The following is a 57,671-nucleotide window of genomic DNA, read 5'->3' as shown; positions in this document are numbered from 1 at the left end:
GCATGGTCGACACCGCCTCGGCTGCCATTTGTCCGCCCTGCGTGACGATCTGCTCGGCGCTTGCCGTCAACTGACTTGCCGTCTGCGCGCTCTCCGATGTTTGCCGGACCATCGCGGTCATCTGCTCCATGCTGGCCGCCGTCTCTTCGAGCGACGCGGCCTGGCTCTCGGTACGCGCGGACAGATCCGTGTTGCCTTCCGCGATCTCCCTCGCGCCGGTCGCCACCTTCTCGGCCGCGCCGCCGATCTGCACGATGGTCTTTGCGAGGCCGTCGCGCATCTGCCGCATGGTATGCAGCAGACTCGATTCATCGCCTCCACGAATCTCAACAGGAATAACGAGGTTGCCCTTGGTGATCTCACCGGCGACCTGCGCGACGTACGCCGGGTCGCCGCCAATCGTGCGTTGAATGCTGCGATTGGTGAACGCAACGAGCGCGGACAGTAGCAGCGCGACCGCACCTACCACGCTGCCGAGCACATAGAGCGACTCTTTGAACGCGGCGTCGATATCGTCGACGTAAGCGCCCGTCGCGATGATCCAGTCCCACGGTGCATAACGCACGACGTAGCCGATCTTGCCGACTGCGTCGGACGGTGGACTGCCCGGATGCGGGAACACATAGTCGACGAAGCCGCCCTTCGGCGCCTGCGCCGTCGCGGCAAACGTCACGTAATGGTGACGGCCGTCGGCGTCCGCGGTGCCCGCGAGATCCTTGCCGTCCAATGCGGGTTTCATCGCATGCATGACCATGCGCGGCGTGGAGTCGAGCACGAGGAAGTAGCCGTCTTCGCCGTACCGCACGCCGCGCAGCCGCTCGAGTGCCTGCTTGCGCGCATCGGCCTCGCTCAGCGCGCCGCTCTGCGCAAGCGCCGCATATTCCTTCACGATGCTAAGTCCAACGTGCGCGACATTCACAAGGTCGTGCTTGCGCTCTTCAACGCGCGTCTCACGCGACAACCACGCCGCCGACACCGACACGGCGAGGAGCGCCAGCAGGCTGACGACAAGCGGCACCCAGAGCTTCTGCCTGAAATTCAATCGATCCATGCTCGCTCCTGTCTCGTCCGGTCGAAGGAGGCCGAGGGACCGCTGCGCGCGCATTTAATCGTTCAGGCGGCGCGGCAGCATCGCACGACCACTCGGCTTATTTATCGGCAGCGACAGGGGCTGCATGTGTAGAGACAAACCCTCTCCGGGCTGGATTGCGTCTGGAATGCGCGGATTGCTCGCGGTCTTGAATCAGCGCGATTGGCGTTTGCACAGAGGAATAGTTTTGGCTAGGGGCAAACCCGTATAATGACCTAGTGGTCAGACAACTTTAGTACATCGGTTGTCCAGACCTCGCCCAATTAGCGCTTCACCTTAATCGCCCTTTCAGCCCAGATCCGTGACTTCCACTGCCGCTGCTCCCGCGCTGCCCTTCCGGAACGCCCTCTTCGCGATGCTCGGCATCGGTCTCGTCAACATGCTCGTGGCACTCGACCAGACGGTTGTCAGTACCGCGCTGCCGTCGATCGTCGCGGAACTGCACGGCTTCGAGTACTACGCATGGATCGCGAGTGCGTATCTGCTGGCGTCGGTCGTCACCGTGCCCGTGTTCGGACGCCTTGGCGACTACTTCGGTCGCAAGCGCTTCGTGATTGCCGCGGTGATCACGTTCACGGTCGCTTCGGTCCTATGCGGCGTCGCAAACAACATGCTGTTTCTCGTCATCGCGCGCGGGCTGCAAGGCGTGGGGGGCGGCATGATGGTCGGCACTGCGTTCGCGTCGATACCGGACCTGTTCCCCGACCCGCGTGCACGCGTGCGCTGGCAAGTGGTGATGGCCGCGGCGTACGGTATTGGCACGGCGGCGGGGCCCTCGCTCGGAGGATGGATGAGCGAGCACCTCGGCTGGCGCTCCACGTTCCTGATCAATCTGCCGGTCGGTGCGGCGGCGCTCTACTTCATCTGGGTGCATCTGCCGAGTTTTCAGCGGCCGCATGACGGCGAGGTCAAAATCGACTGGCTCGGTGCCGGGCTCGTGGCCGCCGTGCTCGGCGGTCTGCAGGCTTTCATCGAAGCAGTGCCGAAAGACGGCTTGACGGCCGGCAACATCACGCTTGCCGTGTGTGTGATCGTCGGCGCCGTTGCGTTGTACGTGTGCGAGAAGCGCGCCACGCATCCGATCATTCCGCTCGACCTGTTCAAAGACTCGCAGCTCGTCACGCTGTTCACGCTCGGCATGCTGTCGGGCTTCGTGATGTTCTCGCTGATTTTCTTCGCGCCGCTGCTGCTGCAAGGCGGCTTCGGCCTTTCTCCGCAACAGGCCGGCCTGCTCGCCACGCCCATTGCCGCATGCATCGCACTCGGCAGCCTGCTGAATACGCGCATCGTGATTCACATGAAGAAGCCGACGCGCATCCTCTCGATCGGCTTTGCGTTGCTGCTGTTCGCGTCGATCGGTCTTGCATTTGCGAATCCGGACACACCGCACCTGTGGATCGAATTACCGATGGCCGCGGTCGGTATCGGTCTCGGCTTCATTCTCAACAATCTGAATGTGTTCGGACAGGAAATTGCGGGGCGCGAGCGCTTCGGCATCACGACCGCGCTGCTGCAATCGACACGAATGGTGGGCGGCATGCTGGGCACGAGCATCGTAGCGACGGTCGTGCAGCATCATTATCGCGACGTCGTTACGAGAACGATGAGCGTGCTCGGCGAGCCCACGGCAACGCAATGGCGGCCGCGCTTCGTCGATCTGCGCATTCTGATCGACGAAGCATCGCGCCTGAAGTTGATCGCGGACATGAAGCCATCGGGACTCAACACACTCGCATTGATCGACACCGCGCGCGATGCGCTGGTGCAGTCCATTCATATCGGTGTGTGGCTGACCGCGGTGGCGGCGCTCGCCGCTGCTTTGCTCGTGCAGCGGATATCGCACGTGGTGTTCCGCCGCGGCTAGGCACCAGGCCCGCGGCGAACGCGTGCAGCACGCTTATTGCGGGCCGAGTTTCGCAATCAGAGCGGCGAGTTGTCCGCACTCTTCTTCGGTCAGATCGGTCAGCGGCGCACGTACCGGACCGGCGTCGCGACCAACCAGTTTCGCGCCCGCCTTCACGATGCTCACGGCGTAACCCGCGCGACGATTGCGAATCGCCAGATACGGCAGGAAGAACTCGTCGATGAGCCGTGACGTGGTCGCATGATCGTCTGCTGCAATCGCGCGATAGAACTCCATCGCGGTCTTCGGAATGAAGTTGAATACCGCCGACGAATACACAGGCACGCCGAGCGCCTTATACGCCGCTGCATAAACCTCTGCAGTCGGCAGGCCGCCGAGATACGAAAAACGGTCGCCGAGGCGCCGGCGAATGGTCACCATTGCCTCGATTTCGCCGACGCCGTCTTTGAAGCCGATCAGATTCGGGCAGCGATCCGCGAGCCGTTCCAGCATATCGGCATTAAGCTTTGAATTCGCGCGGTTATACACAATGACGCCGATGTTCTTCACCGCGTGGCACACCTGTTCGACGTGCGCGGCAATACCTTCCTGCGAAGCCTCGGTCAGATAGTGCGGCATCAGCAGGACGCCGTTTGCACCAAGGCGCTCTGCTTCCCGCGCATATTCGATTGCGACGCGCGTCGGACCGCCCGCGCCCGCGAGAATCGGTACTTTGCCCTTGCATGTTTCAGTCGCTGTGCGAATTACATTGGTGTAGTCGCTTTTGGTCAGCGAAAAAAATTCGCCTGTGCCGCCTGCGGCAAACAGTGCGGTCGCACCATACGGTGCGAGCCATTCGAGCCGTTGCGCGTAAGTGTCGGCGCGAAAGTCGCCTTGCGCGTCGAAGTCGGTCACGGGAAACGACAACAGACCTTCGGATACGATCGCTTTGAGTTCTTGCGGTGAAGTCATTTGTATATGCGTGAATATCGTCAAATGTGAATGAGCGGGCGAGCTGCGTCGCAAGCAATCAACGCACGAGGCACGGGCGCTTGTTGTCGAACTTCCAGTTGGGAATCAGGTACTGCATCGCGACGCCGTCGTCGCGCGCGCCGAGGCCGTGCTGCTGGTAGAGCGCGTGCGCCTTCTCGATCTCATCCATATCCAGTTCGACGCCGAGTCCCGGCTTTTGCGGCACTTTCACCTTGCCGCCGACGATCTGCAACGGTTCGCGCGTCAAACGCTGGCCGTCCTGCCAGATCCAATGCGTGTCGATTGCCGTGATCTTGCCGGGCGCGGCCGCTGCCACGTGCGTGAACATCGCGAGCGAGATGTCGAAGTGATTGTTCGAATGCGAGCCCCACGTGAGGCCCCAGTCATTGCACATCTGAGCGACGCGCACCGAACCTTGCATGGTCCAGAAGTGCGGATCGGCCAGCGGAATATCCACGGACTGCAACTGGATCGCATGGCCCATCTGGCGCCAGTCGGTCGCGATCATGTTGGTCGCCGTTGGCAAACCGGTCGCGCGGCGGAATTCCGCCATCACTTCGCGGCCTGAGTAGCCGTTCTCGGCGCCGCACGGGTCTTCCGCATAAGCGAGCACGTCGTGCTTGTCGCGACAGAGGCGGATCGCTTCCGCAAGCGACCATGCGCCGTTCGGATCGAGCGTCACGCGCGCATTCGGGAAGCGTTCGGCGAGCGCGGTCACCGCTTCGATTTCAGCGTCGCCGGGCAGCACGCCGCCCTTCAGCTTGAAGTCGTTGAATCCATAGCGGGCTTGCGCGGCTTCGGCGAGACGAACCACGGCTTCGGGCGTCAACGCTTCTTCGGTGCGCACGCGGTCCCAGTCGTCGCGTGCGTCGGCGCCGCTTGCATACGGCAGGTCGGTCTTGTTGCGATCGCCGATATAAAAGAGGTAGCCCAGCATTTCCACTGCGTCGCGTTGCTGACCTTCGCCAAGCAGCGCAGCAACGGGCACGCCGAGATGCTGTCCGAGCAAATCCAGCAACGCAGCTTCGAGCGCGGTCACGGCGTGAATCGTGGTGCGCAAATCGAATGTCTGCAGGCCGCGGCCGCCGGCATCGCGGTCTGCGAACTGCGTGCGTACCTTGTTCAGGATAGCTTGCAAATTGCCGATCGACTGACCGACCACAAAAGAACGCGCGTCGTCGATCGTCTTGCGAATATTCTCACCGCCCGGCACTTCGCCCACACCGACATGACCGGCGCTGTCGCGCAGAATCACGATGTTGCGCGTGAAGTACGGACCATGCGCGCCGCTCAGGTTCAGCAACATGCTGTCGCGGCCGGCAACCGGCACGACGCGCAGTTCAGTAACGGTAGGCGTATCGTTCGAAATGGATGGGTTCGTGGACATAGGAACTAGACCGATTGAGATAGTGAGCCGGACGGTGGCGAGCAACGCAATTTGCAAGTACGCTCACCACCTGTGCCGGACGGAAACTGTTTGGGCGCGTGGCCCACGAGAGGCAGCCAGAGAAACAACGGTCAGTGTGCGCTGCCTTGCAGCGGATCGCGCAACAGGTTGCCGTCGCCGCGCCGATTACGCGTGAGGAAAGCCGCTGCGGCCGCGATCAGCGAAGCCACGCCAAGGCCGTAAAGTCCGCCGGTGATCGAACCGGTATGTTGCTGCAAATACCCGAACGTGGCGGGCGCGAAGAAACCGCCCAGATTACCGATGGAATTGATCAGCGCGATCACCGCTGCAGCGACGCGCGCATCGAGATAACCCTGCGGAATCGGCCAGAACAGCGAGGCCGCCGCCTTGAAACCGATCGCCGAAAAGCAGATCGCGACGAACGACAGAAGCGGGTTACCCGAGGTCGACGCAAAGAGGCCACACGCCGCAATCACGAGCGCGACAGCGAGCCACGCCTGCTGAAAACGCCACTTCGCCGAAAGCAATGCGAAGCAGTACATTGCGACCATTGCAATGAGCCACGGAATCGCGTTGAGCATGCCGACTTCGAAATCCGACAGGCCGCCGATCTTGCGGATGATGGTCGGCAGCCAGAATGTGGCCGCGTAAATCGTCAGCTGGATCGCGAAGTAGAGCAGGCAGAACAGCACGATCTGCGGATCCTTCAACAGCTTCACGGCCGGCAGATGCGCGCCGCCGTGTGCCACGCGCTCCGCCTGTTCAGCGGCGATCGTGCTTTCGAGAACGCCTTGTTCTTCGGCTGTGAGCCAGGAAGCATCGCGAATGCGCGATTTGAGGAACATCCAGCTGACCGCGCACAGCACGATAGAAAAGCCGCCTTCTATCAGGAACATCCATTGCCAGCCGTGCAGACCGAGTCCGCGAATGGACAACAGGCTACCTGTGATCGGTCCCGACACCACCGAAGCGATGGCCGAGCCCGAGAGAAAAATCGCCACAGCCTTGCCGCGTTCTTTTTGCGGCAGCCACTGCGTGAAATAGAACACCACGCCCGGAAAGAAGCCCGCCTCCGCGACGCCGAGCAGGAATCGCAACATGTAAAACGACGTTTCGTTCGACACGAACGCCATGGCCGCGGCAACGACACCCCACGTGCCCATGATCCGCGTCAGCCACGCACGCGCGCCGTACTTCTGCATCAATACGTTCGACGGTACTTCGAACAGCGCATAGCCGATGAAGAAAAGCCCGCTCCCGAGCCCATACGCCGCCGCACCGATGCCCAGGTCGGTTTTCATGTGGGTGTTGACGAAGCCGATGTTCACGCGGTCGATGTAGTTCGCGATGAACATGATCAGGAAGAGCGGCAACACGTGCCGCTTGACCTTCGAGACGGCGGACCCCAGTGGATCAAGTGCGGCGGTGAGAGCAGAGGTCAAGAGAGTCTCCAGTGGCGACCGACGAGCGGTCTTGATCTGGCGTCATGTGCGGCTGGCAAAGTCAGCAGTCGAATGGCGACGCACAGATATGTTGTCTGATGACAGTCTACTGCCGATCCGCAGCGCTTTCCAATGTGGTGTTTACCCTTCCTTGGCGGCTATAAATCGCGTACATGGACGAAAATCGAGGCGCACTCGCAACGTTTTAAGCCCGCAAAGCCGTTAAAATAAGACGTCTGATGACATGAAAGTCACTGCGGCGAGAATCTGCTGCGCTGACCGATGCCTCTTCATCATCGTTAAGCCATGAATTTTTACGACAGACGCTATGATGGCTAATGTCCAGACGTCACCAGACGTCCCGCGCGCCCTCAACCCGCGCCTTTCCAGCCGATTAGTCAACAAGCCACAGCAATGAGCAGCCTAACTGAGAAAGTGGTGGCCACCCTTTCCGATGAAATCCGCCGCGGCGTCCTGAGACCGGGAGACCGCATACCCACTGAAGTCGCGATGATGAAGCAGCTTTCTGTCAGCCGCTCCGTCGTGCGCGAGGCCATTTCGCGGCTGCAGGCGGCCAGGGTGGTAGAAACGCGTCATGGCATCGGCACGTTCGTGCTCGCGCCCGCCGCTGAGCAAAGCATGCAACTGCCCGCCGCCGATCTGTCGAGCATGCTCGACGTGATGGCGATCATCGAATTCCGTATCGATGTGGAAGCGGCGTCGGCAGCGCTCGCCGCTGCGCGGCGCACGGAGCAGAGCCTGAGACAGATGCGTGCGGCGCTCGCGCGCTTCGAGTCCGAACTCGAACGCGGCAGCACCGACACGCTCGCGCACGACGTCGAATTTCATTTGCAGATCGCGCGCGCAAGCGGCAACCGCTATTTTTTCGACGTGCTGAGCCAGTTGGGAAGCGCGGTCAGTCCGCGCACGCGCCTCGGCTCAGCGGAGATTGCAGAACTCGATCAGATCGAGACCTTGCGCAACGTGCTCAACGAGCACCAACTCATCTACCTTGCGATCGAGCGCCAGGACCCCGACGACGCCCGCGCCGCGATGCGCATGCATCTGAGCAACAGCCGCGAGAGGCTGCGACGCGCGCATGAGTCGAGTGCGCGAGGCGAGTAGCACCGCACGAACGGCGGGGCATTGCCGCCGGCGAATTCATAGCGGCGGCGGCGCTTCGAGTTCGAGGCTCATCAACGCAGAACTGAGCGACTTGCCGTGCGCGTCGAGCGCGAGCGAGCGCGTCACGCCTCCGCCCAGCGCCTCGCCGAGCACGAAGTTGAACGCGGCAATGGCCGGCAGTTCGTAGCGCGCGACATTGCCGCGCACGACATCCGCGAGATGCGCCTTCACGCGCTGCGGCGTCAATACGGCCCGCAAATGCTCGTAGTGCCGTACGTCGTAACAGATCACCGAGATGTTCAGCGTATTGCCCTTGTCGCCGGTTCGCGAATGGGCCAGCTCACGTAGTTTCATCTCACGCCTCCACCATCGTGAACGTCGGCTTCACCAGCTCGCGCGGCAACAGCACCGATTGCACCGCGACGACTTCGCGCGCTGACTTCGTGACTCCGCCGCCGCCCGCCGGGCCGTTCGTGTATAAGGTCTCGACTTCGTTGCCAACGCGCACGGCTTGCTCCAGCGACGCAGTGCGCCCCGCCACGCGTGCGCGCACTTCGTAGGGCTCCGCGGCACTGGCGGCGAGAGTCTCGCCATGCAAGGCGTTCACGCCGATCAGGTCGAAGCGCAGTTCTTCGGTCTGAACTCCGGTCAGCGCAAGCCGCTCACGCACGATGTCGAGTGCGAGACGGGCACGCGTCAGCGCACCGGGGCCCGCATATGAAATCTGCCCTTCGCCAATAAAACCGTCGAAATACGCCACCGAGACCTTGAGCGTGCCCGTGCGCGGCGCGCCGCGGCCACCGCGCACGCGAACGCGGTCTGGCGCTTCTTCCTCGACGTGCACACGCGAGAAATCAGCGACCACGTCTGGTTGCAAATAACGTTGCGGATCGTGGATCTCGTACAGCAACTGCTCCTTGCACGTCGCCTCCGTCACACGTCCGCCAGCTTGCGCAAGCTTGGTGAGGACCACGGCGCCATCTTCGCCGACTTCCGCGATGGGAAAGCCGAGCCTCGCCAGCGCGGGAACGTCTTTGAACCCGGGGTCCGAGAAATAGCCACCGGTGATTTGCCCCGCGCATTCGAGCAGATGGCCGATCACCGTCGCCTGACCCAGCGTCTGCCAGTCGTCCATGCGCCAGCCGAACTCATGGATCAGTGGCGCCACGAACAGCGACGGATCGGCCACACGTCCCGTGAGAATGATTTGTGCGCCCGCCGCGAGCGCGTCGACGATTGCGCTCGCGCCCAGATAAGCATTCGCGGAGACGAGACGCGACTGGTAGTCCGCTACCAGCTCGCCGGATTCCTCGAAGCGAAAGGCACTGTCACGCACGGCATCGAGCACGTCGTCGCCGGTAACCGCCGCAATCTTGACGTCGCCAAGACCAAGCGAGCGCGCGATCTCCGCCGTCTTGCGCGCCGCCGCAAGCGGATTGGCTGCGCCCATGTTCGAGACGATGCGCACGCCGTTGCGTAGCGCGGCCGGCAGCACCGCCTTCATGCGCGTCTCGAGAAGCGGGTCGTAGCCGAGTTCGGGGTCTTTGCTGCGCGCCTGCTGCGCAATCGCAATCGTGCGTTCGGCGAGACATTCGAACACGAGGTAATCGAGCGCGCCGTCTTCCGCGAGTTCGACTGCGGGCTCGATACGATCGCCCGAATAGCCCGCGCCCGCGCCGATTCGCACGAGGCGTCCCTGCTGAGTGGCTGTCATGCTGCTCACACCTGTTTCCGTAAAGCTCACAGTGAAAATATCCCCAACGCGACACATGCAATCGTCATCACGATGGATGCGCCGAACAACAAGGGGAACGTGAATCGCTGATGATCGGCGAGTTCGATCCCGCACAAGCCGACCACGAGGAAGGTAGCGGGCGTCAGTGGGCTGACCGGAAAGCCCGTCGTCATCTGACCCAGCAACGCGGCCTGGCCGACCTGCACCGCGGGCACGCCGAGCTGGCCCGCCACTTCGGCGATAACCGGCAGTACCCCGAAGTAAAACGAGTCGGGATCGAACAGCATGCTAAGCGGCATCGACATGATGCCGAGCGCGACCGGAATGTGGCTCGCCATTGCGGGCGGCACAAAGCCAACTGCGGCTTGCGCCATCGCCTTGAGCATGCCGCTGCCCTGCATGACGCCCGTGAACACGCCGGCTGCGAGAAGAATGCCGGCCATCATCAATGCAGCGCGAGCATGCGCGTCGATCCGTTTGCGCTGCATGTCCACGTTCGGATAGTTGACCATCAATGCGACGCACAGGCCGACCATGAACATGATCGCGGGCGGAATTTTTTCGCCCATCACGACCATCGTGCCGAGTACGACGATCGTGAGCACGATGTTGAACCAGAAATTCTTCGGTCGCCGCAACGCCTGTTCTTCTGGTGTCAGTTCGCGTTTGGGCATCGGCACGGCACCGCTCGCGGCGCCGAAACCGAGCCGCTTTTCCTCGCGGCGTCCAAGCCAGAATGCAACGCCGAACACGAAGACGAGCCCGATTGCCTGCACCGGAATCAGCGGATTGAACAGCGCCGAGATCGGCAGATGCAGCGAAGCGGACGCGCGAATCATCGGTCCGGTCCACGGCAGGAAGTTGATGCCGGCCGCCATCGAAACGGCCGCGGCCAGTACACGCCGGTCCATCTTGAGACGGTCGTAGAGGGGCAGCATCGCGGGAATCGTAACGAGAAAGCAGACCGCGCCGGAGCCGTCCAGATGGATCAGCAGCGCGAGCAGCGTGGTGCCCATTACGATGCGCGTAGGCCGCGTGCCGACCGCGCGGAGAATGCGGTCGATGATCGGATCGAGCGTACCCGCGTCGGTAATGGTGCCGAAATAAAGAATCGCGAAAACGAACATGCCGACGACCGGCGCGAGGCCCTTGAGCCCGTCGATCACAAACTTGCTCGTTTGAAAGCCGAACCCGCCGATCAACGACGCGGCAATCGGCACGATGATGAGCGCCACCAGGGGCGACATGCGTTTCGACAGGATGGCGCCGAGCAGCACGACGATGGTGGCCAGCCCCAGTAATGGCAGCATGTGCTTGTCTCCAATGTTGTTTTTTACTGCGATCCAGCGTAAGTTCAGCCCACTGATAAATCAATTGAAATGAATTGATTGCAGCAATTACAAACGGTCATGGATCTGAATCTTCGGGACATTCGCGCATTTATCGCGGTCGCGCAAACGGGCAGCTTCACGCAAGCTGCTGCGCGCCTGCACCTTTCGCAACCGGCATTGACGGTACAGATCAGACGCCTGGAGGAAACTCTTGGCTTGCGGCTTTTCGACCGCAACAGCCGCAACGTCGCGCTCACGCCGACGGGGCGCGATCTGCTGCCGCTTCTGCAAAAGTCGCTGCACGACATGGAGCATGTGCTGATCGACGCTCGCGCGCTCGGCGACGGCGCGAGCGGCACCGTGCGAATCGCCTGCCTGCCGACTTTCGCGGCAAGCTCGCTGCCCGAACTCGTTCAAGACCTGAAGAAAACCGTGCCGCGTGTGAGCTTCGAGGTGCGCGATGTCGTCGCGAGCATGGTCAATGCGTTGGTGCGTAACGAAGAGGCCGATATCGGACTGACCGGCGGCGCTCTCGACGACGCCAACCTGGAAGTGCTACATGCGGGCATCGACAGGCTGGTGGTGGTTTGCCCGAAGCGGCACCCGCTAGCGAAGCGGCGCCGCATCACGCTTGGCGATCTTGCGGCCACGCCGCTGGTGCTGACGGCGCAAGGCACGAGCGTGAGGGCGGTTGTCGATAGCGCGTTTTCGAACGCGCGGTGCCTGCCCGAAATTGCCTGTGAGCCGACCTACATGATGAGCGCCGTAGCCATGGTTCGGGCGGGGCTCGGCGTGACCATTCTGCCGGCGTCGGCGCGCGAAGTGAGGGCGGAGCCTGAACTCGTGGTGCGTCCCGTCGACGATCCGGCATTCACGCGCCCTATTGCGCTGATCAAGAAGCGTGGACGCACGTTGCCGCGTGTCACGGAGACGTTCGTTGCAATGTTGATCGAGAAGCTCGACTCGGAGTGAACGGCGGTTGGGCGCTTGCGGTGTGTTTCCGAGAAGCGGCGAGGCGGCAAGAGGCAGCAGAATCCCGTAGGTTCGTTGCTATGCGCGGTGCTGTGCTGGCACGCTGTCGCTTGCAATGACGGTACTGGCGATCAAACAGGAGACAGCGGCGATGGCAGCTTTCCAGGAATCGGACGACGACTCGCTTGAACGCTTCGAAGCGCACGGCGCGCCGCTGCTGCCTGCATCGAGCGAGTCGGGCTGGGTCGAGCACGAAGGCGCGCGGATCTGGTACGCGTCTCACGGCAGCGGCACGGCAGTGATTCTTTTGCACGGCGGACTTGGCCACAGCGGCAACTGGGGTTATCAGGTGCCGGCGCTCCTGGCTGCCGGGCACCGCGTGGTGGTAATCGACAGCCGCGGTCACGGCCGCAGCACGCGCGACGCGCGGCCGTACAAGTACGAACTGATGGCTTCCGACGTGCTTGCCGTAATGGACGCGCTCGCGCTCGAACGCGCGGCAATTGTCGGATGGAGCGACGGCGCGTGCGTGGCGATGGTGCTGGGCATGGTGGCGCCGCAACGCGTTGCCGGCGTGTTCTTCTTCGGCTGCAACATGGACCCCAGCGGCACAAAAGAATTTGTAGCGACGCCGGTTATCGACCGCTGTTTCAGCCGGCACCGTCAAGACTACGCACGCCTTTCCGCCACGCCCGACGAGTTCGACGCATTCGTCGCCGCCGTCAGCGACATGATGAAGACCGAGCCTAACTATTTTGCGGACGACCTCGCGCGAATCCGCGTGCCGGTTGTCATCGCACAAAGCGAACACGACGAGTTCATCAAACGGGAGCACGCTGAATATCTCGCCCGCGCGATTCCCGGTGCGGAATTGAACGTGTTACCCGGCGTCAGTCATTTCGCGCCGCTGCAAAGACCGGCGCTGTTCAACAAGGCGATGATTGCGTTCGTGGAACGCGTGCTGCCGGGCGGCCCCTCCTGACGCATACGGAGGTGTATCTACAAAACACCCAAAATTTCACGATGCGACACGCGGCCCTGCTTCGTAAAAAATCGTGGTGCGTGGCACAAACTCGTCATTTCGCAATGTCGCCCCACGTTGCACATCGCAAAATGAAACGCGCAACCCACTGATTTTAAAACGCAATTTTCGTTATAACGAAGCACCCAACGACCGTTTGCTCCGCTGCCTGCTGACATAGACTCTTTTACAAGAGCAGGCGCTTCATGCGGTGCGGTGGATTGGATGCGATAGAACCATCTCGGACAGCCCCCGAATCCCGCGCAGGAAGCCGCCAGAGCACAGCGGTTTTTATTGGCAATTGGGAGACTAAAAATGAAAGGCTTTCGCTTTGGATCGACCGAAGGAGCGTTCTACATTTTGCCGGGTCAGGACGGCTGGGAAGCATCGTACGGCAACGACAAACTCGGCGAGTTTTCCAGCCCGCAACAAGCGGCTGACGACCTCGCGCGCGGTTTGACCTGCCCGCATCTGTCTGAAGTCGACACCTCGACGCTTGAAATTCCGGAGAAACTGAGCGACTGGGAAATCGTTCACGTTTGATGGACCGCGCTACGCGCGTCCGCGATATGCAGCCAGAAATGACGATGGCGCTCGAGAGCGCCATCGTCATGCTTACCGCTTACTTTTATGCCGCGTCAGGCGTGTGCCTGGCTGCGTCTTTCAAAGCGTGCGCAAGTGCTTTGTCACCTGGGCCGCTCCTCACACGTGTCAGCACATGGCTGAACACTTCACGCAATCGAGTCCACGATTTCGTTCAGCGTGGCGCTCGGGCGCATAGCCTTGCTCGTCAGTTCGACGTTCGGGCGATAGTAGCCGCCGATATCCACCGGCTTGCCTTGTGCGGCACGCAGTTCTTCGAGGATCTTCGCTTCGTTGTCGGCCATCGCCTTGGCTACGCCGGCGAACTGCGCCTGCAACGCGGCGTCTTCCGTTTGCGCGGCGAGTGCTTCGGCCCAGTACATCGCGAGGTAGAAGTGGCTGCCACGGTTGTCGAGACCGCCGACCTTGCGCGCCGGCGACTTGTCGTTGTCGAGGAACTTGCCGGTTGCCTGATCCAGCGTCTTGGCCAGAACCTGCGCCTTCGGGTTGTGATACGCGCTGCTCAAATGTTCGAGCGACGCTGCCAGCGCCAGGAATTCACCCAGCGAGTCCCAACGCAGGAAACCTTCTTCGACCAGTTGCTGAACGTGCTTCGGCGCCGAACCGCCCGCGCCCGTTTCGAACATGCCGCCGCCAGCCATGAGCGGGACGATGGACAGCATCTTCGCGCTGGTACCCAGTTCCATGATCGGGAACAGGTCGGTCAGGTAGTCGCGCAGCACATTGCCGGTGACCGAGATCGTGTCCTTGCCGGCGCGGATACGTTCGACCGAGAACTTCGTTGCCTCGACCGGCGTCATGATGCGAATGTCCAGACCGTTCGTGTCATGGTCCTTCAGATACTGCTCGACCTTTTTGATGATCTGCGCGTCGTGTGCACGAGCCGCGTCCAGCCAGAACACCGCCGGCGTGTTGGTCGCGCGCGCGCGATTCACCGCGAGCTTGACCCAATCCTGCACCGGTGCGTCTTTGGTCTGGCACATGCGCCAGATGTCGCCCGCTTCCACCGCTTGCTCGATCAGCACAGCGCCGCTTGCGTCGGTCACGCGAACCACGCCGTTCGCCGGAATCTGGAACGTCTTGTCGTGTGAACCGTATTCTTCAGCGGCTTGTGCCATCAGGCCGACGTTCGGCACCGTGCCCATGGTGACCGGGTCGAACGCGCCATTCTTCTTGCAGTCTTCGATCACTGCCTGATACACGCCCGCGTAGCAACGGTCCGGAATCACGGCCTTGGCGTCATGCAGTGCGCCGTCCGCGCCCCACATCTTGCCCGACTCGCGGATCATGGCCGGCATGGACGCGTCGACGATCACGTCGCTCGGCACGTGCAGGCTCGTAATTCCCTTGTCCGAGTTGACCATGGCCAGTTGCGGACGCTGTTCGTACTGAGCCTTGATGTCGGCTTCGATCTGCGCAGCCGTTTCGGCCGGCAGGTCTTTGAGGCGCGCGTACAGATCGCCGATACCGTTGTTCGGATTGAAGCCCGCTTGCGCCAACGCGTCAGCGTGCTTGGTCAACACGTCTTTGTAGAACACCGATACGACGTGACCGAAGATGATCGGATCGGACACCTTCATCATCGTGGCTTTCAGGTGCACCGAGAACAGCACGCCCTTACGCTTGGCATCGGCGATTTCCGCTTCGATGAAGCTGCGCAGCGCGTTCTTGCTGAGCACCGAAGCGTCGATAATCTCGCCCGCCTGCACCGGCGTCTTTTCCTTCAGAACTGTCTTCGTGCCGTCGGCAGCCGTCAGTTCGATCTTCACCGCACCGGCCGCAGCGATCAGTGCCGATTTTTCGCTGCCGTAAAAATCGCCGCCGCTCATGTGAGCGACATGCGACTTGGAGTCTGCAGACCACGCGCCCATTTTGTGCGGATGCTTGCGTGCGTAGTTCTTCACCGACAGCGGCGCGCGGCGGTCCGAGTTGCCTTCGCGCAGCACGGGGTTGACCGCGCTGCCCTTGATCTTGTCGTAGCGTGCCTTGACGTCTTTTTCGGTTTCCGTCGTGGCGACGTCCGGGTACGCCGGCAGCTTGTAGCCCTGATCGCGCAATTCGGTGATCGCGGCCTTCAGTTGCGGCACCGAAGCGCTGATGTTCGGCAGCTTGATGATGTTCGCTTCGGGGCGCGTTGTGAGTCCACCCAGCTCAGCCAGATCGTCGGAACCCTTCTGTTCCGCGGTCAGGTAGTCCGGAAATGCAGCGATGATCCGGCCAGCAAGCGAAATATCGCGCGTTTCAACGATCACGTCGGACGAGCGCGTGAACGCCTTGACGATCGGCAGCAGCGAGTAAGTCGCCAGAGCAGGCGCTTCGTCGGTCAGGGTGTAGATGATCTTCGGCGGTGTGGACATGTTTGATGCTTTGCTAGGTGAAGTGAGAGACAGAGCGTTGGACGCGCTGAGCCAGCGAGTTGCGACGAAGCAGCAAAACGCAGCGCGACCCGCGGCACTACTTTTTACGGCCCGACCGTGAGTATATGCGCGTTTTCCTCTATCCGCTGCTAAACAAACATGCCGGCGAACCCGCCGAAAGTGCGATGATGCCCGCCAGACAAGGCTTTCAGCGATTTATCCTACGCCTGAAGACATATGTCTTATAGATGACTTGAGTCGCAAAATTTTGCCAGATGCGAATTGTTTGCATTAACGCTGAGCTGAATCCATCCGCACGATCGTGCGCGAAACACCGTGCCGCGCGGTTGTCGTTCCGCGCTACACCGTCTGGCCTTCACGGTAACTCTGTGCCATTGCGACGACCACCTTGCGCGGCCCCTCGAACGGGTCGCGTGCATGCGCCGTCAACATGTTGTCGAGCATCAGCACGTCGCCGGTTTGCCAGGGAAACACGACACGTTGCGCGTCGAGAACGCCGCGAATCTGTGCGAGGGCGTCGGCTTCGAGCGGCGCGCCGTCGCCGTAGTACACATTGCGCGGCACGTTTTCCAGACCGACGGACTCGATCAGTGCGTCCTGCATGTCTTCATCGAGCGACGAAAGATGGAACAGGTTCGCCTGGTTGAACCACACGTTTTCACCCGTGCGCGGATGTCGCGCCACCGCCTGACAACGCTCGCGCGTGCGCAGAAGCAACTCGCCGTCTTCGCTGTCGCGCCATTCGCATTCAATGCCGCGCGCGCGGCAAATACGCTCGACCACGGCTAGATCGTCCGAGCCGAAGGCCTGCTGCCACGGCAAATCGAGCCCCTGACCGAAGTTGCGCACGTAAAGCAGTTCGCGGCGGGCAAAACGCTCGACGAGCGCGGGGTCGAGCGCGTGATAAATGGCGCGGCTGTCCGCAATCGGCGTCGCGCCGCCGGAGCGCGCGGCGAGCGCGCAGTGGAACCAGATCCGCAACGGCCATTCGCGGGTATACGACTGCTCGTTATGCAAAGGGATCGAGCGATGCGGCGGATATTCCGTCGATGTGTACACCGCGCCCTCAACCTGGCTGCGCGGCGTGGACGCGAATTCATACCCGATCAGCGGATGCCCGAACGAGGCGGCGAAACCCTGGAATGCATCGATCGAATCAACCCGGAAGCCTGAGAAGAGCACGCCGCCGACGCGCTCGAGCGTCTCGCCGACAATCGCATGCAGCAGCGACGCGGCGTCGTTCAATGACATGTCCCCGCCCGCGCGTGGCGACACGACCGTGGGTAGGCCGGGCTCGATAGACAGATCGGCGAACGTGGGCTGCGGCGTCGAAAGCATGGTCATACGAATTCCTTTGGATGATGCCGTGTACCGGCGCCAGTCTGGCGCCCCGGTCCTAAAAACACACTGACAATCTATCGCAAACGCGAATGATTCTCAATATCTCAGTGAGATGGCCCTGCCTATTTGATGGATTCGCCCGCGGAACGCAGCAGGACGACGGCTTTGCCGTTTAGCGGGCGATCCGAATCTGGTACAACTGGAGTCGGCGCCGCGTCTGCCTGGCTAGGAATATCGGCAGCCCGCGGCGACATCAGCTTCACGCTCTGAGATCTCGACCACTGTCTTGTTGGAGTTACTGATGGCTCATGCCTACCTGCAGGTGATCGCGCATTATTTCGCCAAGCCCGGCTACGGCGATGCGATCGTGAAGCATCTCACCGAACTCGCCGCCGCCACTCGCGCGGAGCCGAAGAACCTCTACTACGAGTTCTTCCGCTCGCCGCTCGCGCCGGACCACTTTGTAATCCTCGAACAGTACAGCGATGCGGACGGCCTCGCGGAGCACCGCGAGACCGAACATTTTCAGCGTCTTGGTTTCGGCACAATCGTTCCCTTGCTGGAGCGACGTGAAGTGTCGAGCCATATGGTCACGGGAGAAGCAGCATGACGCACGCATTCCGCTTTCAAACGGTGCCCACGCTGATAGTTGAATTCGGTGCGGCTCGTCGGCTCGGCGCTTTGCTGCGCGCGCAATTTCCGGCGCTTGAACGTCTGTGTGTCGTGACGGACGGCTTCCTGCACAAAAGCGGCTTACTGGACCCGGCACTTGCCGATCTCGCGGCGCATGGCTGGAATGCGACGGTGATCGACGACGTCATCGCCGATCCGCCAGAACATATCGTGCTTGAAGCGACGGCTCGCGCGCGCAGCGCCGGTGCCGAGATCGTGCTGGGCTTGGGCGGCGGCTCGTCAATGGATGTCGCCAAGCTCATCGCAGCACTCGCTCCACAGCAACAGCAGCAACTCAGTGAAATGTATGGCGTGAACAAGGTGACGGTGCAGCGCCTGCCGCTCGTGCAGATGCCGACCACTGCCGGAACCGGCTCCGAAGTAACAGCCGTCTCGATTGTCACAGTCGGCGAGGCCAGGAAGATGGGCGTCGTCGCGCCGCAACTGATCGCCGATCTGGCGATTCTCGACGCCGAACTCACGCTCGGGCTTCCCGTTGCTGCCACGGCGGCCACGGGGATCGACGCGATGGTTCACGCGATTGAAGCGTATACGTCCGCGCATCTGAAGAACCCGGTATCCGACATGCTCGCGATAAAGGCGCTCGAACTGCTGTCGCGCAACCTGCTGCCCGCGTGCGAGGACGGCAACAATCGCGATGCGCGCGAGGCAATGCTGCTGGGCGCGACTTTCGCGGGACAGGCATTTGCAAACTCGCCGGTCGCTGCCGTGCACGCGCTGGCGTATCCGATTGGCGGCATTTATCACGTGCCGCATGGGCTTTCCAACGCGCTTGTGCTGCCGCATGTGTTGCGCTTCAACGCCGACTCGGCGGCAGATCTCTACGCGGAACTGGCCGACGTGGTCGTGCCCGGAACGACCGGCAGCGCCAGGGACAAGACCCAGGCGCTGATCGAAAATCTCGAACGGATGATTGCGGAGACAGCGATTCCGGCGCGACTGCGCGATGTCGGCATCGAGCGCGAAGGGCTTGGACGCATGGCCAGCGACGCGATGTTGCAAACCCGCCTGCTCGTGAACAATCCGCGGCCCGTCAGCGAGGCCGATGCACTGGCGATTTACAACGCTGCCTTTTGATACGTTTTGATCTCGACACTGGCGCAGCAACAACCGCGAGATTTTCAACGCGATACAGCCGCCGCCGGCCGCAATAGCTGGCGCTGCTAGCCCGCGCGCGACTGCCCCGACGCCGCACGCGGAAACGAAACGGCGATATGCACGCCTTTGCCGCCCTCGCCCGCCTGGAGCACGATATCGCCTTTGTGCGCGTCCGCGATTTCCCGCACGATGGCAAGTCCGAGACCCGTGCCCTCTGTATCCGTCGAAGCGCGAAAGAACGGTTCGAATATGCGGCTGCGAGACTCAGCTGGAATGCCCGGACCGTCGTCGATCACGCTAACGGTAACCCTGTGCGCGTCGGCGGTCACTGCTACCGTGACGTGCCCGCCGCTGCCGGTGTAGCGAATTGCGTTCTCTGCGAGATTGGCGATCAGCGCCTGAAGCAGGCCACGGTGCCCAGCCACCGGCGCGATGTCGCAAAGCTCCGCGCCGAGATCGATTTGCCGCCCTTGCGCAAGCAGCGCGAAGTCTTCCACCACTTCCATGGCTAACGGCACGAGATCGACCGTTTCGACGATCACCTGCCGGTTGTCCGCCGCCTCGGCCTGAGCGAGCAGCAACAGCTTGTTGGTGAGTCCGACCATTGACCGGTTGCTGCGATGCATGGCGGCCAGCGCTTCGTCGAGCGCCGGGTTCACGCCGCCCTGCTGCCGCGCGAACTGCAACTGGGTGCCGAGCAGCGTGAGCGGTGTACGCAACTGATGAGCGGCGTCGGCGATAAAACGGCGCTGCGCGGCGACCTGCACGCCGAGGCGTGCAATGCATTGATTGATGGCTTCGACAATCGGCCGCAATTCCGTATGCAGACGGTCCACGCGGATCGGCTCGAGTTGCATGGGATCGCGGTCGGCGACCTCGTCTTTCACCTTCATCAATGGACGCAATTCGAACGTCAGACCGATGCACACGAGCGCCACAGCAAGCGCGATCATTTCGATCTGCCGCACGAGTTGCGGTCGCCATAGTTGTTCGGCCATCGCGTCGCGTGAACGCACCGTCTTGCCAACGGTGACGCGCACGTGGCGCGTCGCGCCGTTGTCGTACATGAGCCGAACGAGCCCCACGGCGCGCACGTTCTGGCCGTATAGCGCGGTGTCGTAGTGGTCCGGCGTATCGGCCGCTTGCGCTGGACGCGGCGGAAATTCCGGCGTTCCCGCAAGCAGTTGCCGGTCGTCCACATTGACGCTGTAGAACACCTGGTCGCGATAAGGCGACGCGAAGATTTCGAGCGCAGCGGGCGGTACATCCACGCGCAGGAAACCGTCGACCCATTCCACTGCGCCCGCAATCATTCGCGCTGACGAAATAAGCTGATTGTCCTGCACGAGATCGGCCGTTCGCCTGGCATTGTCGTACTCGGCCTTGCCAGTCACGAACACATACAATGCGAGCGGCACCAGCAACCACCATAACAATCGGACGCGCAAACTATTGGTCATCTTCTTTCTTGCGCAGCAGATAGCCGAGCCCGCGCAGCGTGACGATGGCCGCCGAACTGCCGTCGAGCTTCTTGCGCAGGCGTGAGATATAAATCTCTACCGCGTCTTCGCTCGGCTCATCGGCGAGTGTGAAGATCGCGTCGACGAGCGCCGGCTTGGTCACCGTTTTGCCCAATCTAAGAATCAGCGTTTCGAGCACCGAGCGCTCGCGCGGCGTGACGTTCAGCGGTGCGCCCTTCAATGTGAACTGACGCGTATCGATGTCGAACGCAAGGTCGCCGCACACCACTTCGCTTGCCTTCGACGGAGACTGCCGACGGATCGCCACCTTGATTCGCGCGATCAGCTCGCGCACTTCGAATGGCTTCACCAGGTAGTCGTCGGCGCCCGCGCCGAGCAACTCCACTTTCTCGTCGATCGAACCGCTCGCCGTCAGAATCAGCACGGGAGTCGCGTCGCCGCGCTGACGCAGCCGGCGCAGCACGTTTTTGCCCGACAACTTCGGCAAATTGAGGTCGAGCAGGATCACGTCATAGTGATTCGTGCGCAGCAAACGGTCCGCTGCGTCGCCGTCCTGCACGGCGTCGAGAGCGAATGCCTCCTGCTCCAGCATCTTCGCGAGCCAGTGAGCGAGAGTGGGATTGTCTTCAATGAGCAGCAGCTTCATGGCACAAACGGCGAGAGTCAGGGCGTCGATTGTGCCGTAAAAACAGGGCGCTGCGCGCATCGCGTGAGATTCGGCGCATACAGTTTCATGTTCTCAGTCCGAGCTTCCGCTAGATGCGCTGCGTGCGGTTTGCGGCACGATTTCGCGCGGTTCGGGGTTAACACTCACTATTTGCCGGCACCGTCGAAAGCTGGCAGAAGGTTTCCGATTTCTATAATCGCCGTCATTCACTCAAAAAGCGCCGCATGGTCCATAGGGCGGCGGCCAAACCCCAGGAGACTGCCTCATGCGTACCTTGCGCCAGATCGCCGCTGTGTCCGGTGTTGCGTTTGCCCTCGCCGCTGCTTCGGCAGCCGCTCACGCGGAGAAACTCACGATCATGGTCGGCGGCGCCACCAAGATCATTTACCTGCCGGCCAAGCTGACTGAACAACTCGGCTACTTCAAAGACGAAGGCCTCGACGTCGAAATTCTCTCGCAGCCCGCGGGCGTGGATGCAGAGAACGAACTGCTCGCAGGCGCGGTGCAAGGCGTAGTGGGCTTCTACGATCACACTATCGATCTGCAGAGCAAAGGCAAAGAAGTGCAGGCGCTGGTGATCTTCGGCCAGGTGCCGGGCGAAGTGGAAATGGTCTCCACGAAAGCGGCAGACAGCTTCAAGAGCATGGCTGACGCAAAAGGCAAGACGCTCGGCGTGACCGGCCTCGGCTCCTCGACAAGCTTCCTCACGCAATACCTTGCGCAACGCGCGGGTGTTCCGTCCACGCAATACACGCTGTTGCCGGTAGGTGCCGACAATAGCTTTATCGCGGCCATCAAACAAAGCCGTATCGACGCCGGCATGACGACAGAGCCGACGGTCTCGCAACTTCTCAAGACCGGCGACGCAAAAGTACTGGTCGATATGCGCACCCTCGAAGGCACGCGCGCAGCGCTCGGCGGCACTTATCCGGCTTCGAGCTTCTACGTGCAACGCGCGTGGGCCGAGTCGCACAAGAGCGACGCGGCGAAGCTTTCGCACGCTTTCGCAAAGACGCTGAACTTCATTGCCACGCATAGCGCTGAAGAGATCGCGGCCAAGATGCCGAAGGACTACTACGGCAACAACAAGGACCTTTACGTCGGTGCACTGAAAGCGTCGCTGCCCATGTTCACGAAGGACGGCAAGATGCCCGCCGACGGCCCGGAGACCGTGCTGAAGGTGCTCTCCGCATTCAACCCCTCGGTGAAGGGCAAGCACATTGACCTCGCCAAGACCTACACGAACGACTTCGTGGCGGCGCCGGTCAAGACCGCGGCCAAGTAACGTCATCCACATCAAGCAAACTGCGAGGCACCAGCCGATGAACCAACCTATGTCACGCGAGACGCCTGCTATCGAAATGCGCAACGTGTCCTGCCGTTTCATTTCTCCGGACGGCAAGGCAACCATCGCGCTGCGCGACTTCAGCATGTCGGTGGCGCGCGGCGAGTTCGTTGCGATTGTCGGGCCGACGGGCTGCGGCAAATCCACCACGCTCAGCATGATTACGGGCTTGCTCAAGCCCACTACCGGCGAAGTGCGCGTGATGGGCGCGCCGGTCGACGGCATCGATCCGCGCATCGGCTTCGTGTTTCAGGCAGACGCCGTGTTTCCGTGGCGCTCGGTCATCGACAACGTCGCGGCCGGTCCGCTGTATCGCGGCCGCTCGAAATCCGCCGCGTACGAAGAAGCGAACGAGTGGTTGCGCCGTGTGGGCCTCGACAAGTTCGGCAAGCACTATCCGCATCAGTTGTCCGGCGGCATGCGCAAACGCGTGGCGCTCGCGCAAACGTTCATCAACCGGCCGGAAATCCTGTTGATGGACGAACCGTTCTCCGCGCTCGACATGCAAACGCGCACGCTGATGCAGGACGAATTGCTGCAGTTGTGGGGCGGCGCCGGGTCGGTCGTATTTGTCACGCACGATCTCGAAGAGGCGATTGCACTCGCCGACCGCGTGTTCGTGCTGACCGCGCGGCCAGCCACGCTAAAAAAGGTCTACGAGATCGATCTGCCGCGTCCGCGTGTCACGTCGGAAGTTCGCTACGACCCGCGTTTCATCGAAATCTCGCGCGACATCTGGCACGACCTGCGCGAAGAAGTGCAGATCGGTTAATCAAGGAAAGCGAAACATGTCTACTACTCCTCAACAGATGATGCCCTCGGGTATCGACGCCGCGTCGCTCGCGCAGGTCGAACGGGTCGCGCAAAAACGTATCCGGCAACGTCAGGTGCTGGTGATCGCGCTGCGTATCGCCGTACTCGTGATCGTGCTCGGCGGCTGGGAACTGTCCGCGCGCCTGAAGTGGATCGACCCGTTCTTCTTTTCGATGCCGACCGCGATTTTCGATCAGATTGTCGACTGGTTCGTGAACGGCACGTCTCAAGGCCCGCTTCTCACGCAGGTTTGGGTCACGCTCGAAGAAACGGGACTCGGCTTCATTATCGGTTCCGTTGCCGGCGTGTTCTGCGGCATTCTGCTCGGCCGCAACAAGCTGCTGTCGGACGTGTTCAGCCTCTACATCAAGATTGCCAACTCGATTCCGCGTGTGGTGCTCGGCTCCGTGTTCGTGATTGCGCTGGGCCTCGGCATGGCTTCGAAAGTTGCACTCGCCGTGGTGATGGTGTTCTTCGTCGTGTTTGCCAACGCGTTTCAGGGCGTACGTGAAGCGGATCGTTACATGATCGCGAATGCGCAAATTCTCGGTGCTTCGCGCCGTCAGGTAACCACGTCGGTCGTGATTCCCTCGGCATTGAGCTGGATTCTTGCAAGCCTGCATGTGAGCTTCGGCTTCGCGCTCGTCGGCGCAGTGGTCGGCGAATTTCTCGGCTCCAAACAAGGTATCGGCCTGCTGATTTCCACGGCGCAAGGTGCGTTCAACGCAAGCGGCGTGTTTGCCGCGATGATTGTGCTGGCCGTGGTCGCGTTGGCAGCGGACTACCTGTTGACCGCAGTCGAGCAGCGCTTGTTGAAATGGCGGCCGGCAGCCGTCTAAACCTGAGCCACCTTGCCGTGTAAAAGCGCGGCGGTACAAAAAAATGCCGTTCGGTGAATGACCGAACGGCATTTTTGCATTCTGTTGTCACCAACGCCCCCAGTTGCAGCGGCGCATATGGCGGCCGCCACGCCGCGCGCGTAGGTGTTCAGCCGTCCGAGCCTGGCGGGAGAGGGCCGATCTTCTCCGGCTTCTCATAGCGATATGAAGCTTTCGTTGCGACGTTTTTTGCGCTAGGTTTGCAAGACTGACACCTCACACGTTCAGTCTTGCTTAATCCCGCAGGAGCGATGCACATGGACGACGTCCAACTCAGCAACGCGGCACGGCAACAGGCACAGGCGCAGAACGACCCGATTCGCCACGTGGTTCTTCTGCTGATGGAAAACCATTCCTTCGACCAGATGCTGGGCTGCCTCGACGAAGTGCATGAGGGTCTGGACGGCGTGCGCAACGCTGCGTCGAAAACGAACGACGACGGCAAAGGCCACACCTTTTCTCCTCGGCCCACGCGAGTACGGCAAATGAAGCTCGATCCGGATCATGGGCATTCAGCCGTGCTGAGCCAGATCGACTCGAACAACAGCGGCTTCGTGCGCTCCTTCGCCAACGATTATCCAAACAGCAGTCTTGCCGCGCGACAGAACATTATGGGCTACTATCCGCGCGGCTTTCTGCCCGCGCTGCACACGCTCGGAGAGCAATTCACCGTTTGCGACAGATGGTTTTCATCTCTGCCCGGCCCAACGTGGCCGAACCGTTACTTCGCGCTTTCCGGCACTTCGAAGGGGCAGGTGGGAATGCCATCCGGCCTCGACGCGCTCAATCCTAGGTGGTACACCGAGCAGGATCAGGCTACGATTTTTGACCGCCTGAACGACGCTAAAAAAACCTGGACCGTCTATTTCTACGACTTTCCAGCGTCATTGCTATTCAAGAATCAGCGCAAAGCCGAGAACCTCGCGAACTACCGCTACTTCGACAATTTCTTCCCCGATGCCGCTGGACCGGCCGATGCATTTCCTGAGTTCGTACTCATAGAGCCCAAGTACTTCGGCGAGGCACAGAACGACGACCATCCGCCGCATAACATCATGAAGGCGGAAAAGCTGATCGCGGACACGTACAACGCATTGCGTTCGAATCAGGCGTTGTGGGAAAGCACATTGTTAGTCGTGCTTTACGACGAGCACGGTGGCTTCTATGACCACGTGCCGCCGCCGTCAGATTCGGTCGCGCCCGACGAACACACGTCCGTGTTCGACTTCAGGCGGCTCGGCGTCCGCGTGCCCGCTCTCCTCGTGTCTCCGTGGTGCGACCGTGGCGTATGCCACGCGCAATTCGACCATTGCAGCGTGCTGAAATATCTCTGCGACAAGTGGGGCCTGCCTCCGCTCGGCAAACGCACAGAAGCCTCGTCGAGCGTCGGTCTGGCGATCCGCACCACCGGCACGCCCCGCGCCGACACGCCTCAATTCATTCGGGTGAGTAATCAGTCGCTCATTCCGGATCACGTGGAACTGGAAAAGAAGTCGTCGAACAACAATCAGCGTGGGCTCCACCATTTCGCCGACTTTCTACATACCGAGCTCGACCGACTGGAAACGACCGCAGTGGTGTCGGCGGCGAATTTTGCGCGCGCCGAGAACCGCTGGGTAAGCCTGAAAAACCTGCTGGGTTCGGCGTTGATCGGCTTGGGGGAGTGGCTTAGCAAAGACTTCTATCGGGCCCGCGATCTGCGTGACGAGCGTACCAGCCATGCATTCACGCGGCTATCGCAGCGGGCCGACGGAGCCGTCCGCCCGCGCAGTGAATGAGAGGAGAGCCGCTGCACGCGGGGCTTCCCTCGCGCGTCGGCACGAATGAACAGCGGCGTCCGTTTATCTCAATTCCAGCAACGAAGTTTACCGAAAAGCGCCATTACTCTCTCCAGTTTGCAAACCTACAATGTAATCACTGGCTGCGAACAACAAGGTTCGTAGCGCAATAAAGACCGAAACTGGAGGTAGTTCATCATGAAATCACTTATTCAAGCTGTTGTTATCGCCACTGTGCTGGCCGCTCCTGTCGCTTCGTTTGCGCAGTCCAACCAGCCCGTGACTCGCGCTCAGGTGCGCGCAGAACTGATTCAACTGGAAAAGGCCGGCTATCAGCCGACCCGCTCGGATCCTTATTATCCCGCTGACATTCAGGCCGCAGAAGCTCGCGTCGCCGCGCAAAACGGCACTGCGCAGCCGGCTGTGTCGAGCTATGGCGGTGTTGCGAACGGTTCTTCGGACTCTGGCCGCGCGGTGTCGGCTAATGGCACCAAGTCGATTTACTTCGGCAACTAAGCACAGAAGGCAAAGGCGGCAATCGGGTCGGTGCACCGGCTGAGAATGGCGCAATATGCCGCCGCCAAGGCGCGGCGGAATTCTCAGCAGTTCACTGCGTGTCATGCCGCCGAAGCGCCAACTGTTTGAGCCGTTACAAATGAAAAAGCCCGCGACCGGTTGTTCCGATCACGGGCCAGTTTGCTATCCGTTACCTCCGTCATCGGCTACCGATGACTTCGCCTGGACTCGTCAGTCCAGGCGCTTTTTTGCCCCTGCGAACCGTTGCGGGTGCAACGGATCATCCTCCGACCGAACGGACCTGCTCAATCGCGAGCGATCAGATCGCCCACTTGCCCGCGCCCCGTGACAAGGCAGCTCGACAGGAAATTCTCGCTCTGGCTGCTCGCGCCGACTTCTCCAAAGCCCTTCTTGAGCGCGCTGGCCTTGACCAGTTCAGCGCCCTGATGGCATGTGATCGTCCCGACTTCGCCGGCCTGCGCGCGCATCAGCGCCCGATCCGCCATTAAATAGCCGAGCAACAGCACCACCGCGATATTGAATGCCTGCCGCATGGAATGTCTCCTCTTTCGAAGAGACTAACGCGAACCATCCGGACACGGTCTTAGGGGTTTCCCGATTCAGGCCTATCTGCTGACGCAGATTGAATCAAGCGCGGTGAGCGCCAAATCACGTAATCGTGCCGCGCTGACGCACATGCGCGGCTGTTGTATCCGGCGCTGTATGCCCGGACTGCAGCCGCCACATGCGCTGCTGCACGCGCCGCGTATTCCGCTCGAACAACAAATAGACCACGAAAGCGTACACGTAGCATGCAATGAGCATTCCGGTCAGCACGAGTACTCCTTTTGCATCGAACGGAATGCGCTGCCTGAAACCCACTGCGGCCACAAAAAGAATAAACGGGAAATGCGTGAGATACAGCGAATAGGAAAACCTGGAAAACAGAATTGCGGCTCGCGACAGCACCGGCAGTCGCAAGCGAACATTCTCGAGCAGCACGCAGCGGAGGAACACAAAGCAAGGCACGCCGACGATCCAGTCGTTATCCAGCAGAAAGAGGCGTGTACAAACCAGCGCGGCGACAAACACCATACCGCTTACGAGCGTAAGCCACGGTAGAGCCCGGCGCTTCACACGCGCGGGAGAACGCTTCTCTAGCACCGCGAGTAGCACGCCGAGCAGCCACAATCCGAAGCCGCTTTGCAGCGATGGGAACGCGATCATCGTACCGAGCGCAAACGCGGCGATCGCATAACCGCCGACTCCCCGTCGGCGGCCCAACAACACGACGCATGCGGGAAACCATAGGTAGTACCAGAACTCGTTAGCGAGGCTCCATAGCGGACCATTCGATCCGTATGTGCCGCACGCCAGGGTTTGCAGGAAGACGAGATTGCATGCGAGCGTCGCCGGGCCCAGATGCGATGCAACGTTGATCTGTTGATCGAATGTGCCTTCAGTCCCGAGATAGAAAGGTCCGCCCGCGAGATGGATACCGAGGCGGTCCCAGAACAACGTGAGCAGCAGCGCCGGCACCAGCACGACCCACAGGCGCGATAAGCGTTCAGTCAGATAGCGCTGCCAGCTCCACGTGCCGGTGCCGACCTGGCGCAGCACCGAGCCGCCGACAAAGTACCCGCTCAGCAAAAAGAACACGATGACGGCTGTGTGCCCGTAGTTGCTGACGAAATAAAACGCCTTGCCGGCGAGGCCCAGTCCCACGCTCGACTTGTAGTCGACGAACATCAGATTGCGCAGATGGCTGAGGCAAACAGCGCCCGCCGCCAGTGCCCGGATCAGGTCGAGTGTGTCGCAATGCTGTTTTTCCGGCGGCGCCATGTGAGTCGGATCGGACAAAGGATTTGTCGATCAAACTACGGCCCGGCATGCTTTTAATCAGTACGTTGGGCCACACACGAGCAGCTCAAAGCCGGGCTTCTATGTGCCAGATGCGTTGCTCTATTGACTGACGCACCAGCCGGTTCGAACCGACCAGCAGCAGCGACGACGCAATGATCCGATACACCGTGTTCCTGCGCACCTTCGAGACTTTTTGCGGATCGAGCCACGCTGCGTTATCCACGAGCAGCATCAACGTTTCGAGCCCGATCAGAATCGGCCACAAACACGCAAGCCGCAAGCGCACGGAAAAGGCGGGAATGGCGAGCGTGTAATCGAGCGCTTCACGGAAATGATCGAGCGTAATGCGCAATAGCTCGGTCATCAGCGGACGCGCGCGCAACGAATTGGCCGGCGACAACAGGTCTTGCGGACTCAAGCCGTGTTGATCCAGCAATGTTTGCGGAAGATAACAGCGGCCGATACGCAGGTCTTTTCCGCAGTCGCGCAAGACGTTGGTCATTTGCAGCGCCTTGCCGAACCGGACGCCACGGCTCGCCATTGTCTCGGGCCGCTCTTTGAGCGTGCCGGGCATATGTGCGTAGGTCATCGTGGTCCAGAATTCGCCGACGCAGCCCGCTACAAGATATGTGTAGCGGTCCAACTCCGAATATTCGCGCAGCGCCGCGATGCGGCCCGAACGTTCGTCGGGGAACGTGCGCAGATCGAACTCCATGCCCTCGGTCAGCGTTGAAACGATTCCCCGCACGGCCTTGCGATCGGATTCATTCAACTGCCCCAAGACGTCGAGCGCGGGACTGAGCGATTCCAGCAACACCTTCTCGTCCGACTGAGTCTGCTGACCCGCTACTTCGGCGGCCATACGCTGGAACAGCGCGCCGTCGCTCGACACACCGTTGACCTGGTCGCGCAACGCCAGCAATAACTGAAGGCGCTGTTCCGGCGCGATCAGCGAGGTATCCGCAACCGTGTCGGCGGCACGCGCGAGCAGATAGGCGAGGCCGATCGGGTCGCGCATTCCCACTGGCAGCACGCGCAGCGTAAGGTAAAACGAGCGTGAAACGCCTTTCAGGAGCGGGCCGAGAAGAAAAGCCCGGGTCGGATTCGGCATGGGTGCGATGTCAGTATTGGCAAAATTCAGGCGGTGCCGAATTGTATACGGCAAGCCGCGATAAGATGCGGGATAGCCTGAATCTCGTGCCGACAATGAGCAAAAATCAGAATTCGACTCTTGAAGCCGCCACTACGCGTACTCGCCGGCCCGCCCTGCGCCTGACCTATGTGATAGGCAGTCTCGACCGCATCCTGCGGCGCCGTATGAGCGAAGCGCTTGCGCCGCTCGGCTTGACGCTCGCGCAATTCACCGCACTGTCCGTTCTCGAAGCAAAGGGGCAGGCGTCGAACGCGCAGCTTGCCGAACGCTCGTTCATCACGCCTCAGTCTGCCAACGAGGTGATGAACGCAATGGCGAGCCGTAACTGGGTGAGCCGCGAGCCGGACCCCACGCACGGTCGCATCGTGCTGCTGCAATTAACCGACGAGGGAAGGGCCGTACTGCGTCAATGCGAGCAGGCGGTTAGAACGATTGAAAAGCAGATGCTCGAAGGCATCGAATTCGAAGCGGCCGGCACGGTGCAGCGCCATCTCGAAACCTTCGTCCGAAACCTGCGCGGATAGCATCGTCGATCAGGGAAAAATTTGTTAAGGATGGCTAATATAGCCGCTCGCTAATGAACGCGCGAAGGAACGCGCGAAGCGTGGCATTGGCATGTCTGGCCACTCGCTCGCCAGTAGAGAAATGCCGTGCGGTTAAGTAGCTTTGCACGTACCTGTTTTGTACTTTGTGCGCCGCGCAGAATAACTTTTTCATTTTCGGTCGGCTGCGCTGCGTTCGTATCGGAGCGCGTTCGGCTCACTTGCCCCCTGACCTTGCACCAATATGGCCGTGGTCAAGCGCTCAACGGACACGTAGAATCGCGGGCAGCCATTCTCCCTATGCGGTTTCGCCGGTCAAATACCGGGAACGCACATTGCTCACGAGGTTAGTTCAGGTTGCGGGCGGACGTCAGCGAACCGCCTGTGTTTGTACTTCAACGCACACCATAATGACTATTCACGAATCGCAGACCTCTCTTCGCGCCAACGTTGACACGGGCGTGCCCGGTCTCGACGAGATTCTTGGCGGCGGGCTGGTCCGGGGCGGCGTCTATCTTCTCGAAGGCATGGCCGGCGCAGGCAAGACGATTCTATCCAGCCAGATCGGCTTTCATCGCGTAAGCCGGGGCGAGAAGGTGCTGTACATGACCTTGATCGCTGAATCGCACGACAAGTTGCTCGCACACCTGAAGCGTCTGACTTTCTTCGACGAAAACGCAGTCGCGCAGCAGATGCTTTTCGTTTCCGGTTATCACGAACTCATGCAGGACGGTCTGGACGGCTTCCTGAAACTGATTGCGTCGAGCATCTACGATTACCGGCCGAGCCTCATGATCATCGACGGCTTTCGGAGCGCGCGCGAATTCAGCGAAACCGAACTGTCGTTGTCCAAGTTCATTCACGAACTCAATGCGCTCGCCGCGGCAATGGACTGCACGACGCTGCTCCTCGCGCCGCTGTCCGGCAACGAGCCGCATCCTGAGCACACGCTGGTCGACGGCCTGATCGAACTGAACCGCTTCAGCGACGGTATGCGCCGCGCCCGCGAAATCGAAGTACACAAGCTGCGCGCGCGCAATCACCTGATGGGCAAGCACTACTTTCGAATCGCGGAGAGCGGGCTCCTCATGTATCCGCGTCTCGAATCGCAGTGCGCGCCGTCGAGCGGACCGGTGGATCTGAAAACGCGGATCAGCTTCGGCTTGCCGCATCTCGACATCATGTTCGGCGGCGGTCTGTCACAAGGCTCGACTACGACGTTGATCGGGCCGTCGGGTGTCGGCAAAACCATGCTTTGCCTGCAATTCCTTGCCGCAGGTGTCGCGAACGGCGAACGTTGCCTCTATCTCGGCTCTTACGAAGGACCGCAACGACTGCTCGGTAAAGCAGAAGCCGTTTCGATACCCCTCAACGACGCGTACCAGGACGGTCGTCTTGCCATTCAATGGCAGCCGGCCATTGAACTTGCCGTCGACGAGATCGCCGCTAACGCGCTTGCCACGGCGAGAGAAATCGGGGCAACGCGCATGGTGATCGACGGCGTGGAGGGGTTCCGCGATTCCGCGTTGCGCGTCGAGCGCTTCGGGCTATTCCTGAACGCATTGCTGCATCAGTTGCGCGAAGCCGGCATCACGGCGCTCATCACCGAAGAAATGCCGCTCTATCCAGACCACGGCAATTCTCGAAGCTCGCGTGTATCGGCACTTACAGAAAATCTCGTCTTGTTGCGCTACGCGGAAACCGAAGCAGGACTGCGGCGTGCAATCTCAATCGTCAAGCAGCGGGAGAGCGCGCATGATCCGTCTACCCATGAGCTCGTAATCTCCTCACACGGGCTGGATGTTATTGAAAGTCCGTTTAGCGCCGCGGTTTCTTCGACCACAGGCTTGTCCGCGACGTTGCAGTCGCGGCGACCGGCGTAGCCCCATGAAAACCATTCTGGTTGTGGATGACGAATTCGACATCCTCACTGTATGGCGGCTGCTGCTCGAACGTCACGGCTATACGGTGCTGACCGCATCGAATGGCGCGGCCGCGCTCGATCAGATACGCAAGACCCGGCCGGACGTTATCGTGTCGGACTGCATGATGCCGGTCATGTCAGGCTTGGAGCTTTGCGCAGCGCTTTACGCCGATCCGGACCTGCGCACCATTCCGGTGATTCTCTGCAGCGCGGCCGCCGACATTCCCGCGCAGCAGAATCCGTCCATCCAGTACGCGCGCAAGCCGATTTCATTCGACGCGCTGCTGACCATGCTCAAGCGCGTTTCAGGGTAAAAGCACAGGCCGTTGGCGCAGCCGTTAAACCGACTGCGCCACTAGCGCGCCGACGCTCGCAATAGCCGCATTGCAACGCGCCGCGTCGCCTGCAGTTTCCGTCAGATAGACTGCGACGAGAATGGGGCCGTGGCCAGGTGGCCACACGATCGCCACGTCGTTGGCCGTGCCGTGATCGCCTGTGCCGGTCTTATCGCCAACGCCCCAGTCCTTTGGCAATTTTGCGCGAATCCGCTCGCCGCCGGTCTCATTGGCCGCAAGCCACGCAAGCAATTGCGCTCGCGACGACGAAGTCAAATGCTCGCCGAGCACCAACTCACGCAGATTGCCGAGCATTGCGTTCGGTGTCGTAGTGTCGCGCGGATCGCCGGGCGTCCCCTCGTTAAGCGTGGGCTCGATCCGGTCCAGACGCGTGATGCCATCACCCAGACTGCGCGCAAATTCGGTCAAGGCGGCAGGACCGCCAAAGCTCGCCAGCAACAGATTAGCGGCCGTGTTATCGCTGAGCGTGATCGCCGCCTTGCACAGATCGCCGACGCTCATCCCCGTGTTGCCGGTGCGCGCACGCGTGTGCTTCGATGTCGCCGGCGAGTTCGGCACAAGCTCGCTTTGCGAGTAGACGATGCGTCGCTGCAAGTTTTCCTCGCCGCGATCCACCCTCGCCAATATCGCGCCCGCAACGAGCAGTTTGAACGTGCTGCACATCGGAAAGCGTTCGTCCGCATGTAAGCCGGTGTGCAGGCCCGATGTCGTGTCGACGATCGCAACACCGAGCCGTCCGCCGCTATCTGCTTCGATCTCCCGCAGCCGCGCGCGGATCGTATCGGCCTTTGCCAACTCTTGCCGCGGCGTTGCCGACGTGGTGCGCTTGGCCGGTCCGGCGTCTTTGCCCCATGCATCGCCGCTTCGGAACACGGCGCCAGCAAAGCCACCAACGCCAACTATCGAAACGCCCAGCATCGTGCGCGCAAATTTTCTTCTCGTGATCATTGCAGCTCCTTGTGTGAAGCCGCAACTATCGGTTTTCCAGCTTTCACTGACAAACGATGATAAGTTAGTGCGCTCACAAGAAAAACTTATGCCTCGGCTATGAGACCTTATCTTCCGCTCAATGCGCTGCGCGCCTTCGAATCGTCCGCGCGGCACCTGAGCTTCACCCGCGCGGCGCTCGAATTGAACGTCACGCAGGCCGCCGTCAGCCAGCAGGTCAGAACGCTCGAAGAGCGTCTTGGCACCGCGCTATTCAAGCGCCTGCCACGCGGCCTTGCAATGACCGATGAAGGTCTTGCACTGCGCCCCGTGCTCACCGACGCATTCGACCGCATCGAGGCGGTGCTCAAGCAATTCGAAGGCGGTCACTTTCATGAAGTACTGACGGTCGGTGTGGTCGGCACGTTCGCGGTCGGTTGGCTGATGCCGCGGCTCAAATCGTTTCGCGATGCACATCCCTTTGTCGAGCTGCGGCTTCTGACCAATAACAATCTCGTGGATCTCGCCACTGAGGGGCTCGACTTCGCGATCCGCTTCGGCGACGGCACGTGGCCCGGGTCACTTGCCACGCGCCTGCTCGACGCGCCGCTCGCGCTGCTATGCACGCCCGAGATTGCCGCGAGATTGTCCACGCCTGCAGATCTCGTCGACGAAACGCTATTGCGTTCGTATCGCGCCGACGACTGGATCAACTGGTTCGCAGCCGCCGGTATTGCGCCGCGTCCAATTCGCGGACCGGTGTTCGATTCGTCGCGGCTGATGGTCGAAGCGGCCATGCAGGGCGCAGGCGTGGCGCTCGCGCCCGCGCTGATGTTCGATCGCGAGATCAACACGGGCCGCCTCGTGCGGCCCTTCGATGTCGAAGTGCAGGCGGGAAGTTACTGGCTCACATGGCTAAAGGGCAAGGCGATGACACCCGCGATGCTGCTGTTCAGCCAGTGGCTCATCAAGGAAGCGGCTGCACACATGCCGCATTAGCAAAGCCCGGTGCGACGATGACCGTTCATGGCGGGGCGCTCTGCTTGCGGCGGAAACACGTTCCATGAGCCATCGTCGTGACGGAAGAAGAAGATGGACAACAGGCCGGACGGGCGCAGTGCTTCGACACGCACGAACCGTTGATGCGAAGCGCGGTGGCAAAATTCCACGACACGTGCGGGCATTGACGGAGTCGGTGCGAGCCATTTGTCAACGGCCCAGTGCAAGGTCTTTTCAGCGGTTGCCATGATGGTCTCCTTCATTCGTTCACTTGAATACCCGAGGTCGATCCGATAGCTCATGCGAGCTATGCGGCGAGCTGTCCGCTGTTTGCGCCGGTGGCGCCGCTTTCGACGAAAGCCTTTACGAGGCACATCAGCACATGCATGCCGGTACGCGGATGGCGCAAGCTGCAATGCACCTGTTCGCTGCGGCTTTCGCCGAGCAGCACCCACGCGCAAAAATGCTCGCAGTTGTTGGTCAGCAGGCGGTAGTGGTTTTCGCCGAGCCGTGAGCGCGCGCGGCGTACCGCTTCGTCGCCGATATAACGTGCATGGGGAGTCGCGCGAACCGAGAGCGGATGTCCTGCCGCGAAGCGATCGAGGTCGACTTCTTCGACCGGTCCGCGATGCACCGAGCCGGCGAAGCCTGCGTAATGAACCACACGGCCATTGCCCACGTAGATGCCGTGATGCTCATAACCGCAGCGGGCTGACACGAGATGCGAGCCGATGGGCAAGTCGATCGTGGACATGCAATCGTCGCGGGTGTCGCTCGTCTTAAGTTGGATCGTGTTCATGGCTGGCCTCGCTCGGTTTCCAACACTGTTGCGAGGTCTTTTGCATCATCCGGGCCATGTGCGAAAAAGCCTTGTTTATAAGGCTTTCCGCCGAGTGCCACTTCTTCGACGAGGAAAACTGTGGGCCGCCGAGCGACAGAATATGCACTGAAGTGTTGGCGCGCGGCGCTCTTTTTGCCACGGCCAGAATGGCGATTCACGCTGCAGTTGGGTTGTTGTCGACTCGCCAGGAATGTGTTGGGCGCTACACCGGTTCGCAAGCGGGTCTGTTGGATGCGCGCCGACCTGTCGATCAACAGTGCACCGCTGAAACAGTGCCCGAATGAGCGGAATCGCAGGCCAGTCAACGCTGTGCGGCAAACCGCGTGGCGTCATGCAGCGATTGGCATAGCACTTGCACGATCCTTGTCCAGATCCATTAAAACCGCGCGCGTTGCGCACGCGGCCAACCGGAGAACGACATGGCTTCTATTTCTGTGAACGATCTTTCACTCAACCTCGCACTCGACCGCAAAGCAATGGCGGCCATTCGCGGCGGCGGTGGAGCGCCCTGGGTGTATGGCTGGATTCAACCTTATGTGCGGGAAACGCCGAGCATTGGACCGGTCGTGAACCTGTACGAGGTTTCCAACAACTTCTATGCTAACCAGATGATCAACCAGTTCCAGTCGGTCGATGTGCGCAATACAGGCGCCAACTCGAACATCAGTGTCTCTCCCGACGCACGCAGCAGAAACGATATGGTGTAGCCGTTGTGACTTGTGCGAGCCTATTCCGATGGACGTCGTCCGCGCGCTCCGACGCGGGGCGCGTGCGTGAAATCAACGAAGACGCCTGCCTCGACCAGTCCGAACTAGGACGCTGGGCAGTCGCCGACGGCATGGGCGGACACGCGGTCGGCGACGTCGCGAGCCGCATCGTCATCGACGAATTGAAACGGCTCGCCGCGCCCGTCAGCATGAAAGCGTTCCTGGCCGACGCGCGCGCACATTTGCAGGCTGCCAATCGTCTGTTGAGAGAAGAGGCCGCGCGCCGCCAGGTGCAACGCATTGGCAGCACGGTCGTCGCGCTGCTCGCCTGCGATCGCTTCTGCGGTTATGTATGGGCCGGCGACAGCCGCCTGTACCTTCTTCGTGACGGACAGTTACGCCAGCTCACTCGCGATCACAGTCAGGTCGAAGCGCTCAAGTCGCTTGGCGTGATTACCGACGAAGAAGCGCGGCATCATCCCGCGCAGCACATGATTACGCGGGCCGTGGGTGCGACGGATCTGCTCGAACTCGACGACGACGCAATCGAAGTTGCGGACGGCGACATCTTTCTGCTTTGCAGCGACGGCCTGAGCAACGAGATCGGCGAAGACGACATGCTATCTGTGTTGTCTACGGCAGCACACGGCAACGCGCCCGATCAACTGGTGAGCCTCGCCCTGGAGCGCGGCGGCCGCGACAACATTACTGCGGTCGTGGTACGCGCCGAAGACCCTCATGCCGCGGACAAAACGCTTCTGAACCCGGCGCCCTGAGGCCGTGAGTCGCACGCCGTTCGATTTTTACGGCCGGCGGCGTTATGTATCGCCTTCGCCGTCGTCCTCGGCTTGGTCTGCATGCTCGGCGGCGCCGTTCCTGTTCGTGGAGACGACGTTACGGTTGCGAAAGTCTTTCGAATGCAGACCGTGCTTCTTCAGCAGCATCTGCAGATGCGACCGGTTCATGTCGATGCGCCGCGCCAATTCGGCCACCGTGCCGTTCACTTCGCGCAGTCCACGCTCCAGAAAGGCTTTCTCAGCGTCGTCGCTTGCGGCGCGCTTTGCATCGCTGAGCGACATCAGGTTCGCCACGCTGATCTGTTCTTGCCCTGTGCTGTTCGCGCCGCTTTGCAACGCCACTGTTCCCGGCGCTGCGGGCCGCATATCGGTCGGCAAATGATCCATGTCCGCCATATCCCCCGCAAGACACGAGATGCGATACATCACGTTGCGCAATTCGCGGATGTTGCCGGGATACCCGTAATTGAGCAGAAAGTCCCTCAAACGTGGGGTTAATCTCACGGGCCTGCGTTTGAGCGTGCCGGCCGCCTCGTCGCCGAACCATGCGATCAGCAGCGGAATCTCGTCACGCCGTTCGCGCAGCGGCGGCAGCGTCACATGAATGACGCTAAGCCGATAAAACAGATCTTCGCGAAACCTGCCTTCTTCGCTGAGCTTGCGCAGATTGCGATTCGTTGCTGCGACGATGCGCGTATCGACTGCAATGGTTTCGTCGGAACCCACGCGCTGAATCTCGTGCGCTTCCAGCACGCGCAGCAGCTTGACCTGACCCGCGAGCGGCAACTCGCCGATCTCGTCGAGAAAAATGGTACCTGTATGCGCGCTTTCGAATTTCCCTTTACGGTCGTTTGAAGCGCCCGTGAACGCGCCCTTGCGATGACCGAACAGTTCCGACTCCAGCAGATTGTCAGGAATCGCGCCACAGTTCACGGAGATAAACGGCTTATCCGACCGCGAACCGTTCGCGTGAATGACTTTGGCCATCAGTTCCTTACCGGTCCCGCTTTCACCGTCGATCAGAACGGGCAAGTCGGTCGGCGCCGCTTTTTCGGCGATTTCGAGCGACTCGAGCAGACGCGGATTGTCGCCGAACGTGCCCTCGAAAATGAAGCTGCGCTCAAGCAGCGCCTGCCTGCGTGCACCGCGCGACTGCTCGGCGCGCTGTTCGGGCTCTGCTGCTGCCGCGGCTTGCACAAAACGCTCCTTATGCGAAAGCTGCATGACCTCGTCGCGTAGCGACGTGGCCTGCCTGAGCAGCTTGTCGATATCCGTGCGCTCCAGCCGCGACGACCACCGCAGTGTCGAGCGCAGAATCTCGATCCGCTCGATCAGGCCGGCATATGAAATAGCCGGACTGATGTCTTCAACCTGGTCGAGTATCTTCATCATGACGTACTCAGTTGTTTCTGAACCAGTTGGTAGTACATGCCACCGCGCTGGATCAGTTCTTCATGACGGCCCTGTTCGACGATTGCGCCTTCATAGAGCACGAGAATCTTGTCGGCACGCATGATGGTGCTCAGCCGATGCGCGATGATCACTGCCGTGCGTCCCTTCAGAATGTCGTGCATGTTGCCGAGAATGTTGCTCTCCGACTGCGAATCGAGCGCAGACGTGGCTTCGTCGAATACCAGCAGGCGCGGATCGTGATACAGCGCGCGTGCAATGCACAGCCGCTGGATCTGGCCACCAGACAAACCTATTCCGCGCTCGCCGACAATCTGCTCATAACCGAGCGGCATCTTGCTGATGAACGCATGCGCATCCGCCATTCTGGCGACTTCCTCGATGCGTCGGCGGTCGGGTGCGTCGTCGCCGCTTGCTATGTTCTCGGCAATCGTGCCCGAGAACAGCAGGTTGCTTTGCATCACATAACCGATCTGCGCGCGGAAATAGGCTTTGTCGACCACGCCGAGGTCGTAACCGTCAATCGACATCTTCCCCTCGCTCGGCGCGTAAAAGCCGACCAGCAACTTGGCCAGCGTCGTTTTGCCCGAACCGCTGCGTCCGACAATCGCGACGAGTTCGCCGGGTTTGATGTCGAAACTGATGTTCTCCAACACATAAGCGGAATCGTTTTCGCCATAGCGGAAGTACACACCGCTCAGGCTGATTTCGCCCTGCAGTTCGGGCAGCATGACGCGCGACGGCAGATCCTGCGGCCTCTGTTCTGGCTCGATGTCGAGCACATCGCCAAGGCGCTCCATTGCGACGCCCGCGTCATTGAGCATGCTCCATAGTCCGACGAGTCCCATCAAGGGACCGAGCACGCTTCCCATGAATGCATTGAATGCAATCAACTGACCGATTGTCATCTCGCGCGCGAGCACGAGATTCGCGCCTACCCAAAGAATCGCAATCGTGGTCGCGGCATTGAGCAGTTGACTGCCGAGCCCAACGAGAATATTGAAAGCATGTGCGCGGTACTGCACTTCCAGCGCTTTCGCGTATTTCTTCTCCCAGCGCAAACGCACGGGCCGCTCGATGCCCATGCCCTTAACCGTTTCGACGCCGGCGAGCGCTTCCATCAGGAACGACTTCGATTCCGTCGATGCATTGAAAACCTCGCGCGCATAATTCTTGATTCGAGGCGTCGCCAATGCGGTGAGCGCCATGATCGGAATGACGAAGCCGATCAGCACGAGCGTCATCTTCACGTTGTAGACGAACATGATCGTGAAGTAGATGAACACCATCAGCAGATTTAGCGCTGTCGTGACGGTGGATTCTGTGAGAAATGCGCGAATCGTCTGGTTCTCCTGGAAACGCGCGAATATGTCGCCGGTTTTGCGCTTTGCAAAAAACGAGAACGGCAACGACATCGTGTGCTTGAAGAACTGCGACATCATCGCAAAGTCCATGTTGCGCACCATGAAATTGGCGAGGTACGCACGAATCGACGACATGAGTTGCGAGAATACATTGGAGATAATGAGGCCGCCTATCAGCAGATGTAGCAAGCTCACATTCTGGTGCACGATTACGCCGTCCAGAATGTTCTGGATGATGAGCGGCGGAATCACGCCGAGTACCTGAATCACGAACGTCGCAAGAAACAGGTGACCGAGAATTTTTTTGTACGGCTTCAGGTAGCCGACAAAACGAATCCACGGGGAACGCGACGCCGACATTTGCAGTAAGTGAGGGCCGCCCGTAAAGAGCAGGCATGTACCGCTCCAGCCGCGCTCGAAATCCTCAACGGTCAATTTGCGGAAGCCTAGCGCCGGGTCCGCGACCCATACGTACTCCGTGGAGAGCCCATACACCACCACATAGTGATAGCCCTCCCAATGCACGATGAACGGTAGATCGAATCCACGTAACGAATCGAACGTGCATTGCACGCCACGCGCTGTAAAGCCGAGCGATTCCCCTGCACGGGCAAGGCTGTCGAGCGTCGCGCCCTGCGTGGTCACATTGGCGAGTTCGCGCAGTTTGCCGAGCGTCATCGGAATGCTGTAGTGACGGCAGATCATTGCGAGGCACGCCGCGCCGCAATCCATTTCCTCGGCCTGTTCGACCAGCGCAAAACGCTTGATTATTTTTTCGCCGAACTCGGCCTTGCTCTGCAGGTCGAGCATCAACGGCAGCTTACGGCGTTGCTCCAGCCGCTTTTGCCGCTGTAACTCACGGTCGACGTAACGAATACGCTCGTCCAGCACCTCGCGCAGTTTCGGATTGCGCTCGAGAATGAAATGAACGGTGCGCTCGGGAATCACCAGTAGTCGCGCATCGGTGGACGCAACCGCGGAGGCCATTTGTTCCTGGCGCATCAGGCACGCTTTCTCGCCGAATATTTCGCCTTCGCCGAGCGTGGCGAGCGTATAGTCGCGCCCTTCCTCATGCCGAACGATGCGCACTTCGCCCTGACGCACGACGTATAAGCGCCGGTCGTCGCGTGCTTCCTGCTTGAGAATCTCTTTGCCTGCAGCGACACGTTTGACACCCACACTGCGCACGTATTCTTCAAGCTCAGCCTTGTTCAGTTTGCCGCGCAGATCGAACAACTGCGCGACAAAGCCGCCGGCCGAATTGATTGCGACATAACTCGCGACGAAAGCGAGTGCGGCCTGATTGGCCGTGATCACCGGCTCGATTGCTGCGCGAGGGATGAACAGCAGCTCGGTCTTCGCCGACGCCCGCACCGAGGCTTCGTGCACATACGTACGCAGCATTGCAATGTCGGCGAAAATTTCTCCCGACTTGCGCACTCCCATGCTTGTTTCCTTGCCGTTCTCCTCGACAAAGATGCGCACCGTGCCCGAGCGGACCACGTATAAGCCGTCGGCGGTCTCCCCTGCAGAACATACCGTTTCGCCAAACGAATAGAAACGCGCCTGCGCATATTCAGCCAGGCGGTCGATCTCATCGCGAGAAAAAGGCGACAGTATTTCCACCGAGGCGAGAAACTCGGCGGCGGACGGTGCGGTCTGGGGTGCATCCATAAGCTGCGGACCTCGATTCGGCTTTTCAGATTGCGCCGGTTAGCGCGCCTCGATCACATGTTCCTGCGCGCGCGCGATCAGCCAGCTTTCGCGCAGCAGGCGCCTGACTTCGGCGGCGACATCGGCGTCGAGCGTGGCTGGGTATTTGGCCGTCACCGCAAAGATTTCAAAGCACGATCGATCAGCTGACGGGAACGGGCCAAGCAAATCACCCACCGCCGCATTGAAGATCTTCGCCTCTATATCCGGCTTCAATGAGCCGCGCAGTACTTTGCCTATTACGCCGCCCGCTTCACGCGTATCGGCAATGGAATGCTCGCGAGCCATATCGGCGAAACTGTCGGGATCGTCGCGCAGATACGAGATCATTTCCTTCGCCTTGCCTTCGCTATCGAGCACGATATGGCTTACCTCGATGGCGTCGAACTTCGGTGAATTCAGCGCGAAATAGTCTCTGACGGCGGCCTCGTTGCCGACCTCCTCCAGCATCTTTTCCTGATACAACCCGTCAGTGATGAACGCCTCGAATTCGTCGAGGCTCACGTTGAGCACATCCAGGTACTGGTTCATATCGGTCGCCCGATGCAAGCCGCGCACGCGCCGGAACTGGTCGGCGCGCTGCTGGATTTCGTCGGCGCTGACTGCAATGCCCTGCTTCTTCGCGGCATGCACGGTGAGCTTGTCGCGCACGATCTGCTCAATCAGGCTTTCGAACTGGCCAGTCAGTTTCAGAAGTCGAATGAATTCGCTGACATCCACAACTTCATCATCGATTCGCACTATCGCGGTCATGTTGTCCGCTCCCATGGTTGATGAGTGATCCGCACGGTCAACCCGCCAACTGTCTGAACGGATCGAGACCCAGGTCGATTAGTCGCCGCTCGCGCACCACGATTTCCGCGCTCGCTGTCATGCCATAACGCAATGGATAACGCGTGCCCGCAATCTCGTAGTAGTTTTTATCGAGCGTGACGCGACCCTCGTAAACCGGCTGTTTGTCCTGCAATGAAGGCTTGGTGGCCGGCGAAATATAAGCAAGCGTGCCGCTGATCAACCCGTAGCGTTGATAGGGAAACGCGTTGAACTTGAGCTTGACCGGCAGGCCTTCGTGCAGGAACGCACGGTCATGCTCCGCAATCTCGATCTTCAACACCGGCTTCGCGTCCTTAGGCGCGACGCCGCCAAGTGGCGAGTTCGCCTGAATCTTGTCGCCGCGCTGCGTCGACGTGACGTCGGTAATCACGCCTGAAACGGGCGCGAGAATCAGCAGGAAATTGTCTTTGTCGATGTTCTCGAAACGTATCCGCGCAGCAGCTTCGGATACAAGCCGCGCGCTTTGTAGTTGCAGCCGCAACTTGTCTTCAACGTCGGTGACGTCGCGCACGGCGGCGTCATATTGAAGCTGAAGGTCGGTGGTCTGCTGGCCGCTTGTTTCCAGTTCCGCATTCGCCTTTGCATATTCGTGGCTCAAACGGAAGTCCAGTTCGGCAAGTTTCGATTGCGCGACGCGGTAGGCGTTATCCGCTTCCATCGCAGCGGTTCGCTTCTGCTCGACCTGCAGTTCAGCTATTCCGCCGCCGCCTGGCTGCGCGAACAGTTGCGAATAGCGGTCCAGTTCCTGGCGCGCCGCCTCCCGCACGCGCCGCGCGTTATCGAGCACGCTGCGCGCTTCGTCGAGTTCGGCTTTCTGTCCCTCCGCGAGTTTGCTCGTGCCTTCCGAAATGCGATTCTCATGCAGACGGGCCTCGACTTCCATTTGCGCCTTTAGCGCGGCGGCTCTTCGTTCCAGGAGCGCCTTCTTTTGCGGAAACTGCTTCCAGTCGCGCTCCGCATCTTCGAGCTTCAGTTGCGCCTGCAGCGCATTGCTCGCGGCCTCGATAGCGCCGCGCGCGTTCAGCCGGGCGAGCACGTCGCCCTTCGACACGGGCTGCCCCTCGGCGATATACAGATCGGCCAGCTCGCCGTCGATCGGCGCATAAATGCGGCGCACTTCCGAATCCGGAGATAGCGTGCCCTGTGCGCTGACAATCACATCCGCGCGGCCCACGAACGACCATAGGAGTCCCGCCACCACCAGGCCGACCATTGCCCAGATCAGCGCACGCGCGAGCCGCACCGGCTCAGCGGTCAGTATCGCGATACCTTCGACGCTGTGATCTTCCAGCGCTTCCGAAAGCAGCCTAGGGTGACTGTCGCGTTTCACTCTGCTCGCCTCCAATCAACGCCAGCTTCGCCTTTAGAAGACCCGGGTCCAGCACCATGCGCAACTCGGTGAGCGAGCGACGCTGCAAGCTTGTTTCGGCTTCGATATCCGCGAGCAGGCGGTCAAAGTCGGCAGGATGGTCCGCCTTTAATTGCGAATAGATACGCATGCCCTGTTGCGCCGCGGTTTGAGCGTCGGACAGCAAACGCGCCTCGTTGCGAAATCCCGACGAGATGCCGGCTTCGAGCCGTTGTGTGCCACCGATCGAACCGCTCGCGCGGTATTGCTTCCAAAGACTCTGCGCCCGCAGCATCAGGTCTTGCGCACGCGCCAGTGCTTTATCGTGCAACGCGGCGACGTCCTTCTCGATCGAGTGCGCGAACCAGACGTCCGCCGACGGATCGAGGCTCGCATAAAACGACAACAGACGTTGGTCGTAATCTTTGCCACCACGCGTTCTTTGCAAATCGCTGTATTGGTCGAGCAACGTTTTTTTGCGAGTCAGGTCGGCGGTCAGCATATCGGACCATGGACCGGCTGGCATCGACTGCAACCCGGCGAGCGCCTGCTGCGCGTCGCCGCGCTTCCACGCTTCGGCCACCGCGTCGAGCCGCTGGATTACATCTGCCGATGGCAGACGCGTTGCCGCAAGTTGCCGGTATTGCTCCTGAAACGGCGGTGTGCTGAAGCGCGCGGCTTTCATTTGCGAAAGCAGTGAGGTCAATTTGCGAGCCAGCGCGGCTTCGAGCAAAGCGGTGTATTGACGCAGATCGTCGCGTACACGGTCGAGTCCCGCAAGGCGTGGATAGCGTTGCGCATAATCATCCAGTACAGGCGGCAATGCCGCTGGTTTGTCGCGCGCCAATTCGGTGCGAATGATCCCGTCTAACCGTTCGATCGCCGCGAGATAGACCGAATCGTCGCTCTCCAGCTTGCGCAGATGGCTCAAGGCCTGCGCGTACGGTTCCGAAAAAACAGGTACGTATGTCGCGATCCTGTCGAGCGCACGCTGATGGCTCTTGGGATCGTCGTCCCAACGCTGCAGCAAGCCGCCTATCGTCGCTTCGTCCGCGTACATGCGGATCGGCGCTTCGACGCCGCCTCGCCCCGCCACGAAACGCTCCAGATCGCCCACCCATTGCAGTTCGCCGAGCAACGAGGCAGCATCCGCATTGTTCGCGCTCAACGACTTCATGTCGGCAAGCAGTGCGTCGGCCTGGTCGAACTGCGCCTTTTGCAATGCATTGAGCCAGCCAGGAAGCTTCGCCTTCAGCAGCGCTTCGCTCGCAAGCGCGCTGACTTTCGGGTCGGCGGGATGGCTCGCCAGATAGCTCTTCGCCGACTTCACGGCGTTTGTGTAGTCGCCGCTCGCGAGCAGATTTTTGACCTCGCGCTCGGGTGAGCCGCGCAGATAGAGCGCCAACGCCGCGGCTGCGAAAAACACGACGGCCACGCCGCTCCACGCGGCGACGCGCCTCATGCCCGCACGATCGTCGCCTGCAAATGCCTTGCCAAGTTCGCTCGCGACGAGTCGCCAGCGGCGCTGCCTGCGCTTCGAGACGCTCGCACCCTGGCTGTTATCCGCTCCATTCGCGGCACTGTCGACATCGCGCCCGCCATTGGCGCCCTTCGCAACGCTCACCGGCGCCCCGCCACCCGGAGACGCGCGCTTTGCTTGCGCCGACGCCGCGTGTGCAGACTCGTTGATCTCGTCCTCGCGTTGCCGCGCAGGGTCCACGCAAAAGATGTCGAGAAACGAATTCGCCGCGCCCACGAACGTTGTCTTGTCAGGGTCCGCGGCTTCGTCGACTGAGGGATTGAGGAGCAATTGCGTCACGGTCGGCTCGTTTTCGGGTGGTTTTTGCAGCGTCACCCTGTAGACGAAGTGGTCTCCGCCAAATGCAACGACGTCGCCGTCCGCCAGCGGCAGCGCTGATTCGTCGAGACGTTTGCCACCGACGAATGTGCCGTTCGTGCTGCCCAGGTCTTCGACGTAAAGCTCCGAGCCCTTCAGAAAGATATGCGCGTGTCGCCGGGAAATGTAATTGACCTGATGCGGGTAGCGGTCCTTGTAGCGCGAAAAGACATCATCGGCTTTGCTGACGAGGAACGGAAACGCTTGCACTTCGATCGGCTGAAGATCGAGATCGTCGCGCTGCGGCACGAGCAACAAGGCAGGGGCTTGTGCCGTGCTGCCAGCCGCTACGATGCGCGCGCGCGGTTCAATGCTCACGCGATAACACAACTCGCCGCCGAAACACAGTTCGTCGCCTGCCCGCACACGCGCCGGCGTCTGACGGACTGCGATGCCGTTTACCGTCGTGCCATTCTTGCTTTCGAGGTCCGCAACATAAATGGCGCCGTGCTCGACGAAGACCCGCGCGTGACGGCGCGATAAACGCGCAATCCGCTCAGCAGGGTAATCGGTGAACGGCGCTTCGCTGCGCCCAATTGCGAACAGGTTGTCGACAATCCGGATTGTGTCCAGCGCAGGTCGTTGCGCGGATGCAAGCGGAGACAACAGCACGTCGAAAGCGGCTTCGACAGTCGCGCGTGTCTCTGCAATGGGTGTTTCTCCGTCGGCCATTTTATCCGGATCACTAATCGTTTACCCGCTGCAGCGAGAGTGCAGCGGATTCAGCACGAAGGACGACGGCGAGAAGGTCTTTTATTAGCGAGCCATTGCAAAGCCGGCTCCTCAACGATTGTAAGTCACGCATCGCGAGTGTCAATTCCCTGTCGTTGGTTACGAAGCCAGTTGGCGTCCGGTGTGAAACACAGATAAGGCTCGCACTCGCCACGTTGCGGATTAGCTCAGTGTTCCTTTACTTCTATTGTGCTGCCTTATTGCTGTTTCACTTGCGCCTGCACGTCGACACTGGGCCACCCGCCGCCGAGTGCCTTATAAAGCAGTACCGTGTCGGACAGAATCAATTCATGATTGGCCAGCAAAGATTGCTGCGCTTCGAGTAGCGTCCGCTCGGTTTCGAACACTTCCAGTTGCGACACGAGACCAAGCCTCAGCTGCGACTGAATCTGATCAGCCACGATTTGCAGACGATCGACCTCTTGCTGCAATTCAACTCTCTGCGCCTTATGCGCATTCAGATTGACCAGTGCGTTCTCTACTTCTTCGAATGCGCCCATCACCGTTGCACGATATTGCTGCTCTGCAACTGTCGATTGCGCCTGCGTTACCTTCACATGGGCGCGTACCGAGGGGTCGAGCAGTGGAATGTTGATACTGGGCATGAAGCCGTATGTGAACGACTTAAGCAAATCAGTAAGAGCAAAACTCGCCGTACCGCCGTGGCCAGTCAGGCTGATCGTCGGCAACTGCGCGAGCTTGGCCTCGCCGACGAGGTCGTACGCCTCCAGCACTCTGAACTCGGCGGCCACCACGTCCGGGCGCCGCGCCAGAAGTTGCGCAGGCAGGCCGTCGGGTACCGCAGGCAACTGCACGCGCTGCTGCAGATGGCCCTTAGGCAAACGAAACTCGCCTGCAGGTACGCCGATCAGCGTACACAACGCGTTGTTCGCGAGATCGCGCGAGCGTCCCAGTTCGAGCAATTGATTCGTCAGGCGATTGATCTCCGCCTGCTGACGCAGTACCTGCGTCTGCGGGATGAGACCGCTGCGGCGCTGTCCTTCGTAGATCGTCAGGATTTGGCGGTTGGTGACGAGTGTTCTTTGCTGCTGGTCTATCTGGTCGTCGAACTGGAGCAGCTGGAAATAGGTGCTGGACACATTCGACACCAGTTCCAGATAGCCGGCGCGCCAGTCGGCTTCGCTCGCATGAAACTCGGCTTTTTGCGCTTGCACGCCTTTCTCGACCTTGCCCCAGATGTCGATGTCCCAGTTAACCTGCGCCGCAACGTTGTACTGCTTCGTGAAAGTCTGCCCGGTGGTCTTCTGAAAGCTTGCGCCGGCGCCGAGGTCCATCGTCGGCAACGCGCCGGCTTTGGCTTCGCCTATTTGTGTGCTGGCCACGTCGATGCGCGCGGCCAGCACCTTGATATCGAAGTTGCCGCTGATGGCTTTGTCGATCAGCGAATCCAGAGTCGAATCGTGGAAGCCCTTCCACCATTCCGGTTCGATGGTGGCCGCCGCGGATATCGGTGAACCTTTCTGATCCGACCACGACGCTTTGGCAGGCGTATCGGGCCGCTTGTAGTCCGGCATGCTGACGTCGACGCATGCGCACAATGAAAAGGCGCAAACGGTTGCCGCGCACAGCCCGCGCAACGTCGTCGCGGTGGAGTGATTGAACGAGCGCTGAGGGACCAGTGAATCAAGCAACGCTGACACGATTTTCTCCGATGACGCCCACTTCACAGCACGACGCAACGCACGCTTCAAGTAAAGCATCTCCGCCGCCGCTTCACCATCGAAGCAGGTGCATGAACATGGGTTCGGGAGATGTGCGGTAACGAGGTGTCGCGTGAAAAGAACGATTAGACGCGCAAACTTTTGAGGATCGATGCCGGCGGGCGCACGGGACGGCAGGCGTCGGCGTCCGCTCGCGCCGCTTACGACATGTAGATGTTGTTGCTCGCCGTCACATGTGGATCGATCTTGGCCGAGACGTCTGTAACGAAGGCTGCGTTGTTGCAGTTGCCGTTCTGAATATTAATCGTCGTGCTGATCAGTTGAGTCGCATCGACCTTCTTGCTGTGGTCCGGCGCAAAGAACGGTGCGAAGTTCACGTACGACGGATACAAAAGGCCGGTGCCGCCGCGCACCGCGCTCATTGCCTTGCTGTCGAGTTGTTCGGTGATGGACAGGTCCTGGATCATCAGCGTGTTCATGGCAGATCTCCTGAAAGGGAAAGTCGCAGTCTTGCGGTTGTGGTTCGAGCAACTTGTCTACTCGAGCATCACTAACGCATAGGCTGTGCCAGTTTTGCTTTCCGATCCTAAGAGATATGCCGAGGCGCTTATGGCAAGGCGTTCCGGGGAATCGCGGCCTTGCGATAGTGCTGTCCGCAAAGACGCGGCTGCCTCGACATGATGGATTGCAACCAACAACCTGCGTGCGATGGTTGGTCCGCGCGTGACACCACCCGCTCCGTCACCGCGCAATGACGGTTATTTTCTTCGAGTACACCGGCGGGTTGTGCGGAACATGCATGTCGTCGCCCATCAATAGCTGCAACGTATGCTTGCCGGGAGGCAACTGGATCATCGTCTCGGTTTCACCGGCGCCGAAATGCAGGTGATTGCGGTCCGAGGGTATTTCCTGATCCGGCGGCGGCAGGTCGGTGTCGATCAGAAGATGATGATGTCCTGTGTTCGGATACTTCACGCCCTTTGGCGCCACGCCCATGTAACGCAATCCGAACCACACGCGAAACGGCTTATTGGCTTGCACCACCTGACCATCGTTCGGATAGCCGATATAGGCATAAGCGCCCGCAGGCGCCGGGGTTCCCGCCACGGCAAAATCCGCCGTGCCCCATGTCGCCGACGCCACCAGCGCCGCGACTGCAATGAGTTTGTACATGAACGTCTCTCCGTTCCGAGCGGTCCGCGATGAACGCGCGGCTCGCGCTAGTCTTTTTGCACGGTGATGGTGATCTTTTTCGAGTACACGGGCGGCGTGTGCGGCACGTGATTGTGATCGCCCAGAATCAGTTGCAATGTGTGTTTGCCTGGTGGCAACTCGATACGCGCGTCGGTTTCACCCGCGCCGAAATGCAGATGATTGCGGTCCGATGGAATCTCCTGGTCGAGCGCCGGCAGGTCCGTGTCGATCAGTAGATGATGATGCCCGGTGTTCGGAAACACGACGCCCTTCGGACACACGCCCATGTTGCGCAGCCCCATGCGCACCCACAGCTTGCCGCCATGAATCACGGCGCCGTCGGGCGGCCAGATGATGTACTCCTCAGCACCTGCGGGCGATGCAGTCGACGCGCCGAACGCGGCGAAAGGCAGCGCCGCACCGCCGATCATCACGGCGAGCACGGTGCGCGAAACCGTACGCCATGCACATAGCCGCGTTGCGGCCGTCAGACTCCGGTTGAGAACAGCGGGGACGTTGGTTATTCGCATAGCGCACTCTCCCGAAGAGCGGTCGTGGCCACCTCGACTGCGCGAGGCAGTGCGGGCAATTCTGCTGCGTTCGCGAGCGCGCACGCGATGCGGCGGCCGCGTAGTTAAAACGACCGTGCCGCGTTACTTTGTGAATCAGCTTAGGACGTAACTTGCCAAAAAGATACGCCACACTCGTTAACCGTATAGCGCACTCGGTAGAAGTGTTGGTTGTGACCCGCCAAGTGCGTGCTATGGTTGTTGATACGTTGCAACGTGGATGGTCCAAAGCGCGTCGTGCGTCCCATACGTGTCCGCGGTACGTGCGGCGGCAACGCATAGCACCGACCGGTGCTGTACGCGAATGCCTATGTTCTGTCCGGAACAAACAGGATCCGAAGATGTGGCGAATATTCCTGCTGATGTGGATGGCCGGGGCCATTCTGGTGGATTGCGGCAATACATTTGCCGCTGCGCCGCGTGAAAGCACCGGTGCGATGGACCGGGCAATCGCGCCGTTCGCAGCCGGACACGATTATCCTGGCGCGCCACGCATTGCACTCGTGATAGGCAATGGCGAGTATGGCGACAATTCACACGACGTCGTCAGGCAAAACGCGCCGCGTGACGCACGAGCCGTCGGCAGAACATTGCGTGCGCTCGGCTTCGACGTGACCGTGATTTCGAATGCAACGCCGACTGTAATGCAACGATCGATTCGCGAACTACGCGAGCGTTTGACCGCAGGTGGTATCGGCCTGTTCTATTTCGCCGGTCACGGCATGCGGATCGGGGGGCAGACGTTGCTGATTCCCGCCGGACTGGACATGCGCTCGCCGGCTTCGCTGCTTCGCCAGGCCGTCGATCTGAATATCGTCTTGCAAGCAATGCATTCACGCGACGGCCAACTCAACCTCGTAATCCTCGATACCTGTCTCGACAATCCATTCGCCGCCGCTGTTGCACCGGATGCGTCCGCTCTTCCGCCGAACACGGTCGTTGCCTATGCGACCGCGCCTGGCGGTTTTGCGGCGGACGGCTTACGCCATGGCATTTACACACAGGCATTACTGCGAACACTCGACGAAGCACCAGCACAGCCTCTAATGAGCCTGCTTGCAAACGTCGCGTCCGAGACTCGCCAGATAACACGTGGCGAGCAAAGTCCGTGGATTGCGTCCTCGCTGGCGGCATCGGCAGATGTAGGAAACAGCGCGGTCACAGTGCCGGTCGTACATGTCGAGACCTACGACGATACTGTCGTGACACTGCACAGTCGCGGCATTCTCCCAAAAGACAGCAGTGAACAATACGAAATTACGTTCTGGAATTCGATCAAGGACAGTAACTATCCCGGCGACTACGAAGCGTATTTGAAGGCCTATCCCAATGGGCGCTTCGCCACGCTAGCGCATGCCCGCATCGATCGCTTGCGGGCGGCGGCATCGGCCGCGCCTGCGGCCGCTGCAGCAGCTTCCCCCGCGCCGCCCGCCGCGCAACCGGCAACGCCACCTGCTACACCGACACCGCAAGCCGCGCGTCCTTCAACGCCTGCAGCGCCCTCCGTTACCGCGACGCCTGATCGGCAGCGCGCCGTTTCTGCGCCGCCCGCTGCGAGCACTACGGCACCGCCAGCGCCGCCTGCCACGTCAACCGCTCAGAAGCCCGCAGTGCATGCGCCGGTCGCAGGTGAAAGCCGCGATTGCGCGGCGTGTCCAGTCATGATCGCGTTGCCCGCCGGCTCATTCCTAATGGGCAGCAGCAGCGACGATCCATCAGAGAAACCCGTTCATCACGTGACGATCGGTGCACCGTTCGCGATCGGCAAGTACGAGGTGACCGTCGAGCAGTGGAATGCATGCGTCGCCGCGAACGCATGTGCGAAACTCACTCCCGAAACGAATGCGAACAAGACGGCACCCGCACGCGACCTCAGTTGGGATGACGCGCAGCAGTATGTAAAGTGGCTCGGCAAAACAACCGGCAAGCCGTACCGTCTGCCCACTGAAGCGGAGTGGGAATACGCGGACCGTGGCGGCACGACAAGCGCTTACTGGTGGGGAGATCAGATGCGCAAGGGAACCGCAAACTGCAAGGATTGCGGCGAACCGTGGCACAAGGAAGGCCCCGAGCCGGCAGGTTCTTTTGCGCCCAATCCATATGGCTTGCACGACATGAATGGCAGCGTCTGGGAATGGACCGCCGACTGCTGGCACAACTCGTACCAGTCCGCACCCGCAGATGGCCGCGCGTGGGAGAGCCCCACTTGCGACATGCGCGTGATTCGCGGCGGCTCGTGGCGGGAAGGCAGCGGCTACATGCTCAGCGCGACTCGCTTCAAATACAGCTCAGGTGTGCGCCAATCGCAAGACGGCTTTCGCGTAGTCAAAGAACTGAAGTGATGCATTGCTACAACCGCTTTCACGGTTAAGCTGAAGGGAATGCGCAGTTTATGGCGCGTGAGGCTTCGTAGTAATCGGCGCGAAGTCAGCGACGATCCGCTCCCGGCCATACTTTGCGCCGATCTGCGCGAGGCGCGCGTCGAGTGCCCGAAGATAATCGGTGCGCGATTCCGCTTCGGGACGCGGCTTGTCGAATAGCGGTGCGGGCGTGATCAGAAGCACGACCATCTCCGAACCGAACGGCTTGGAAATAACCCAGTCGCCTGCGCTGCCGATCGTCGCCGAATAACGCGGTGGCGCCTGATTGTCCTTCGCGCGCGGGCTCGGCACCATATGAACGACGTTACCGTCGAGTTGGTAATAGTCGAGGTTCACGTATGAGTCATAGCCGGGCGTGCTCACGTCGACAACCAGCGGATCGCCCTCACTCAACTGACCGCTCGGGGGACGCACCTGCAAGCCGGCGATGTGACCGGCCTGCCAGTTCTGCGTCCAGTACGGCGCGAGCGCCTTAACGGTGTCGCATTTATCGTCCGCGACGGACTGAACGTCGAGTTTCACGTCATCCACGCCGGGAAGCGCCCGCAGCCCATCTTTCAGGCGCGCAACGCCGTAGCGTTGGGAGACATAGCCGCGCACCGTCAACGTGTGGTCTTGCGTCGATGCAGCTAGCGCCGAACACGGCACTTGCGCGAGCATCGGCGTCACGGCTGCGAGCGTCAATGCGGGCTTTGGAGCCGGGGGTGATGCGGGCGGTGCGGCAGCTGTCGACGCGCTCGTCGGCGCAGTCGTTGGTGCGTTCGTCGAGGCGTTCGTTGACGAACCAGTCGACACCACGCCCGCTGCGTTCGATTGCGTGGACAACGAGGCGCCCCGATCGACGCGTCCCTGCGACGAGCCCGCGCCCAACTGCGCCTGGCTTTGACGATTCGGCGCCGACTTCCACGCGTACACGCCCACAGCCGCGGCGCAAATCACCGCGAAGCCCGCAAGCCCCGCCTTCGCCAACGTGCCGGATTTCTCGGCGCGCGCCTCGTTGTCGAACTCCGCGATAAAGCGCGTGACGCTCGGCATGCGCGTCGCGCGGTCGAACGAAAGCGCGGCGCGCAGCGCGCGCCACTGCCTAGTATCGAGATTCGCTGGCCGCTGCAGCTTGAAATCTGCGTTGCGCGCCTGCGTGGCGGACAACCGGTCGAACGGATGATGCCCGGTCAACAGTTCATACGTGATGCAGCCCAGCGCGTAAATATCGTCACGCGGGTCGGGCTCGCGATGCTCGATCATTTCGGGGCTCGCATACGCTGGCGTCAGCGCGCCGAGGCTCCCGGGATCGAAGACCGTTGCATCGCTCTCTTCCTCCGGGCGCTGAAACACGCGGGCAATGCCGAAGTCGATCACTTTGACTTCGGCATTCGTCGTGAGAAAGACGTTGGCGGGTTTGAAATCGCAATGCACGAAACCGCGTTCGTGCGCATACGCAAGCGCGCTGCACATGCCACGCACGATGGGCAACGCCGCGCGCACTGGCATGCCCTGATAGCCCGGCGTGCGCAGCAACTGGCTGAGTGGCTTGCCGGATAAGTACTCCATCGTCAGATAGACGATAGGCCCATCGCGATCGAAGTCGTACACCGTGATGATGTTGCGATGCGCGAGCACCTGCGCCTTGCGTGCCTCGCGCTGCAACGCAACTAGCGAATTCGGATTGCCGCGAAACTGGACGTTGAGGACCTTGATCGCCAGATAGGGCTTTCTGTCCGACGCCTCCAGCTTGCGCAGATCGAGCGCCTTGTAAACAGTGCCCATTCCACCGACGCCCAGGCACTCTTCGAGTACAAAGCGGTTGTTCAGCGTGTCGCCGGTGCCTTTGATCTGGTCATGGCCTAACCCGCTGGATGCGTTAGGCGCACTCGCGCCGGTGCCTGCAGGCATTGCGCCTGCCGAGCGCACCGATGGAATTTCAACCGTAGTCTGGATGCCGGTTTCGTCGCCGCCGGCGGCCACATTCGACACACGCAACTGCTCGATGCGCCGCCGCACTTCGACGTAAATGTCCTCGGGCAGCGGCGCTTTACGATGCGCGGCGCCGAGCATGTCCAGCAGCTGCGCGGGACCGAGGCCTTCGGTCACCAACGTGCTGTCGAGTTGAGCGACGAACTCGTCACGGGACAGCTCGCCGTTCTGGAAGTCGTGAATCACACGCGCAAGGCTAGCCATTTTGTGCGAGATGCCGCCGCTGCCATAGGCCCCGATCGCATATGACCGAGGCTCCCGTGGCCGATAGGAAAGCTGTCGTAACCAGTTACATGTGCCGCTTCGATACTAGCTCCAGGCCTGCGCTTTCGCAAACCAGGATTGCCCCGCGCGGTGCATGAGCGGCCGATGTCGGACGCGCTCCAACAGAACCGCGCGCGTTGTCGGGAGAGTGCCACCGCTCGCTGCGACTGCGCTAGCCGCTGCGGAGATCCGTAAATCCGGCGAGTCGGTCTGCGAGCCAAGGCCATAAGGGCGCCGATACTTTTGTTAGGAACCTTTACTAAATCTGGCACACGCCATGCATTAGTGACGCTCGAGCAGACAGGTTGCTCGGATCGAACGCCAACAACGTTGCGAGCAATAACGTCCACGTGCGATAAGCGGCGAGGCGAAGCGGCCGCTTTTTCATGCCGCTTCGCCTCGCGCCGGTCGCTTTTTTCTTCCGCGTCACTTTGGAGAAATACCATGTCATCCCTCATGATTCGCGACGTTCCCGAGTCCGCGAACCCAGCCGCCTACCGACGGTAAGCGGGTGTCCGGCGGCGCCAGGCTGCTCTCGGCAGGCGGTCTAATGGAAATTGCCAACGTCAACGTCCCGGCGACAACGAAGGACCGTGTGCCTCCCTACTGCCGCCTGCCCATATCCGCCAGGCAGGCACAAAACAGATTTCCTATACTCATAGTGCGACGAGACCTCAGCACACTTGACCCCATCCGCGAGCGCAGACGAGACCAGTGAACGGTCGTAGCACGCGGCTTCTTCGGCGAACACACCATGGCCAGACTTCTCATCAACGACCTTACTGACAGCGTGGAACTCGACCGCGAGGCAATGGCCGCCATTGTCGGCGGTGCACGCATCGGCACGCGCCTGACGCGCGCCGCGCCACTCGTGCCGGTTGCCGCGCGGGTCGTCGAGTATCCACCCGGCTTTCCGGCCGCGCATCAGGCCATCGGAAAAGTAGCTGCTACGCGCGATAAGCGGCGCGGCTAGATTCGCTTTCATATCAGCAGTGCGGCGGCATGCGTCATCGACGCGTGCCGCTTTCGTTTTTGTCGCGCGAGGCGCAGCGCGCGGACCTTTCCGCAGCGCTGCCCAACATTGCGAACGTGACATGTGGGTTATGTCCGCACACTTCGCTTCGGTCTTTCGCTCATCGCAATGCGCTTCTTGCGGCCGTGCCGCGCATATCGTTGCCTGGCGCGGCGTCGCCGACGAGATGACAGCTTCCGCGTTCATCGAACGAAAATTGGCATACACCTTGCAGAAATAGAAGCGAGCACCTTGCCGTGCTCGCCCGCCCACTTCGAGGAGTATCGCCATGAAATCCACCGTCATTATCAAGGACCTGCCCCGCGGCGCCGACGCGGCGCGCGAGGAAGCCACGCTCGACGCCGGGCAGATGAAACTCGTGCGCGGGGGCCGTTCCGTCGCCGTCACAGTCGACGGCGGCGCCTCGGGCCAAGTCGACGACTTCGACATCAACACTGCCATCTTCGAAGGGCGCATCAAAGGCACCTATCTGTAGGACGCGTGAGATGTCCGCAATTGGAAACCGCCGCGCCGCGCCCTTGCTGGCGGGGCGCGGCGGCCCAGATACGCGTCGGTTAAATTGCCCTTGCGTTCTGTATCAATCGATATATAATCCCGTTCTATATCGTTCGATACAGAACCCGCCGCACAGGCGGTAAAGGACATGAATCATGGCGCGACCCCGCGGATTCGACGAGCAAGAGGTGCTCGAAGCAGCAAGCGCGACCTTCTGGCTCAAGGGCTACGAGGCCACCTCCACACGCGACCTCGTCAAATCGACGGGTCTCACCCAGCCGAGCCTCTACAACGCATTCGGCGACAAGCGCGGGCTGTATCTGCGCGCGCTCGAGCACTACCTGGACTGCACGCTGCGCGAGCGCATCAGGCGCTTCGAGAGCACGGTGCCGCCTGCTCAAGCCATTACGGGTTTCTTCGACGAGACAATTGAGCGTTCTGTCGCCGATCCGCACAAACGTGGCTGCATGCTGGTTAATTCGGCGCTCGAAATTTCATCGGAAGACGAAGCATTTCGTAGGCTCGTCGCGACCGAAATAGCCGAGATCCGCGAGTTCTTTTATCGTTGCCTTGTCGCCGCGCAGAAGGGCGGCGCAATCGCGGCCACCGTGTCGCCCGCCGACGCGGCCACTCATCTGCTCGCCACAGTACTAGGCATGCGCGTGCTCGCGCGGGTCGATCCGCAACGAGAAGTGCTGACGAGCGCTGCCGCAACCGCTCTCGCGCTGCTCGGCTTGCCGGCGATACCAGCCAAACACGGCGGCGTCTAAGTCACGCGCCTAACGGGCGCACACCATCGCATTTTTACCCACAGCCGAATCCACGTTCAGCACGTTGGCCGGTAAAGGAATCGTCATGTCTTCAGCGCCCTCATTGACCTCTCCGGGCTCTACATCGCTCGACGCCCGTTCGCTCTACGCGACGCTCGCCGGCTTGTGCGGCAGCCTCGTCGCAATCGGACTCGCGCGCTTTGCGTACACGCCGCTGATTCCGTCACTGATTCAGGCGCACTGGTTCACGTCGTCACAAGCGGTGACACTCGGCGCCGCCAATTTCGCGGGCTATCTGATCGGTGCGTTGATCGGCCGACCGCTTGCGTCGGCGTTATCGAACCGTACCGCATTGCGTCTGCTGATGGCTGTTGTAACCGCAGCCTTCTTCGCCTGCGCATATCCGCTCTCGATCAGCTGGTTCTTCGCGTGGCGTCTGCTTTCGGGCATCTCCGGCGGTGCCATCATGGTGCTCGTCGCGACTTCTATTCTTCCGCACATTCCCGCGGCGCGCCGCGGCTTCGTCAGCGGCATGATCTTTCTCGGACTGGGCCTTGGCATTGCAGCGTCCGGAACGCTGATACCTGAACTGCTGCATTTCGGGCTGAGAACCACATGGCTCGGTCTTGGCGCAGTCGCGCTCGCATTGACCGCGGTGAGCTGGTTCGGCTGGCCGTCGACCAATCCGCCTGCACCGGTCGCAGCAGCCGGCAATCGTCACGCTTCACACGCCAGCAATCTCGGGCTGCGTGTGCTGTATGCGCAATATGCAGCGAACGCGCTCGGTCTCGTGCCGGCAATGATCCTGCTTGTCGATTATGTGGCGCGCGGCCTCGGTCGAGGTGCGGCAATTGGCGCGGACTACTGGGTGCTCTATGGGCTTGCCGCGATCGTCGGACCAGTCATTGCAGGCAACGTTGCGCATCGGATCGGTTACGGCAAGGCTTATCGCGTTGCGCTGCTGCTGCAGGCGGTAGCCGTTGCAATGCTCGCGCTTTCCGGCAATGCATGGGTCCTCGGATTGTCGACTGTGATTCTCGGCGTCTTTACGCCCGGTATCGTTCCGCTCGCGCTCGGTCGCATTCACGAACTCGTGCCGCACGATCACACCGAGCAACGGGCGTCGTGGAGCCGTGCGACCACTGCATTTGCGCTCTTCCAGGCGCTCGGTGGTTATGGCTACTCGTACCTGTTTTCGCACTCGCATAACAACTACGCGCTGATCTTTGCTTGTGGCGCCGTCGCGCTTGCCCTTGCGTTCATCGCGGACATCGTCGCGTCGCGCGTCAGGACCGCGCCTGCAACCGGTATGTGAGCGTAGTCGGCGCGCGTGACCGGCCCCGCGTTGCCA

The 57,671-nt window shown here is 60.8% G+C and carries 50 protein-coding genes (1 of these 50 cut by a window edge); 23 read left to right on the top strand and 27 right to left on the bottom strand.

What is annotated here, in order from left to right; genetic code table 11:
- Positions 1-1,051, bottom strand: partial view of a methyl-accepting chemotaxis protein gene (locus H281_RS0119680; RefSeq protein WP_020068874.1) — the 5' portion only. Its footprint begins 572 nt before the window's first position; the window shows 1,051 of its 1,623 coding nt (coding positions 1-1,051); its start codon is at positions 1,049-1,051; the stop codon falls past the left edge of the window.
- A gap of 394 nt (positions 1,052-1,445) precedes the next feature.
- Here H281_RS0119680 and H281_RS0119675 point away from each other — a divergent pair, with 394 nt between their 5' ends.
- Complete coding sequence (locus tag H281_RS0119675) at positions 1,446-2,954, top strand: MFS transporter (RefSeq protein ID WP_020068873.1); 1,509 nt, start codon at positions 1,446-1,448, stop codon at positions 2,952-2,954.
- 33 nt (positions 2,955-2,987) lie between these two features.
- Here H281_RS0119675 and kdgD read toward each other — a convergent pair whose 3' ends face one another.
- The 3 genes from kdgD to H281_RS0119660 form a co-directional block, all read right to left on the bottom strand.
- Positions 2,988-3,905, bottom strand: a complete 918-nt coding sequence (gene kdgD / locus H281_RS0119670) for a 5-dehydro-4-deoxyglucarate dehydratase (RefSeq protein WP_020068872.1) — start codon at positions 3,903-3,905, stop codon at positions 2,988-2,990.
- Between the two features lie 58 nt (positions 3,906-3,963).
- Positions 3,964-5,313: a glucarate dehydratase gene (gene gudD / locus H281_RS0119665; protein ID WP_020068871.1), complete on the bottom strand. Its 1,350-nt coding sequence runs from the start codon at positions 5,311-5,313 to the stop codon at positions 3,964-3,966.
- Between the two features lie 131 nt (positions 5,314-5,444).
- Positions 5,445-6,776, bottom strand: coding sequence for an MFS transporter (locus H281_RS0119660; protein ID WP_020068870.1), 1,332 nt, complete (start codon positions 6,774-6,776; stop codon positions 5,445-5,447).
- Between the two features lie 414 nt (positions 6,777-7,190).
- Here H281_RS0119660 and H281_RS0119655 point away from each other — a divergent pair, with 414 nt between their 5' ends.
- The gene (locus tag H281_RS0119655; protein WP_027804770.1) at positions 7,191-7,901 is read left to right on the top strand and encodes a FadR/GntR family transcriptional regulator; all 711 of its coding nucleotides are present in this window, start codon (positions 7,191-7,193) and stop codon (positions 7,899-7,901) included.
- 36 nt (positions 7,902-7,937) lie between these two features.
- Here H281_RS0119655 and H281_RS0119650 read toward each other — a convergent pair whose 3' ends face one another.
- From H281_RS0119650 to H281_RS0119640, 3 genes are read right to left on the bottom strand one after another with little or no spacing between them, the layout of a single operon-like run.
- Complete coding sequence (locus H281_RS0119650; RefSeq protein WP_020068868.1) at positions 7,938-8,255, bottom strand: AtuA-related protein; 318 nt, start codon at positions 8,253-8,255, stop codon at positions 7,938-7,940.
- A gap of 1 nt (position 8,256) precedes the next feature.
- Positions 8,257-9,615, bottom strand: coding sequence for an acyclic terpene utilization AtuA family protein (locus tag H281_RS0119645; protein WP_027804769.1), 1,359 nt, complete (start codon positions 9,613-9,615; stop codon positions 8,257-8,259).
- A 26-nt stretch (positions 9,616-9,641) separates the two neighbouring features.
- Positions 9,642-10,946 (bottom strand): CitMHS family transporter, encoded by a 1,305-nt coding sequence (locus tag H281_RS0119640; protein WP_020068866.1) that lies wholly within the window; start codon positions 10,944-10,946, stop codon positions 9,642-9,644.
- Positions 10,947-11,045: 99 nt separating this feature from the next.
- Between H281_RS0119640 and H281_RS0119635 the strand changes: the two genes are divergently transcribed.
- The 3 genes from H281_RS0119635 to H281_RS0119625 all read left to right on the top strand — a co-directional run bounded on the left by H281_RS0119635 (position 11,046) and on the right by H281_RS0119625 (position 13,503).
- A complete protein-coding gene (locus H281_RS0119635; protein ID WP_020068865.1) occupies positions 11,046-11,939 on the top strand; it encodes a LysR family transcriptional regulator in 894 nt (297 codons plus the stop codon).
- 151 nt (positions 11,940-12,090) lie between these two features.
- The gene (locus tag H281_RS0119630) at positions 12,091-12,921 is read left to right on the top strand and encodes an alpha/beta fold hydrolase (protein WP_020068864.1); all 831 of its coding nucleotides are present in this window, start codon (positions 12,091-12,093) and stop codon (positions 12,919-12,921) included.
- 354 nt (positions 12,922-13,275) lie between these two features.
- Positions 13,276-13,503 (top strand): hypothetical protein, encoded by a 228-nt coding sequence (locus tag H281_RS0119625; RefSeq protein WP_020068863.1) that lies wholly within the window; start codon positions 13,276-13,278, stop codon positions 13,501-13,503.
- Positions 13,504-13,691: 188 nt separating this feature from the next.
- Here H281_RS0119625 and H281_RS0119620 read toward each other — a convergent pair whose 3' ends face one another.
- Together H281_RS0119620 and H281_RS0119615 are read right to left on the bottom strand one after the other, a co-directional pair.
- Positions 13,692-15,920, bottom strand: a complete 2,229-nt coding sequence (locus H281_RS0119620; protein ID WP_020068862.1) for an NADP-dependent isocitrate dehydrogenase — start codon at positions 15,918-15,920, stop codon at positions 13,692-13,694.
- A 360-nt stretch (positions 15,921-16,280) separates the two neighbouring features.
- Positions 16,281-17,285: a TauD/TfdA family dioxygenase gene (locus H281_RS0119615; protein ID WP_020068861.1), complete on the bottom strand. Its 1,005-nt coding sequence runs from the start codon at positions 17,283-17,285 to the stop codon at positions 16,281-16,283.
- A gap of 298 nt (positions 17,286-17,583) precedes the next feature.
- Here H281_RS0119615 and H281_RS0119610 point away from each other — a divergent pair, with 298 nt between their 5' ends.
- Together H281_RS0119610 and H281_RS0119605 are read left to right on the top strand one after the other, a co-directional pair.
- Entirely contained in the window at positions 17,584-17,892 is a 309-nt protein-coding gene (locus tag H281_RS0119610; RefSeq protein WP_020068860.1) for a putative quinol monooxygenase, read from the top strand.
- On the top strand, positions 17,889-19,052 hold the full coding sequence (locus H281_RS0119605; protein WP_020068859.1) for an iron-containing alcohol dehydrogenase: 1,164 nt from the start codon (positions 17,889-17,891) through the stop codon (positions 19,050-19,052). Before H281_RS0119610 ends, H281_RS0119605 begins: the two co-directional genes overlap by 4 nt.
- Positions 19,053-19,138: 86 nt before the next feature.
- On the opposite strand, the gene H281_RS0119600 is transcribed toward H281_RS0119605, so the two are convergent.
- Positions 19,139-20,533, bottom strand: coding sequence for a sensor histidine kinase (locus tag H281_RS0119600; RefSeq protein ID WP_027804768.1), 1,395 nt, complete (start codon positions 20,531-20,533; stop codon positions 19,139-19,141).
- Entirely contained in the window at positions 20,523-21,200 is a 678-nt protein-coding gene (locus H281_RS0119595; protein WP_027778124.1) for a response regulator, read from the bottom strand. Before H281_RS0119595 ends, H281_RS0119600 begins: the two co-directional genes overlap by 11 nt.
- Positions 21,201-21,486: 286 nt before the next feature.
- Between H281_RS0119595 and H281_RS0119590 the strand changes: the two genes are divergently transcribed.
- The 5 genes from H281_RS0119590 (at position 21,487) to H281_RS0119570 (ending at position 26,551) form a co-directional block, all read left to right on the top strand.
- Positions 21,487-22,506 carry an ABC transporter substrate-binding protein gene (locus tag H281_RS0119590; protein WP_020068856.1) on the top strand — a complete coding sequence of 340 codons (1,020 nt, stop codon included), beginning with the start codon at positions 21,487-21,489 and terminating at the stop codon, positions 22,504-22,506.
- Positions 22,507-22,543: 37 nt separating this feature from the next.
- Entirely contained in the window at positions 22,544-23,338 is a 795-nt protein-coding gene (locus tag H281_RS0119585) for an ABC transporter ATP-binding protein (protein ID WP_027778126.1), read from the top strand.
- A gap of 16 nt (positions 23,339-23,354) precedes the next feature.
- Positions 23,355-24,218, top strand: a complete 864-nt coding sequence (locus tag H281_RS0119580) for an ABC transporter permease (protein WP_027804767.1) — start codon at positions 23,355-23,357, stop codon at positions 24,216-24,218.
- A gap of 296 nt (positions 24,219-24,514) precedes the next feature.
- Complete coding sequence (locus tag H281_RS0119575; protein WP_020068853.1) at positions 24,515-26,035, top strand: alkaline phosphatase family protein; 1,521 nt, start codon at positions 24,515-24,517, stop codon at positions 26,033-26,035.
- Positions 26,036-26,233: 198 nt separating this feature from the next.
- The gene (locus H281_RS0119570; protein ID WP_020068852.1) at positions 26,234-26,551 is read left to right on the top strand and encodes a DUF4148 domain-containing protein; all 318 of its coding nucleotides are present in this window, start codon (positions 26,234-26,236) and stop codon (positions 26,549-26,551) included.
- Between the two features lie 305 nt (positions 26,552-26,856).
- On the opposite strand, the gene H281_RS0119565 is transcribed toward H281_RS0119570, so the two are convergent.
- From H281_RS0119565 to H281_RS0119555, 3 genes are all read right to left on the bottom strand, one after another.
- A complete protein-coding gene (locus tag H281_RS0119565) occupies positions 26,857-27,105 on the bottom strand; it encodes a hypothetical protein (protein ID WP_020068851.1) in 249 nt (82 codons plus the stop codon).
- Between the two features lie 115 nt (positions 27,106-27,220).
- Complete coding sequence (locus H281_RS0119560) at positions 27,221-28,411, bottom strand: acyltransferase family protein (protein ID WP_241077900.1); 1,191 nt, start codon at positions 28,409-28,411, stop codon at positions 27,221-27,223.
- 67 nt (positions 28,412-28,478) lie between these two features.
- Positions 28,479-29,525, bottom strand: coding sequence for a phytoene/squalene synthase family protein (locus tag H281_RS0119555; protein ID WP_027804766.1), 1,047 nt, complete (start codon positions 29,523-29,525; stop codon positions 28,479-28,481).
- A 65-nt stretch (positions 29,526-29,590) separates the two neighbouring features.
- Between H281_RS0119555 and H281_RS0119550 the strand changes: the two genes are divergently transcribed.
- From H281_RS0119550 to H281_RS0119540, 3 genes are all read left to right on the top strand, one after another.
- Entirely contained in the window at positions 29,591-30,091 is a 501-nt protein-coding gene (locus H281_RS0119550) for a MarR family winged helix-turn-helix transcriptional regulator (RefSeq protein ID WP_020068848.1), read from the top strand.
- Between the two features lie 428 nt (positions 30,092-30,519).
- Positions 30,520-31,992, top strand: coding sequence for an ATPase domain-containing protein (locus tag H281_RS0119545; protein WP_020068847.1), 1,473 nt, complete (start codon positions 30,520-30,522; stop codon positions 31,990-31,992).
- A gap of 4 nt (positions 31,993-31,996) precedes the next feature.
- Entirely contained in the window at positions 31,997-32,347 is a 351-nt protein-coding gene (locus tag H281_RS0119540) for a response regulator (RefSeq protein WP_020068846.1), read from the top strand.
- A 24-nt stretch (positions 32,348-32,371) separates the two neighbouring features.
- Here the strand turns inward: H281_RS0119540 and bla are convergent, their stop codons facing one another.
- Positions 32,372-33,337, bottom strand: coding sequence for a class A beta-lactamase (gene bla / locus H281_RS0119535; protein WP_020068845.1), 966 nt, complete (start codon positions 33,335-33,337; stop codon positions 32,372-32,374).
- A gap of 99 nt (positions 33,338-33,436) precedes the next feature.
- On the opposite strand from bla, the gene H281_RS0119530 reads away from it, so the two are divergent.
- Complete coding sequence (locus H281_RS0119530; RefSeq protein WP_020068844.1) at positions 33,437-34,315, top strand: LysR family transcriptional regulator; 879 nt, start codon at positions 33,437-33,439, stop codon at positions 34,313-34,315.
- Here H281_RS0119530 and H281_RS0119525 read toward each other — a convergent pair.
- Together H281_RS0119525 and H281_RS0119520 are read right to left on the bottom strand one after the other, a co-directional pair.
- Positions 34,312-34,563 (bottom strand): hypothetical protein, encoded by a 252-nt coding sequence (locus tag H281_RS0119525; RefSeq protein WP_020068843.1) that lies wholly within the window; start codon positions 34,561-34,563, stop codon positions 34,312-34,314. The genes H281_RS0119530 and H281_RS0119525 overlap by 4 nt on opposite strands.
- A gap of 59 nt (positions 34,564-34,622) precedes the next feature.
- On the bottom strand, positions 34,623-35,114 hold the full coding sequence (locus tag H281_RS0119520) for a lecithin retinol acyltransferase family protein (protein WP_020068842.1): 492 nt from the start codon (positions 35,112-35,114) through the stop codon (positions 34,623-34,625).
- A 461-nt stretch (positions 35,115-35,575) separates the two neighbouring features.
- Between H281_RS0119520 and H281_RS0119515 the strand changes: the two genes are divergently transcribed.
- Together H281_RS0119515 and H281_RS0119510 are read left to right on the top strand one after the other, a co-directional pair.
- Positions 35,576-35,863: a hypothetical protein gene (locus H281_RS0119515; protein WP_013342362.1), complete on the top strand. Its 288-nt coding sequence runs from the start codon at positions 35,576-35,578 to the stop codon at positions 35,861-35,863.
- A 5-nt stretch (positions 35,864-35,868) separates the two neighbouring features.
- A complete protein-coding gene (locus tag H281_RS0119510) occupies positions 35,869-36,639 on the top strand; it encodes a PP2C family protein-serine/threonine phosphatase (protein ID WP_027804765.1) in 771 nt (256 codons plus the stop codon).
- A gap of 42 nt (positions 36,640-36,681) precedes the next feature.
- Here the strand turns inward: H281_RS0119510 and H281_RS0119505 are convergent, their stop codons facing one another.
- The 9 genes from H281_RS0119505 to H281_RS0119465 all read right to left on the bottom strand — a co-directional run bounded on the left by H281_RS0119505 (position 36,682) and on the right by H281_RS0119465 (position 49,364).
- Positions 36,682-38,052, bottom strand: a complete 1,371-nt coding sequence (locus tag H281_RS0119505) for a sigma-54 interaction domain-containing protein (protein ID WP_020068840.1) — start codon at positions 38,050-38,052, stop codon at positions 36,682-36,684.
- The gene (locus tag H281_RS0119500) at positions 38,049-41,108 is read right to left on the bottom strand and encodes a peptidase domain-containing ABC transporter (protein WP_020068839.1); all 3,060 of its coding nucleotides are present in this window, start codon (positions 41,106-41,108) and stop codon (positions 38,049-38,051) included. Before H281_RS0119500 ends, H281_RS0119505 begins: the two co-directional genes overlap by 4 nt.
- A 39-nt stretch (positions 41,109-41,147) precedes the next feature.
- Entirely contained in the window at positions 41,148-41,900 is a 753-nt protein-coding gene (locus H281_RS0119495) for a peptidylprolyl isomerase (protein WP_020068838.1), read from the bottom strand.
- Positions 41,901-41,937: 37 nt separating this feature from the next.
- Entirely contained in the window at positions 41,938-43,311 is a 1,374-nt protein-coding gene (locus H281_RS0119490) for an HlyD family efflux transporter periplasmic adaptor subunit (protein ID WP_020068837.1), read from the bottom strand.
- Positions 43,289-45,898 (bottom strand): FHA domain-containing protein, encoded by a 2,610-nt coding sequence (locus H281_RS0119485; protein ID WP_020068836.1) that lies wholly within the window; start codon positions 45,896-45,898, stop codon positions 43,289-43,291. Before H281_RS0119485 ends, H281_RS0119490 begins: the two co-directional genes overlap by 23 nt.
- 257 nt (positions 45,899-46,155) lie before the next feature.
- Complete coding sequence (locus tag H281_RS0119480; protein WP_020068835.1) at positions 46,156-47,679, bottom strand: efflux transporter outer membrane subunit; 1,524 nt, start codon at positions 47,677-47,679, stop codon at positions 46,156-46,158.
- 161 nt (positions 47,680-47,840) lie between these two features.
- On the bottom strand, positions 47,841-48,119 hold the full coding sequence (locus H281_RS0119475; protein ID WP_020068834.1) for a hypothetical protein: 279 nt from the start codon (positions 48,117-48,119) through the stop codon (positions 47,841-47,843).
- Between the two features lie 262 nt (positions 48,120-48,381).
- Positions 48,382-48,813: a DUF4399 domain-containing protein gene (locus H281_RS0119470; protein WP_020068833.1), complete on the bottom strand. Its 432-nt coding sequence runs from the start codon at positions 48,811-48,813 to the stop codon at positions 48,382-48,384.
- A gap of 47 nt (positions 48,814-48,860) precedes the next feature.
- Positions 48,861-49,364, bottom strand: a complete 504-nt coding sequence (locus tag H281_RS0119465) for a DUF4399 domain-containing protein (protein WP_020068832.1) — start codon at positions 49,362-49,364, stop codon at positions 48,861-48,863.
- Between the two features lie 380 nt (positions 49,365-49,744).
- On the opposite strand from H281_RS0119465, the gene H281_RS0119460 reads away from it, so the two are divergent.
- The gene (locus H281_RS0119460) at positions 49,745-51,745 is read left to right on the top strand and encodes an SUMF1/EgtB/PvdO family nonheme iron enzyme (RefSeq protein ID WP_020068831.1); all 2,001 of its coding nucleotides are present in this window, start codon (positions 49,745-49,747) and stop codon (positions 51,743-51,745) included.
- A 48-nt stretch (positions 51,746-51,793) separates the two neighbouring features.
- Here the strand turns inward: H281_RS0119460 and H281_RS0119455 are convergent, their stop codons facing one another.
- On the bottom strand, positions 51,794-53,962 hold the full coding sequence (locus H281_RS0119455) for a serine/threonine protein kinase (protein WP_020068830.1): 2,169 nt from the start codon (positions 53,960-53,962) through the stop codon (positions 51,794-51,796).
- Between the two features lie 814 nt (positions 53,963-54,776).
- Between H281_RS0119455 and H281_RS0119445 the strand changes: the two genes are divergently transcribed.
- The 4 genes from H281_RS0119445 to H281_RS0119425 all read left to right on the top strand — a co-directional run bounded on the left by H281_RS0119445 (position 54,777) and on the right by H281_RS0119425 (position 57,635).
- The gene (locus tag H281_RS0119445; protein WP_020068828.1) at positions 54,777-54,995 is read left to right on the top strand and encodes a hypothetical protein; all 219 of its coding nucleotides are present in this window, start codon (positions 54,777-54,779) and stop codon (positions 54,993-54,995) included.
- Positions 54,996-55,323: 328 nt separating this feature from the next.
- Complete coding sequence (locus H281_RS0119435) at positions 55,324-55,530, top strand: hypothetical protein (RefSeq protein WP_020068826.1); 207 nt, start codon at positions 55,324-55,326, stop codon at positions 55,528-55,530.
- A 175-nt stretch (positions 55,531-55,705) separates the two neighbouring features.
- Positions 55,706-56,320: a TetR/AcrR family transcriptional regulator gene (locus H281_RS0119430; RefSeq protein WP_020068825.1), complete on the top strand. Its 615-nt coding sequence runs from the start codon at positions 55,706-55,708 to the stop codon at positions 56,318-56,320.
- A gap of 85 nt (positions 56,321-56,405) precedes the next feature.
- On the top strand, positions 56,406-57,635 hold the full coding sequence (locus tag H281_RS0119425) for a YbfB/YjiJ family MFS transporter (protein ID WP_020068824.1): 1,230 nt from the start codon (positions 56,406-56,408) through the stop codon (positions 57,633-57,635).
- Positions 57,636-57,671: the final 36 nt, after the last annotated feature.

This window comes from Paraburkholderia caledonica (assembly GCF_000383275.1).
GTDB lineage: Bacteria > Pseudomonadota > Gammaproteobacteria > Burkholderiales > Burkholderiaceae > Paraburkholderia > Paraburkholderia caledonica.
The sequence above is the reverse complement of the archived record's forward strand: the minus strand, read 5'-3'. Positions and strand labels throughout refer to the sequence as shown.

Excerpts from the sequence above, each read along its gene's own strand:
- H281_RS0119675 (WP_020068873.1), top strand. The coding sequence starts at position 1,446 with ATGCTCGGCATCGGTCTCGTCAACATGCTCGTGGCACTCGACCAGACG.
- kdgD (WP_020068872.1), bottom strand. The coding sequence starts at position 3,905 with ATGACTTCACCGCAAGAACTCAAAGCGATCGTATCCGAAGGTCTGTTG.
- gudD (WP_020068871.1), bottom strand. The coding sequence starts at position 5,313 with ATGTCCACGAACCCATCCATTTCGAACGATACGCCTACCGTTACTGAA.
- H281_RS0119655 (WP_027804770.1), top strand. The coding sequence starts at position 7,191 with ATGAGCAGCCTAACTGAGAAAGTGGTGGCCACCCTTTCCGATGAAATC.
- H281_RS0119650 (WP_020068868.1), bottom strand. The coding sequence starts at position 8,255 with ATGAAACTACGTGAGCTGGCCCATTCGCGAACCGGCGACAAGGGCAAT.
- H281_RS0119645 (WP_027804769.1), bottom strand. The coding sequence starts at position 9,615 with ATGACAGCCACTCAGCAGGGACGCCTCGTGCGAATCGGCGCGGGCGCG.
- H281_RS0119640 (WP_020068866.1), bottom strand. The coding sequence starts at position 10,946 with ATGCTGCCATTACTGGGGCTGGCCACCATCGTCGTGCTGCTCGGCGCC.
- H281_RS0119635 (WP_020068865.1), top strand. The coding sequence starts at position 11,046 with ATGGATCTGAATCTTCGGGACATTCGCGCATTTATCGCGGTCGCGCAA.
- H281_RS0119630 (WP_020068864.1), top strand. The coding sequence starts at position 12,091 with ATGGCAGCTTTCCAGGAATCGGACGACGACTCGCTTGAACGCTTCGAA.
- H281_RS0119625 (WP_020068863.1), top strand. The coding sequence starts at position 13,276 with ATGAAAGGCTTTCGCTTTGGATCGACCGAAGGAGCGTTCTACATTTTG.
- H281_RS0119620 (WP_020068862.1), bottom strand. The coding sequence starts at position 15,920 with ATGTCCACACCGCCGAAGATCATCTACACCCTGACCGACGAAGCGCCT.
- H281_RS0119615 (WP_020068861.1), bottom strand. The coding sequence starts at position 17,285 with ATGACCATGCTTTCGACGCCGCAGCCCACGTTCGCCGATCTGTCTATC.
- H281_RS0119610 (WP_020068860.1), top strand. The coding sequence starts at position 17,584 with ATGGCTCATGCCTACCTGCAGGTGATCGCGCATTATTTCGCCAAGCCC.
- H281_RS0119605 (WP_020068859.1), top strand. The coding sequence starts at position 17,889 with ATGACGCACGCATTCCGCTTTCAAACGGTGCCCACGCTGATAGTTGAA.
- H281_RS0119600 (WP_027804768.1), bottom strand. The coding sequence starts at position 20,533 with ATGACCAATAGTTTGCGCGTCCGATTGTTATGGTGGTTGCTGGTGCCG.
- H281_RS0119595 (WP_027778124.1), bottom strand. The coding sequence starts at position 21,200 with ATGAAGCTGCTGCTCATTGAAGACAATCCCACTCTCGCTCACTGGCTC.
- H281_RS0119590 (WP_020068856.1), top strand. The coding sequence starts at position 21,487 with ATGCGTACCTTGCGCCAGATCGCCGCTGTGTCCGGTGTTGCGTTTGCC.
- H281_RS0119585 (WP_027778126.1), top strand. The coding sequence starts at position 22,544 with ATGAACCAACCTATGTCACGCGAGACGCCTGCTATCGAAATGCGCAAC.
- H281_RS0119580 (WP_027804767.1), top strand. The coding sequence starts at position 23,355 with ATGTCTACTACTCCTCAACAGATGATGCCCTCGGGTATCGACGCCGCG.
- H281_RS0119575 (WP_020068853.1), top strand. The coding sequence starts at position 24,515 with ATGGACGACGTCCAACTCAGCAACGCGGCACGGCAACAGGCACAGGCG.
- H281_RS0119570 (WP_020068852.1), top strand. The coding sequence starts at position 26,234 with ATGAAATCACTTATTCAAGCTGTTGTTATCGCCACTGTGCTGGCCGCT.
- H281_RS0119565 (WP_020068851.1), bottom strand. The coding sequence starts at position 27,105 with ATGCGGCAGGCATTCAATATCGCGGTGGTGCTGTTGCTCGGCTATTTA.
- H281_RS0119555 (WP_027804766.1), bottom strand. The coding sequence starts at position 29,525 with ATGCCGAATCCGACCCGGGCTTTTCTTCTCGGCCCGCTCCTGAAAGGC.
- H281_RS0119550 (WP_020068848.1), top strand. The coding sequence starts at position 29,591 with ATGCGGGATAGCCTGAATCTCGTGCCGACAATGAGCAAAAATCAGAAT.
- H281_RS0119545 (WP_020068847.1), top strand. The coding sequence starts at position 30,520 with ATGACTATTCACGAATCGCAGACCTCTCTTCGCGCCAACGTTGACACG.
- H281_RS0119540 (WP_020068846.1), top strand. The coding sequence starts at position 31,997 with ATGAAAACCATTCTGGTTGTGGATGACGAATTCGACATCCTCACTGTA.
- bla (WP_020068845.1), bottom strand. The coding sequence starts at position 33,337 with ATGATCACGAGAAGAAAATTTGCGCGCACGATGCTGGGCGTTTCGATA.
- H281_RS0119530 (WP_020068844.1), top strand. The coding sequence starts at position 33,437 with ATGAGACCTTATCTTCCGCTCAATGCGCTGCGCGCCTTCGAATCGTCC.
- H281_RS0119525 (WP_020068843.1), bottom strand. The coding sequence starts at position 34,563 with ATGGCAACCGCTGAAAAGACCTTGCACTGGGCCGTTGACAAATGGCTC.
- H281_RS0119520 (WP_020068842.1), bottom strand. The coding sequence starts at position 35,114 with ATGAACACGATCCAACTTAAGACGAGCGACACCCGCGACGATTGCATG.
- H281_RS0119515 (WP_013342362.1), top strand. The coding sequence starts at position 35,576 with ATGGCTTCTATTTCTGTGAACGATCTTTCACTCAACCTCGCACTCGAC.
- H281_RS0119505 (WP_020068840.1), bottom strand. The coding sequence starts at position 38,052 with ATGATGAAGATACTCGACCAGGTTGAAGACATCAGTCCGGCTATTTCA.
- H281_RS0119500 (WP_020068839.1), bottom strand. The coding sequence starts at position 41,108 with ATGGATGCACCCCAGACCGCACCGTCCGCCGCCGAGTTTCTCGCCTCG.
- H281_RS0119495 (WP_020068838.1), bottom strand. The coding sequence starts at position 41,900 with ATGACCGCGATAGTGCGAATCGATGATGAAGTTGTGGATGTCAGCGAA.
- H281_RS0119485 (WP_020068836.1), bottom strand. The coding sequence starts at position 45,898 with ATGGCCGACGGAGAAACACCCATTGCAGAGACACGCGCGACTGTCGAA.
- H281_RS0119480 (WP_020068835.1), bottom strand. The coding sequence starts at position 47,679 with ATGCTTTACTTGAAGCGTGCGTTGCGTCGTGCTGTGAAGTGGGCGTCA.
- H281_RS0119475 (WP_020068834.1), bottom strand. The coding sequence starts at position 48,119 with ATGAACACGCTGATGATCCAGGACCTGTCCATCACCGAACAACTCGAC.
- H281_RS0119470 (WP_020068833.1), bottom strand. The coding sequence starts at position 48,813 with ATGTACAAACTCATTGCAGTCGCGGCGCTGGTGGCGTCGGCGACATGG.
- H281_RS0119465 (WP_020068832.1), bottom strand. The coding sequence starts at position 49,364 with ATGCGAATAACCAACGTCCCCGCTGTTCTCAACCGGAGTCTGACGGCC.
- H281_RS0119460 (WP_020068831.1), top strand. The coding sequence starts at position 49,745 with ATGTGGCGAATATTCCTGCTGATGTGGATGGCCGGGGCCATTCTGGTG.
- H281_RS0119455 (WP_020068830.1), bottom strand. The coding sequence starts at position 53,962 with ATGGCTAGCCTTGCGCGTGTGATTCACGACTTCCAGAACGGCGAGCTG.
- H281_RS0119445 (WP_020068828.1), top strand. The coding sequence starts at position 54,777 with ATGGCCAGACTTCTCATCAACGACCTTACTGACAGCGTGGAACTCGAC.
- H281_RS0119435 (WP_020068826.1), top strand. The coding sequence starts at position 55,324 with ATGAAATCCACCGTCATTATCAAGGACCTGCCCCGCGGCGCCGACGCG.
- H281_RS0119430 (WP_020068825.1), top strand. The coding sequence starts at position 55,706 with ATGGCGCGACCCCGCGGATTCGACGAGCAAGAGGTGCTCGAAGCAGCA.
- H281_RS0119425 (WP_020068824.1), top strand. The coding sequence starts at position 56,406 with ATGTCTTCAGCGCCCTCATTGACCTCTCCGGGCTCTACATCGCTCGAC.